The organism is Saccharothrix sp. NPDC042600 (genome assembly GCF_040647305.1).
Classification (GTDB): Bacteria; Actinomycetota; Actinomycetes; order Mycobacteriales; family Pseudonocardiaceae; genus Actinosynnema; species Actinosynnema mutabilis.
The window spans coordinates 1-49,928 of sequence record NZ_JBEZBW010000059.1 but is presented as its reverse complement, the minus strand read 5'-3'; the positions used below and the strand labels follow the sequence as shown (position 1 = coordinate 49,928).

Sequence of the window (49,928 nt, the reverse complement as noted above, 5' to 3'; positions counted from 1 at the left end):
TTGGCAACCGGAAAAGCTGGTTGCCAAGAACCCCAAAGCGCGGTTGGGCTGCGCCCAGGCCGTACGGGGAACGAACCGAGGCCCTTCCTTGGGCTTGGGAGCCCGATCAAAAAGCGCGCTGTCCGCCGTCCGGCCCGGTTGCGCGCGGTGTCAGCGTTTCTTTCGGCGGGTTTTTGGCGGGGTCAGTAGTTCGATCACTGCCTTTTCCGTCACCTCTCGGTCGTCCGACACCACTGAGAGGACTGTTCCTTTGTTGAACAATTCGACGACCTTCGGGTCCACGTACGACTTCCGCGCCACCGCCGGGGTGTTGCCCAGGTTCTCCGACACCTCGCGCATCACCGCCGCCTCGACCCGTTTCCGTCCCCGCACCGTCTCCGGCCGGCCCTGCTCCGCGAAAGCCACCGCCGCCAGCACGGTCGCGTGCCACGTCCGCAGGTCCTTGACCGAATACTCCTCCCCCACCATCTCCTTGAACCGCTCGTTCACGTCCTCCGCCGTCACCCCGCGCCCGTCCGCGGCCACCAGCAGGCGCTCGTCCGGCTCCCGGCCCCGCAGCAGCGACTTCACCGCCTTGGCCAGATCGGCGTCGGCCACCTGGGTGCAGAACTCGATCCCGCCCTTGGCCGGATAACAGAAGTCCACAGTGGACCCGCGCACCTTCACGTGCGAGCACAACAGCGTCGCCACCCCGTAAGTGCCGTTGTCCTCCGCGTAGGACTCCCCGCCCACCCGGAACACACCGCGGTCCAGCATCGCCAGTGCCACGGCCACCACGCGCGGGAAGTCCCGTCCTCGCCTGCGCAGCTCCTCCAGCACCCGCGCCCGGAACGCCGGCAACGACGGCGCCAGGTCCAGCACCCGCGAGTGCTTCTCCTCGTCCCGCTCCCGCCGCCACCGCTCGTGGTACAGGTACTGCCGCCGGCCCGCCGAGTCCGTGCCCACCGCCTGGAGGTGGCCGTTCTCGTGGGGGCACACCCACACGTCCCGCCACGCCGGCGGGATGACCAGGGACTTGATGCGCGCCAGCTCGTCCGGGGTGGGGGTCGCGCCGTCCTCGTCCACGTACCGGAAGCCCCGGCCGTGGCGCAGGCGGCGCCAGCCCGGACCGTGGGGGTCGCTTCGGCGCAGTCTCACCCCTGCGAGGTGCCCGGCGGACGGGGAAGTGAAACTCGGATGGTTGAGAACCGCGCGGAGTGGGTATGGCACGCCCATGACCGACACCTGGACCGTGGGCGTCGAGCAGGAGTTCCTCCTGGTCGATCCCGAGACGCGCCGTCCCGTGCCCGGCGCGGAGGCGGTCGCGCAGTACGCCGGCGCCCGACTGGACGTCCAGCGCGAGCTGACGCCGTTCCAGATCGAGGTCGCCACGCCCGTCTGCCGCTCCACCGAGGAGCTCGCCGAGCAGGTGCTGCTCGGGCGCACCCACCTGGCCAAGGCCGCGCACGCCGCCGGGTGCCGGCTGCTCGCCTCCGCCTTCCCCCCGGTCGGGAAGGTCGGGCCGCCGCCGAACACCGACGACCCGCGTTACCGGCTCATGGAGTACACGCACCGCAAGCTGCTCGGCGGCCAAGGGGTGTGCGGGCTGCACGTCCACGTCGGCGTGCCCGACCCGGACACCGCGGTGCGCGTGTCCAACGCGCTCAGACCCTGGCTGCCGACGCTGCTCGCGCTCAGCGCCAACTCGCCGATCGCCTCCGCCGAGGACAGCGGTTACGCGAGCTGGCGCTCGATCGTGTGGTCGCGGTGGCCGGTCGGCGGGCCGCCGCCGCACCTGGAGTCCGCCGAGCAGTACGACCGCCTCGTGCAGACGCTGGTGCAGACCGAGGTGGTGGTGGACGTGAACATGGTCTACTGGGACGTCCGCCCCTCCTCCCACGTCCCGACGGTCGAGGTGCGGGTGGCCGACATCCCGCAGACCGCGCACGAGACCGTGGTCATCGCCGAACTCATCCGGGCCTTCGCCCGCACCGCCGCCGAGTCGCCCGACGCCGAGCGCGTGGACGACGTGCTCCTGCGCGCCGCCTACTGGCGGGCCGCCCGGGACGGCTACGACGGGCTGGCGGTGGACCCGCGCACCGGCTCGCTCGTGCAGGCCCGGCAGCTGGCCGCGGAGATGGTCGAGATCAGCGCCGACGCGCTGCGTGACGCGGGCAGCCTGTCCACCGTGGAGGACCACCTGGAGTGGCTGCGCACCAACGGCAGCGGCGCGGCTCGGCAGCGCCGGGCGTTCGGCGCGTCGCCCGACGGCCGTGAGCTGGTCGACCAGGTGCTGGCCGCGACGGTCACCGATCTGCGTTCCGGACTACCGTGGAGCACGCACCGCACCGGCGGTGCGCGATGAGAGAGGAGACCGGGGTGCCAGAACCCGGGGCAACGCTGGCGTCCGTGCGGACCGACCGGCCCGCGGACGGGGTGGTGGTGCTGCGCGTGTCCGGCGAGTTGGACACCAGCAGCGCGGACGAGCTGGCCAAGCCGCTGCAGGAGACCCTCGTGGAGGGGCTGCGCGTGGTGGTGGTGGACCTCCTGGAGGTGCGCTTCCTCGGCTCGGCGGGCTTGGAGGCGCTGGTCACCGGCAGCAAGCGGGCGGCCGGGCTGGGCGTGCCGCTGGTGCTGGTGGCCGCCGGTCGAGCCGTGCTGCGGCCGATCGAGGCGACCGGTCTGAGCTCGGTGTTCACCATCGTGGACACCGAGGAGGAGGCGCTGGCCAAGGTCGGCGGCTAGAACCGCCGGCGGACGACGCGGATGGCGCAGCGCACCGCCCCTTCCCGGGGCAGTGCGCCCGCCGGCTCCACCACCCAGCGCGATCGCGGGGCGGGGATGCCGCACGGCCCGAGCCAGGTCCGGACCTCCGGCGGGGCGACCCGCGGGTCCGGCTCGGGCCGGGCCAGGAACAGCCAGCGCAGCCGGGGGCCGGGGATCGCGAGGATGGGTCCCAGCGGACCGGCCGCGCGCAGTTCGTGGCTGACCTCCGCCGCCCAGCTCGCGGGCACCTCCACCGCGACCGTGCGCTCGTCCAGGACCAGGGTGCCGTCCACGTGCCACATGCCCGACGATCTTGGGCCGGTCCCGTGTCGGCGGTGTGTCGCGGCGGCGCGTGCCGCGTTAATCCTGGCCGATGTCCTCGTACCACAGCTCGGGCCGCTCGGCGATGAACGCCGTCATCATCTCGGCGCACTCGCGGTCGTCCAGCAGGGTGATCTCGACGCCGTGCTCGGCCAGCCAGTCGTGGCCGCCGTGGAACGTGCGGGCCTCGCCCACCACGACCCGGCCGATGCCGAACTGGCGCACCAGGCCGCTGCAGTACCAGCAGGGTGACAGCGTGGTGACCATGATCGTGTCGCGGTAGCTCCGGCGGCGGCCCGCGGCGCGGAACGCGGCGGTCTCGGCGTGCGTCGAGGCGTCGCCGTCCTGCACGCGCCGGTTGTGCCCGCGCCCGAGCAGCGCGCCGTCCCGGTCGAACAGCGCGGCCCCGATGGGGATGCCGCCCTCGGCGAGCCCGGTCCGGGCCTCCTCCACCGCCACCGCGAGCATGTCCCGTGCGTCCACGCGGGGAACGCTACTGGTCCGGCGCGCCCCGCCGCACGCCGTCGAGGTGGAGCCGCAGGAACCGCCGCCAGCCCTCCGGGGCGGTGCGGATCACCTGGGACACCGCCGAGGTGAGCACGGCCAGGTCCGCCGCGGTGAAGTCCGCGCGCAGCCGACCGGCTTCCACCGCGCGGGCGATGATCTTGTCGGCGTGCCCGACACCGCGCGTGCACACGCTCTCCATCTCGCCGGACAGCGGCACGCGGCGCGAGATGGCGTCGTTGAGACCCCGGTCCTCGGCCTGGAGCGTGAACACGCCCTCCAGGAAGGTCACGAAACCCCGCCACGGGTCGGGGTCGGCCAGGGCGTCGGCGGCGACGCGGTCCAGGGCGGCCAGGCGCTCCGGGAAGATCGCGTCGAACAGGGCGTCCCGGGTCGGGAAGTGCGCGTAGAGGGTGCCGATGCTGACCCCGGCCTGCTTGGCGATGTGCTCCAGCGGCGCGTCCAGGCCGCGAGCGCCGAACACCTCCGCCGCCGCGTCCAGCAGCTTCGCCCGGTTGCGGGCGGCGTCCGCGCGGAGCGGCTTGGGCGGGGCGGGCATGCCGACATCCTACAAAGTCGAGGGCACCCTCGGGTTTGTGCTAGCGTCGGAGAAGTCGAGGGTAGCCTCGACTTCAACCACTATGGGGGTACGCGGATGTCCGCAGTCGTCGTCCTCGGGGTCGGCCCGGGGCTGGGCATGTCGATCGCGCACCGGTTCGGGCGGGAGGGGCGCGAGGTCGCGCTGGTCTCCCGCACGGCCGACCGCCACGCCGGGTACGTGGCCGCGCTGGCGGCGGAAGGGGTGGCGGCGGAAGCGTTCGCGGTGGACGTCCGCGACCGCGCCGGACTCCTGTCCACAATGGACGCCATCGCCGAGCGGCTGGGGCCGGTCGAGGTCGTCTACTACGGGCCCGGGGACAAGCACATGGCCCCGAAGCCGATCACGGACACCACGTCCGCCGATGTGGTCGAGGCGATGACGTGGGTGCACCCGGCGGTAGACGTCGTCGGGCACGTCCTGCCGGGCATGCTCGAACGGGGACGCGGCGGGCTGCTGTTCGCGGGCGGGCTGAGCGCGGTGCTGCCGATGCCGCCGCTGGGCGCGTTGGCGCTGTCGTCGGCGGCGTTGCGCAACTACGCGCTGACGGTGAACGCCGCGGTGGCCGAGCAGGGCGTGTACGCGGGCAGCCTCACCATCGGCGGGCTCATCGAGCGCGGCGACATCCACGCGATGATCACCGAGCGGCACGGCGAGCTGCCCGGGGTCGGCACGCTGAACCCCGACGAGATCGCCGACACCGCCTGGGACCTCTACGCCAAGCGCGACCGCGCCGAGGTTGTGTTCAACGCGCTGTCGTGAACTGGGCTGTCGTGAGGTGGGCGCTGTCGTGAGCTAGGCGCCGAAGCACAGGAAGCCGACGCCGGCGGCGAACTCCGCGTCGCCGGCGTCCACGTGCGCCGCCCGCGCGCCGGCCAGGGCGACCGCCGGCGGCTGACCCTCGCCCAGCCGCCGGTGCAGGTCCACCATCAACGGCGTGGTCACCTCGGCGGGCACCGGCACCACGGGCGCGATCAGCGTGCGGGTGCCCAGCCCCAGGAGCGCGGCCGTGAACCCCATCAGCTCGTCGCCCGGCCGCACCGCCGACAGTCCCGAGTCGCACGCCGACAGCACCACCCGCGCGGGCGGGGTGCGCAGGCGTTCCAGGTCGTAGACCGTCAACGGACCGTCGGCCAGCTCCAACGCCGAGAACAGCGGGTTGTCCGCGCGGAACGAGCCGTGCGCCGCCACGTGCGCCAGCGGCGCGCCGTCCATCGCCGACGCCACCGCGTCCACCGTCGCGGCCGGCCCCACCAGGACCGAGGCCCCGCGCGCCAGCGGGGAGATCGCGGTGATCTCGGTGGGCGCGGCGGGCAGCCGGGGGCCGGCGGCGAGCACCGGCCGGTCGTGCGGGACCCGCGAGGAGCACGCCGCCCGGAACCACACCGTCGCCGACGGGGCCACGGTCACCGATCGGTCCCGGCACCCCGGCAGCGCCGACCACGGCAGACCGCCCAGCGCCCCGGTCGGCGCGAGCACCAGCGGACGCCCCTCGACCCGGCGCGCCAACGGCGCGAGCAGCCGGCGTTCCAGCAGCGCCGCCGCGTGCTCCGCGCCCGCCCGGACGGCCGCGCGGTCCAGGTGCTCGGGCAGCGTCACCAGCCGGTGCAGGGCGAAGCGCAGCAACCGGATCTCGCGCACCGCCCCGTCCACCGGGCCCAGCCGGTGCAGGCTCGCCCGACCGCCCGCGACCACCACGGCCAGCAGCGTGCCCTCGAAGTCCACGTACTCCACCAGCGCCGCGTCGCCCAACGCCCACGCCAGGTCGCGCACGGCGGGCGGCCGGTCCACCGCTCCCCCGCCGCTGGTCTGCCGGGTCAGCTCGCGCACCCGCTGCTCGCCGCGCAACTGCCGCTGCTTCAACGCCGCCGTCGGCCGCCCGGCCAGCAGCGCCAGCTCCAGGTCCGAGGTCACCGCGCGCAGCTCGGCCAGCGCGTCGGCCAGCCCGGAGTCCTCGGGCGGCCGGGCCGGGGTCATCCGCAGCGCGCCCGCCCGCCAGCTCTCCGCCCACGTCAGCACGCGCGCGGCGTGCCCGGACGCGACCGCGGACCGCAGGCCCTCCATCGCCAGCGCCTTGCCCTGCGCGCCGCTCAACGCCCGCAGCTCCGCCGCGCCCAGCGACACCCGGTACTCGTCGAGCAGCTTCAACCCCTGCCGCAACGCGCTCTGCGCGCCCCGCCGGTTGCCCGACAGGTCGCGCCGCAACGCCTCGGCGTACCAGCCCTGCACGCGGTGCGCCGCCGGACCGCCCCGCCGCGCCGCGCCCGCCGCGGACAGCTCCGCCAACGCCCGCCGCCGGTCGCCCAGGTCGCGGGCGATCAGGGCCGCGTCCACCCGGGCCTCCAGCGCCGCCATCCGCCAGCCCAGGGCGTCCAGCCGGGACGCCGCGCGCGCCATCGCCGTGCCCAGCTCCCGCGACCGCTCGCCGCTGAGGTAGGCGGCGCGCAACTCGACGTGCCGGGCGCTGACCGCCCACACCTCGCGCTGCTCCCGCCGGAACCCCTTGCGCGCGGCCACCGCCATCCGCACGGCCAGCTCCAGGTCGTTCTCCAGCAACGCGATCCGCGCCCGGTAGAACATCGCCTCCGACCGCGCGAGCACCATGCCCTTGCCCAGCTCGGCCAGCGCCCGGTCGGCCGCCGCCCGCGCCTCCTCCAGCAGCGGCACCGAGACCAGCAGCTCCAACCGGTTGATCAGCAGGTTCGGGCGCGGCACCGCCAGCCGCCGGTACTCCCGCTCGGCCTCGGCGAACATCGTCAACGCGCGGGGCACGTCGCCGGCGCGGGAGGCGGAGATGCCCGCGTTCCACCGCACGTCCGCGACGGCCAGCTCCTGGTCCAGCTCCCGGTACAGCTCGGCGGCGCGGTCGAAGTCCTCGTCGGCCGCCTTCAACCCGCCGGTGTAGGCGCGCAGCAGGCCCCGGTTGTTCAGCGCCCGCGCCTCCACCAGCCGCTCACCGGACCGGCGCACCACCTCGATCGCGCCGTTGTAGTCGCGCAACGCCTCGTCGTACCGGCACAGGTAGTGCAGCACCAGACCGCGCTGCATCCGGCCGCTGCCCGCGTCCACGCCGTGCAGGTCGGGCAGCGCCTGGTTGATCGTGCGCAACGCCTGCGCGTGCCGGCCGGTGTTGGACAGCACGAACGCGAGGCTCATCCGCGCCAGGGCGGCCAGCCGCGCCGACCCGGCGGCCTCGGCGACGCGCACCGACCGCCGCAGGTGCCGCAGCGCGCCGTCGAAGTCGTGCAGTTCCCGCAGGGACAACCCGATCGCGCGCTCGGCCGCGGACGCCTCCTCGGCGTCCCCGGCGGCACGCGCGGCGCGCAACGCGGAACGGCCCATCGCTATTGCCGCGTGCGGGTCCCGTTGCCGGGCTTCCAGCGCTGCGGCGGCGGAAACCCCGGCCACGAGATCCACCTTATTACCAAGGTCACTGTGGTAGCTTGATCAGCCTTGATCACGCCGTTGGTTGTGAGGCCGCCGTGTCCGAGCCGTCGAACAGGCCCGAGCTGTACCAGCGGGCGTTCCAGGAGTCGATCAGGCAGCACAAGGACTTCCGGGTCCACGCGGAGCGCGGGCGGGAGTTCCTCTTCGTCGCGCGGGAGCTGCTGACGATCCCCGAGGACGTCAACCGGGTGGTCGAGAAGCTCCAGCGCAACGGTTTCGCGGTCGAGCGCGGTCGCGACTTCGCCGGCATGTCCCGCCTGGTGCTGCCGCGCAACCCCGACGACATCCCGGACGTCGTGCGCCTGCTGCGCGACCCGGAGCAGTGGCCGGGCGAGCGGGTGCCGTTCGTGCAGCCGCACCACGTGCTGGTGGGCCACGGCGGCAACATGCACGGCAACCCCGGCCAACCCCCGCGCGTGGCGCCGCCGTTGGCGGACCCGGCGAAGGGCAGCGAGGTGCGCGGCAAGGGCGTGGTCGTGGGGGTGGTCGACACGGGCATCTCGTCCACGGCCGCCGCCGACCACCCGCTGTGGCTGGCGAACGCGTTCCTGCCGAGGCCGGAGGAAGTGGACGCCGCTTACGCGCAGGACGACGTGTTCGCGCTGGAGGGCGGTCACGGGACGTTCGTGGCGGGCGTGCTGCGGCAGGCGGCGCCCGGGGTGCGCTTCGACCCGGAGAAGGCGCTGGACCCGTCGGGGTTGGGCACGGAGGAGCAGTTCGTCGCGGCGCTGGCGTCGTTCGACGAGCGGGTGCAGATCGTGAACGTGTCGATGGGGTGCTTCACGCAGGACGACGTGGCGTCGGAGCCGGTGCGCCGGGCGATCGCCAAGCTGCCGCAGTCGGTGGTGGTAGTGGCGTCGGCCGGCAACCAGGGCACCAACCGCCCGTCCTGGCCGGCCGCGCTGTGCCGGGTGGTGGCGGTGGCGGCGGTGGCGCAGGAACGGGACGGTTCCCGAGCACCGGCGTGCTACTCGAACTTCGGCCACTGGGTCGACGCGTGCGCGGTGGGCAACCGGACGAGCACCTACCTGAAGGGCAAGTGGGCCCTCCCGGGCGACCCGACGGTAGACGTCTACGACCGCTTCGCGTACTGGCTCGGAACGTCGTTCGCCGCTCCCCACGTGGCGGGCCGGATCGCGGAGACGATGACCACGGACGGCCTGACCGCGACGGCGGCCCGGGACAAGCTGCTGTCCGGGGCGGAGTTCTTCCCGGGGTACGGCGTGCTGGTCGACTAGTTGCGGGTTCGGCGCAGGTGGTTCGGGTTCTGGCTCCTGTCGCTCGATCGTGTGACATACAGGATCCGTGAGGTTTCGCTGGAACTCGCCTCCCGTGAGGTAAGGAGCGGCGGGCACGGGGAGGGGAATGGACACAAACACCCACCCGTCCCCACCCCACCCCTCAACCCCGGCCCGCTTGGCCGCCGCACCCCCTCGGCCACCGCACCCCCTCAGCCACCGCACCCCTCGGCCGCTGGCCCACTCAGCCACCGGACCGCTGGCCCACTCGGCCGCTGGCGCACTCGGCCACCGGACCGCTGGCCCGCCGGACCCCTCGGCTGCCGCCCCCTTCGCCCGCGGCACCCCTCGCCTGCGGCCAACGCGCCCGCCGGCCCTCGCCCGCCGCACCCGGTCGGCCGCCAGCCCCGGTCGGCCGCCGGACCCGGTCGGCCGCCGGACCCCTCGGCCGCCAGCCGTCCGCCGCCAGCCGTCCGCCGCCAGCGCGCACGAGCCGCCCGGGTTCTGAGGCGCGGGGCCCGCAACCCCGACTCCGGCTCCGACGACGCACACCGACACGAGCCGCGAGCCCTGGGGCCTGCCTGGGCGCGAGCCGCGAGGCGATCGAGCCGCAGGGCGAGCCGTGCAAGCCGCCGCCCGCTGGCGCGCGGGGTTTGGAGGGCGGAGGCGCGTGGGTGCAGGCTGCTGGGTGAGCGACGGGCGGTGAGCTGCGGGGTGTTGGTTGGGGGTGGGAAGACGGCCGGTGTTGGGGTGCCACGATCGGGGGGCTGTCCGGGGCGCTTCGGGTGGGAGGTATCTGGGGAGGGGTTGTGGGCTCCGTAGTGTGTGGAAGACACGAGGGAAGTCGAGCGCGGGAGGGGACGTGACCCCTGCATCCCCGATCGCCGCGTTGGTGGACGCGGCGGCCGAGGGCGATCAGCGTGCCTGGAACGAGATCGTCGACCGGTACACGCCGCTGGTGTTGTCGGTGATCTACAAGCACCGGTTGCGGCCGGCGGATGCGGCGGACGTCAACCAGACGCTCTGGCTGCGCCTCGTCGAGCAGATCGGTCGGTTGCGCGATCCCGAAGCGCTGCCCGGCTGGATCTCCACGACCACGCGCAACGAGTGCCTGCGGATGTTGCGCATGCAGCAACGCACGCAGCCCTTCGACCCCCTGGCCGACGAGGAGCAGGCCGGCTCGGTGGACGTCGTCGCGGACCTGGACGACGAGATCGAGACCGCCCAGCGCTTCCAGGCCCTGCGGGACGGGTTCCGGTTGCTCTCCGAGCAGTGCCGGGAGCTGCTGGCCAAGCTCATGACCGACCCGCCGCCGAGCTACGCCAAGGTCAGCGAGCAGCTGGCCATGCCGGTCGGCAGCATCGGGCCCACCCGGATCCGGTGCCTGGACAAGCTGCGCAAGACGCCGGCCGTCGTCCGGTTCCTCCAAGCGGAACCGGGCGCGGTGAGCACCGGCGGTGGGTGACGACGGGAGGTGGTTGCGGTGAGTGACCCGTGGGAGAGCGACGACGTCCTGCTGGCGGAGCTGCGGGCCGCTCTCGCCGAGGCGCGGGACGTCCCGCCGGAGTTCGCCGAAGCGGCTCGGGCGGCCTACACCTGGCGCACGGTCGACGCCGAGCTGATGCTGCTGACCAGCTACGACTCGATCCTCGACGGGCAGCTCGCCGAACGCGCCCGCGCCGCGGTGACCGCCCGGCAGCTGGTGTTCGACGCCGAGGGCGTCTCGGTGCAGGTGGAGGTCACCGAGGCCGGGATCGCCGGGCAGGTGCTGCCGGCGCGCCCCGGGCGGGTCGAGCTGCTCACCGCGGCGGGACCGGTGGAGGAGGCGGAACTGGACGAGCTGGGCTGCTTCCTGCTCGGCCCGCCGCCGCCCGGACCGGTGCGGTTCCGCCTGGAGGCCGGCGGCACGACCGTGGTGACCGACTGGGTCTGCGTCTAGCCCCGCCGCGGGACGTCCGCGGCGGGGCAAGCACAAAGTGATCACCACCGTCCCCGAACGGACCGGCACCGCCACGTCCGGGTGAAACCGGGGTCCGGGACGGTTCGTCCGAGTGCGGTTCGTCGCTAAGGTGGCCCGGTCTTCGATCTCCTCACGGTGAAAGAGGTGCACGGTGGTGGACCGGGTGAGCTGGGCGCCGGAGGGCGTGGACGTCGACCTCCCGAGCTCGGCCCGCATCTACGACTACCTGCTGGGCGGCGGGCACAACTTCGCCGCCGACCGCGACACCGCCGAAGCGCTCGTCCGGGTGCTGCCGGTGCGCGACATGGCGCGGCTCAACCGCTCCTACCTGCGCCGCGCCGTGCTGGCCCTGGTCGAGGCGGGCATCACGCAGTTCCTCGACCTCGGCTCGGGCATCCCCACGGTGGGCAACGTCCACGAGGTCGCCCAGGACGCGAACCCGGACTGCCGCGTCGTCTACGTCGACATCGAACCGGTCGCCATCAAGCACGCCGAGCTGCTGCTCGCGGCCAACCCGCGGGCCACCGCCGTCCTGGCCGACCTGCGCGAACCCGAAGCGGTGGTCGCCAAGGCGGCGGCGCTGCTGGACTTCGACGCCCCCGTGGGCCTGCTGGCGGTGGGCGTCATGCAGTTCATCCCCGACGAGGACGACCCGTGGGGCGTCCTCGCCCGCTACCGCGACGCGCTCGCGCCGGGCAGCTACCTGGCGCTGTCCCACTTCACGCCCGACCGCATGCCGCAGGCGATGGCGGCGGGCGCGGACATCTTCCAGCACACCGCCGAACCGATCACGCCGCGCACCCGCGAGCAGGTGCTGGCCATGATGGACGGCTTCGACATCGTCGAACCGGGCCTGGTCTTCACCCCCGAGTGGCGGCCCGAGTCCCCCGAGGACGTGCCCGACGACCCGGGTCGCGCCAACCTCTACGCGGTCGTCGGCCGCAAGCCTTGACGCGGCGCGCCCGCGGTCCGCAAGATTCACCGACCTGATCTTCGCCACCGCCGCAGCGCCCACCCGCCATGACCAACCGCGCACCACACGGGGACGCCCCGGGAGAGTCTCCCGGGGTGGCGTCGGCGCTCGCCCGTTGGACGCGGGTCCTGGTGGACAGCGCCTACGCCCCGCTGTCGCGCGGGCAGGTCCGGGCGAACCTGGCCCGCCGGCTCGACGTCCTCACCGGACCCGACGCGCTCGCCGGGGCCGACGAGGTCGGCGAGTGGCTGGTCGGCGCGCGGTTCACCGGCCCCGACAGCCTGCGCGGCACCGTCGAGGTGCTCGGCGGCGCGCTGCCCGCGTTGACCGGAGCGCCGCCGGAGCACGTCGCGAAGGTGCTGGGCGCGGTCGCCGCCGGCTACGCGAACGCCGTGCGGCGGCAGATCTTCGCCGAGCAGGAAGGGGTGCGGACGTCGCTGTTGCTGTCGCTGGAACAGGCGCAACAGGCGCTGCACGACAGCGAGGCGAGGTTCCGCCAGGTGTTCGCCTCCTCCGCGGTGGGCATCGCGATCTTCGACCGGGACGGCGCGGTCATCGAGGTGAACCCGGCGCTGGTGCGGATGCTGCGGCACGACCACGACACCGCCGACGAGGCCGTCGGCGCGTCCGGCGCGGACGCCGAGGGGGTGTTCGCGCCCGGTGACCTGGCCGCGCTGCGGGCGGCGTGGTCGGCGGCGGACGAGGCGCGGTTCGAGCAGCAGTTCGCCGGACCGGGCGGCGATCCGATGTGGACGAACGTCGCCCTGTCCACGGTGCACGACGCGGACGGCTGCCCGAAGTACCGGGTCGCCGTGATCGAGGACGTCACCGAGCAGCGCGTGCTGCGCGAGTACCTGCGCCACCAGGCGCTGCACGACGTCCTCACCGGGCTGCCCAACCGCCAGAGCTTCCTGCCCAAGCTGGAGGAGGCGCTGAGCAAGCCCGGCTCGATCACCCTGTGCTACCTCGACGTGGACAGCGTCGCGATCGTCAACGACGGCATCGGCTACGAGGCGGGCGACGAGTTGCTCAAGGTCGTCGCCGGGCGGCTTTCCGCCGTGGTGGCGGGCGAACGGGCGATCGTGGCGCGCATCGGCGGTGACGAGTTCGTCGTGCTGATCGAGGACTCCCCCGACACGCCCAGCATCTCCGCGCTGGCGGCGGCGATCGACGAGGCCCTGAACGAGCCGGTGCACCTGTCCGGGCACGGGGTCGCGGTGTCGGCGGGCATGGGGTTCGTGCGGACCAGCGCGCGGGGCGTGGACGCGATGGCGTTGCTGCGCCAGGCGCACAGCACGTTGCGGCGCGCGGAGAGCGGCGGCAAGGGCCAGTGGGGCATCTACGACGCCGGTGAGGACGCACGCGACCGCAAGCGCCTTTCGCTGCTCGCGACGATGCCAGGTGCATTGGAATTCGGCGAGATCGCGATCGACTACCGGCCGGTGGTCCGGCCCTCGGGCGAGCGCCTCGCCTACGCGGCGCGGCTGCGTTGGGACGAGGCGGAGTTCGGCGTCGTGGGCCACGAGGAGTGCCTGGACTTCGCCGACGAACTGGGCTTGAGCGGCCACCTGGGCACGTGGCTGCTGGACGAGGCGTGCGCGTTCGCGGCGGTCGAGGAGGTGCCGGTGGTGGTGCGGCTGTCCGCCGACCAGTCCCGCGACCCCGACCTGGCCGCCGCCGTGCGCACCGCGCTGAACCACTCTTCCCTTGCGCCGCAACGGTTGTGGTTGAGCCTGCACACCCGCGCGGCGACCGGCGGGCCGGAGGCCGTCGAGGACAACCTGACCACGTTGGCGGACATGGGCGTGCGCCGCCTGCTGCACGGCTTCACGTGCGGGCTGGCCGAGCTGGCTCTGGTGGAGCGGCACGTCCTGCACGGCGTGGAGCTGGCGGAGCCGCCGGACGAGCCGCTGGCGCGCGAGGCGTTGGCGCGCGTGGTGCCGTTGCTGCGGGCGACCGGCGCGCTGGTTCTCAGTGATCAGCCGGACGCGGACGCGGCCGTGCGACCGTGATGACCTCCTTGCTGGTCGGGGTGTGCGGAGAGCGGTCCCAGGACCCGTAGCGCCGCTCGACCTCGAACCCGTTCTCGGCCAGCAAAGAATCAATTCGTTCGGCGGACGCGAACCTCATGGTGGCCTGATCGACCTGTGGCGAGGGCCAGCGGGAACCTTCGTAGGTCTCGGTGAGGTGCACCAGGTCGCCGTCCTCCCACACGATGTCGTGCACGACGCGGAACTCCGTGCCGTCCGGCGCGGTGTAGGTGGACGCGTTGCGCGGCACCCAGTTCCGCCAGGGCTTGGGCCCGGGGTTGAGCGACTCGAACGCGAGCCGGCCGTCGGGCCGCAACGCCCGGTGCGCGGCGCTGAGGACCGCCGAGGCCTGCTCGTCGGTCGTGAAGATCTGGAACACGTGACCGGTCATGAACACCAGGTCGAACTCGCCGTCGAACGACACCGAGGACAGGTCGCCCTGGACCCAGTCCACGTCGTCGCGGGTGCGGGCCTGGGCGAGCATGCCGGTGGCCGGGTCGAGGCCGACCAGCCGCCCGCGGTGGCCCCGGTCGCGGGCGGTCTTGAGCAGCAGGCCGGTGCCGCACCCCACGTCCAGCACGGTGTCGGCGCGCATGACCAGGTCGAGGTAGAAGTCGTCGCTGGGGCCCCACCCGTTGATCGTGTCGTAGAGCGAGGCCAGGTCCGCGTCTTCGTAGGAATCGGGCATGCCCGGAGTGTCGCGCACCCCCACCGGCCCGGTCGCCCCATTAACGCCGGGGAGGCCCCACCGCGGCGGTGGGGCCTCCCCGAAGTCTCGCGCGGAGGGTCAGGCGAAGGTCGGCTGGCGCATGGCGTGCTGCACCAGGGTGATCAGGGTCTGCTTGGTCGACTGCCGGTTGCGGGCGTCGCACGGGACGATCGGGATCGACGGGTCGATGGTGAGCGCCTCGCGGATGTCCTCGATGCGGTGGTGCAGGAGGCCGTCGAAGCAGTTCACCCCCACCACGTACGGCAGTTCGCGGTCCTCGAAGAAGTCGATCGAGGCGAACGCGTCGGACAGCCGCCGGGTGTCCACCAGGACCACCGCGCCGATCGCGCCGCGCACGAGGTCGTCCCACATGAACCAGAACCGGTGCTGGCCGGGCGTGCCGAACAGGTACAGGATCAGGTCCTGGTCCAGGGACACGCGGCCGAAGTCCATGGCCACCGTGGTGGTCATCTTGTTCGGCGTGTTCGTCAGGTCGTCCACGCCGACGCTCGCCTCGGTCATCACCGCTTCGGTGGTGAGCGGGACGATCTCCGACACCGACCCGACGAACGTCGTCTTCCCGACGCCGAACCCGCCGGCGACCACGATCTTGGTCGACGTGACCGACAGGCTTCGTCCGCCGCTCATGTTGCTTCCACTTTCCCTAGGACCGAAGGAGGACTAACCACGCATGGCGACGTGCAGCTGGGACCGGATCTCCGGGGTGAGCTGGACGCCCACCCGCTCCACCAGCCGGGTCATCGCGTAGCCGATGAGGCCGATGTCGCAGTTCGGGGCGGCCAGCACGGCCAGGCACGAGCCGTCGCTGATCGACATCAGGAACAGGTAGCCCCGCTCCATCTCGACCACGGTCTGCTTGACGTCACCGGCCTCGAAGCAGCGCGCCGCGCCGAGGTTGAGGCTGACCAGGCCGGACGCGACGGCGGCCAGCTGCTCGGCCCGGTCCAGCGGCAGGCGCTCGGAGGACGCGAGCAGCAGGCCGTCCGCGGAGACCACGATCGCGTGCGCCACGCCCGCGACCCGGTTCACGAAGTCGTCGACCAGCCAACTGAAGTTGTCCAGTTCTTCGGCTGCGGTGGTCACTTCTGCTCCTTGTTGTCTGCGTTGTCGAACGACAAGCCCTCCCAGGGCAGGCCGTTGTCGTCAGCGGACTCGCGGCCCATCTGCACGCCGCGCTGGTAGGTGGCGAACCGCTGCCGCAGGCGGTCGGCGGACCGGCGCGGCGGTGCGGTGGCGACGGCGGTCGCCGTGCCGGCGGGGGCGGCGCCGTTGCCGTTGGTGCTGGGCGCCGGGGTGGTGGCGCGCGGCGAGGGGGCGCTGAGCGAGCCGGGCATGAGGCGCGCCTTGGGGGTGCGCTTCGGGAGGCCGGCGCTGGTGGTGTCCTCCACCGCCGACTTGAGGACGTTGCTCGCGGCCGACCAGCCGTCGTCGGCGGGACCCCACCCGGTGGCCGGGGTGGACGCGGGCACCGGGGACGGCGCGGGCGCGCGCTTGGGCAGGCCCGCCGCGGTGGGCTGCGGGCTGACCCGCTCCACCTTCTCCGGCTTGTCGTCGCCGACCAGTTCCGCCCGGTCGGCGAACATGGTGCGCTCGGCGGGCGACTCGTCCGAGCCGACCAGCTCGACGCGGTCGGCGAACATGGTCTTCTCGGCCTCGGTCTCCGGCGGCAGCTCACCGCGCACTTGCGCCTCCGACGCCTCGGTGCCCTGGAACCAGCGCGACAGCACGTCCTCGTAGATCGGCAGCCGCTGGGTCGAGGCGTCGTCCTCCTCCACCACCGGCGGCAGGGGCCGCGACGGCGGGCCGGCCGCGCCGGGGTAGGTGTAGTCGGGCGCGCCGGGCTTGGGCGGCAGGGTCTCGCTGACCGTGGCGGTGAACAGGTCCGTCGCCGGCGACTGCTCGACCTGGAAGAAGCCGCCGTCCTCGGCGGGCGTGGCCACCGGCTGCGGGAACGGCGCGGGCGTCACCTCGGCCGGCGGGGTGTAGCGGTCGCCCGCGATCTTCTCCGGCCCGAACTGGTCGGGCGTCCACTTGGGCACGCCGGCCAGCACGCCGACGCCGCTGTCCTCGGCGGACGGATCGGCCTGGCGCGGCGGCAGCGCGGGCCGCGGGGCGGCCGGCTCGGGGCCGCGGTGCAGCAGCGACACCGGCAGGACGACCTGCGCGGTGACACCACCCTCTATGTCGTCGTTGTTGCTCAGCGTCACCCGGATCTCGTGCCGCTTGGCGAGCTGGCCGACCACGTAGAGGCCCATCTCGCGGGCCACCGACACGTCGACCTCGGGCGGGTCGGCGAGCTTGGTGTTGGCCTCGACGATGTCCTGCTCCTGCATGCCGACGCCGCGGTCGTGGATGCGGATGGACACCTCGCCGCGCCGGGTCTCGATGGCCCGCACGGTGACCTTGGTCGAGGGCTTGGAGAACGCGGTCGCGTTGTCCAGCAGCTCGGCGATGAGGTGCGCGAGGTCGTTGACCACGCGGCCCTGCACCTTGAGCTCGGGCGCGGGCGCGATCTGGATGCGGGCGTACTTCTCGACCTCGGACACGGCCGCGCCGAGCACCTCGGAGATCGGGACCGGCCGGGTGACCCGGCGGTTGACCGTGGTGCCGGAGAGCACCAGGAGGTTCTCGCTGTTGCGGCGCATCTGGGTGGCCAGGTGGTCCAGCTCGAACAGCGAGGCGAGCTGGTCGGGGTCCTGCTCGTCCTGCTCCAGCCGGTCGATGACGGTGATCTGGCGTTCGACCAGCGCCTGCGAGCGGCGGGACAGGTTGATGAACATGTCGTTGACGTTCGCGCGCAGCGCCACCTGCTCGACGGCGAGGCGGATGGCTTCGCGCTGCACCGCGTCGAACGCCCGCGCCACCTGGCCGACCTCCTCGGTGGTGTGGATCGGCACCGGCACGAGGGCCTCCTCGGCGGCGCGTTCCGGGTCGCGGTGCGAGCGGATGCGCTTGATCGCCTCGGGCAGCCGGTTGCGGGCCACGTCCATCGCGGAGCGGCGCAGCATGCGCAGCGGGGTCAGCATCGAGCGAGCGACGAAGGCCATGAGGGCGAACGCGACGAGCAGGGCGACGGCGACCAGCGCGGCGTCGCGCCACGCGGACGCGCGGGCCTGTTCGGTCAGCCGCACGGCCTCCGCGTCGGCCTGCTGCTCGATGTTGAGCGCGACCGTCCGGATGAGAGCGGCGGTCTCCTCGCCGACGCGCATGACCTCCGCGTCCGAGATGGACACCTCGCCGGACTCGTCCTGCTGCACCAGGGCGAGCTGCACGAGCCGGTTGCGGGCGTCCACGGCGGCGCCGGACACGACGTCGGAGAAGCGCTGCCGGTTCTCCTGGCTCGCGGTGACGGCGAAGTCGGTCAGCGCGGCGTCCAACCGGGACTGGGCGGCGCGCAGGGCGTTGACCTGGCCGGGCGCGAACTCGGTGCGCTTGGCCGTGGAGAGCAGGATCGCGTTCTGCTGGAACAGCTGTTCCTTGGCGCTGTAGAGCGCCTGGTTCGCGCCGGCCAGCGGCGTGATGGTCTCGTTGCTCAGGCTGCTCGCGGTCGCGCGGTGGACCTGGGCGAGCGCGCTGAGGACCTGGGTGTAGGCGCTGGCCACCGAGATGTCGGGGTAGCGGGTGGTCAGCGTGGTGTTGCGCAGCGAGGGCAGGCCGTCCAGCGACTGGAGGGACTTGTCGAACGCCTCCCGCACGCTGTCCTCGATGCCCGTGGTGGTCCGGGCGACCTCGCGGTACTTGCTCACCTCGGCGTCCACCTTGGCCGACCGCGTGACCAGCTCGGCGCTGTTGTCGGCCCGGCCGCCCGCGACGAACCACACGGCGGCGTCGCGTTCCAGCTGGAGCGCGTCGGCGACCGCGGCGGCCTGGGCGGACAGTTCCAGTTCGCGCTCGACCTTGCCGAACAGCTCGACGTCGTCGAGCTGGGTGTTGAGCCGCAGGCCCGCGAGGGCGAGCGTGCTCAGCGCGGGCACCAGGAGCACCACGGCGAGCTTGCTGCGCAGCCTCCAGTTGCGCAGGCGCCACCGGGAGATGCCCCGGTCGGCGGACGGCGCGGTGCCTGTGCTCGGACCCGAGTCGGGCGGGCCGGCCTCGGCGGCGCCCTTGTCGAGTTGGATCCGCTCCGGTTCTCTCCCGGAGGCGTGGTCGTCGTGACCGCGCACCGTCAGCACACTCCCCAGCCCCCCAGCCAGTTGACTACACATCCCTACAAACCCGGTGGATCTTGGTGGAAAACCGCCGGGAGTCATACCGCCGTTCGGACGAGGAAGGCGGTGTTTTGCAAATCAACCATTGTCCCGCAGACCCATGCGGGACGGACTAAACGAACGCTAACCCCGGTTCACGGTTTTTTCACCGCACAGACCCGACCGGGAAACACCGGGAGGGGGAGCCTCGTCGCGCGGGCGCTCCCCCTCCCGGTTCGATCAACTACCCGAGCCCGACGTGACCAGCATCGGCTTGACGTCGAAGTCGTTCTCCAGCAAGCCGTAGGTCTTCATCAGGGTGGCGACCCGCTGCAGGCGCGTGGCGTCCAGCGTGGTCGGGAACTCGCCGAAGTGGACCAGGCTCGCGGTCTCCTTGTCGACCTTGGCGTACTCCACCAGCAGCGGCTCGACGGTCGGCCGGTCGGCCGCGTCGCGCTGGCCCTTCGCCATCGCGCGCTGGAAGGCGGCGACGGTGTTGGGATTCTCCTTGGCGAACTTGCCCGTGGTGCCGTAGCCCGCGACCGGGATGTTGTCGGTCGGGCCGGACGCGGCGTCCAGGACGGTGATCGCGCCGATCGCGCGCTGGGCCTTGCTGATGAACGGCTCGACCATGAACGCGGCGTCCACGGTCTTGTTCTGCAGCGCGGCCTGCATGTCCGGGAACGGGAACTCCTTGAAGGTCACCGTCTTGGGATCGACGTCGTTGGCCTCCAGGGTCGCCTTCGCGGTCAGCTCGGCGATGTTCTTGAAAGTGTTGATCGCGATGGTCTTGCCCGCGAGGTCCTTCGGCGACTTGATGTTCGAGTCCGGCCCGGTGAGGATCAGGAACATCTCGGGCTTGGCCTGGTAGCCGTCGTTGATCAGCTTCAGGCCGTCGACCGCCTTGGCCGCGTCCTTGCTCTGCGCGGCGAAGAACGAGACCCAGTTGCCGAAGGTGATGTCGAGGTCACCGCTGATCAGACCGGGGATGGCCGCGGCGCCACCCTGGATCGTGACCGGCTCGACCTCCAGGCCTTCCTCCTTGAAGTAACCCTTCTTCATCGCGACGTGGACCGACGCGACGTCGAGGATCGGGAGCAGACCAAGCTTGATCTTGGTCTTTTCGACCTTGCCCGGTGCGGCGTCGGCGGGTTTCTCCTCGGAACCGCCGAGCAGACCACAGCCGGAGACGACCGCGAGCATCGCAAGCGCGGACAGACCGGCGATGATCCTTCGTGCCGAGAGGCCGACTCTTCGAGTCATGGGGGGCATCTCCTGTTGGAGTGGCGACATTGCGGGGGCAGGATGCACGGGCGACCATGGTCGTTGCGGAACCACTCAAAGTGACTTTGATGGTTCGACAAGACCCCGGTCGACCGACACTCGAAGGCTGATCCACTACCTTCGGTGAGCATCTTTGCACAGGCTGTCCAGAGGTTGGAGTGCTCGGTGAGTGAGCTTGATCGGGAATGGGCCGGACAGAGCAACCCGCGTCCGGTGGGAATCGTGGGCGCCGGGCCGGCCGGCCTGACCTTGGCCAACCTGCTGCGCCAAGGTGGAATCCCCTGCGTGGTGCTGGAAAAAGGCACCCGGGAGCACATCGAGACCCGCCCGCGCGCCGGGGTCATCGAGCACCGCGCGGTGCGCATGCTGGCCGAGCACGGGTTGGCCGACCGGTTGCTCCGAGAGGCGGATCGCCACGGGGCGTGCGAATTCCGCGTCAACGGGCAGGCCCACGAGGTGGACTACTCGTCGCTGTACGACGGGCAGACCCACTACGTCTACCCGCAGCAGGAGGTCGTGAAGGACCTCGTCGGGGCGTTCGTCGACAGCGGCGGGGACGTCCGCTTCTCGGTGTCCGAAGTGGCGCTGCACGACATCGGGACGGCGGAGCCGTACCTGACCTGGACCTCGGAGTCCGGGGTGGAGGAACGCCTGGACTGCTCGTTCATCGCCGGCGCCGACGGCTTCCACGGCGTGACCCGGCGCAGCATCCCCGAGGGGGCGGTGCAGGAGTTCTCCCACCAGCACGGCATCGAGTGGCTGTCCATCCTGGCCGAGGCGCCGCCCTCGACGCACAAGGTCATCTACGCCCTGCACCCGGACGGTTTCGCGGGGCACATGCTGCGCAGTTCCACCGTTTCCCGTTACTACCTCCAGGTTCCGGTGGACGACACAGTGGACAACTGGCCGGACGAGCGCGTGTGGGCGGAGTTGCACAAGCGGTTGGCGTTGCGCGACTCGGACTGGAAGTTGACGGAAGGTCGCATCATCGAGAAGCGCATCCTGGACATGCGCAGCTACGTGGTCGAACCAATGAACCACGGCAACCTGTACCTCTTGGGCGACGCGGCGCACATCATCACACCGGTCGGCGCCAAGGGCATGAACCTGGCCCTGCACGACGCGGAGGTCTTGGCGGACGCGCTCATCCGGTACACCCGAACGGGGGACGACACGGGCCTGCGGGCTTACTCCGAGGTGTGCCTGCGGCGCGTCTGGCGTGCACAGGAGTTCTCGCAGTGGATGGTCTTCATGATCCACCGGTCGCCGGAACCCTTCCTGAGCCGGTTGGGGCAGGCCAGGCTGGAGCACCTGATCGCGTCGGGCTCGTCGGCGGGCTATTTCGCCCAAAACTACGTCGGCCCGTGATGGCGGACGTGATTCTCCCGCTGTCACGCGGGATTCGTCGTACTCTCGTGGGAGAATGACCCCCGGGGGCGCGACAGGTGAAATGTCGTACCCCTGTGGGACAATGGAAATCGGGGGCCGGCGGCCGGCCCCCGATTCACCGGCAACCCGGGCCGACTTCCGATCCGCCCCGCCCCCGCCACTCCCGCACCAAACCCCCGGCGACACGATTCCCGCGCCACACCAACACTTTCCACACCACTCACGCCCACACCACCGCCGCCCACATCACCGCCGCCCGCACACCACCCGGCCCGCGCCGCCCGAGACCCGGGATGCAGCCGCAGCGCCACCGAGCCAGCCAGACGCTCGCTCGCAGCCACCGCGCCCCGCCTGGCCCGCCACGCCCACTCGCGCACCCACCTGCACCCACGCCCACCTGCACCCACGCCCAGACGCACCCACGCCCACCTGCGCGCCCCACTGCGCCCTCAGCCGCCCGTGCCCCACCTCCACCACCCGGCGAACGCACCAGCCACCAACCCCACAAAGCACGAACAGGCGACCCCCGAGCGGAGAGAGCCGGCAGCACCGCGCCACCAGCCCGCACCCGGGAATCGCCCGTCCGACGATCCAACCCCTAAGAACTCACCGCCGATCGGAAGCGTCCACCCGCGACGCCTCGGCCCGCGACGCCTCGGCCCGCGACGCCTCCTGCGACGCCTCGGCCCGCGATGCCCGCTCGGCCTCGGCCCACCGAGCGGCCTGCTCCTCGTTCGCCGCCCGACGGGCGCGCACCGCCTCCGACGTCTTCCCGACGTTGAGCAGCCGTGCCACCTCCGCCCGCAGCGCCACGAAGGCCTCGGACTCGCGGGTCGTGATCTGGTCGCGCACGGCCGGCAGGTCCACCCGCAGGTCCGCCACCACCGAAGCCGGTGACGACGACAGCACCAGGATCCGGTCCCCCAGGTACACGCTCTCGTCGATGTCGTGCGTGACGACCAGCACCGTCGTGTCGTGCTCGGCCTTCACCTTCAGCAGCAGGTCCTCCAGCTCGAACCGGGTCTGCGCGTCCACCGACGCGAACGGCTCGTCCATCAGCAGCAGCGCCGGCCGGTACGCCAGGGCCCGCGCGATCGCCACGCGTTGCTGCATGCCACCCGACAACTGCCACGGGTACTTGCGCGTCGCGCCGGACAGGCCGACCCACTCCAGCGCCTCCGCCGCCCGCGCCCGGCGCTCGGCCCGGCCCAGCGACCGCTTCAGCGGGAACTCCACGTTCTTCTGCACCGACAGCCACGGGAACAGCGAGCGGCTGTAGTCCTGGAAGACCACGGCCAGGTCGTCGGGCACGCCGCGGACCTCGTCGCCGTGCAGGCTGATCTCGCCGCGGGTCGGGCGGATCAGGCCGGAGATCGTGCGCAGCAGCGTGGACTTGCCGCAGCCGGACGGGCCGACGACGCACACCAGCTCACCGGCGCCGACGGTGAACGTCAGGTCGTCGATCGCGGTGTGCGCGCCGTCCTTGGCCTGGTAGGTATGGCCCAGTTCGGCCACGGAGAGCATCGCGGTCATGTCATTCCTCCACCGTCGCGGGGGTGCGCCCCTCGGAAGCCTTCGGCTGCCAGGCCAGGGCCCGGTGCTCGAAGGCGAGGAGCACGGTGTTGAGGGCGTAGCCGAGGACTCCCAAGAGGACGATCCCGGCCCACATGTCGGGGAAGTCGAACTCCCGCTGGGCGACGAGGAGTTGCGACCCGATCCCGTTGTCGGTGCCGACCAGTTCGGAGACGACCATGAGCACCAGGGACAGCGACAGGCTGACCCGGAGCCCGGCGAAGATCTTCGGTGCGGCGGCCGGCAGGACGACACCCAGGATCCACTGCGCCTTCGGGATGCGGAACACCGCCGAGGTCTCGTACTTGGTCGCGTCGACGGAGCGGGCGCCGTCGACGCTGTTGAGCAGGATCGGCCACAGCACGCCGAAGACGATCGTGGCGAGCTGCATCTGCGTGCCGACGTTGAACACGAGCAGGAACACCGGCACCAGCGCGGGCGGCGGGATCGAGCGCATGAACGTCAGCAGCGGACCGGCGAACTGCATGGCCGTCGCGGAACGGCCGAGCGCGACACCGAGCGCGATGCCGATCAGGGCGGCGATGCCCCATCCGGCGAGCAGCCTGCCGATGCTCGGGAACACGTGCTCGTACACGGTGTCGGTCAACAACAACGGACCCGAGAACCACAGCGTGTGCGCGGCCTCGGCGATCTCGGTGGGACGCGGGAAGAACGGGTCGTCGGCGAGCCAGGTCGAAAGCTCCCACACCACGACCAAGCCGATGAACACGGCCCACCGCTGGAAGAACCTGGTCATGACCGTCCTCCGGTGACCGTGCTCCAGGAGACCCACCGGCGTTGCGCGCGTTCCAGCCCTTCGTTGAGCAGGAACCCGATCACGCCCGCGACCACGGTGCCGGCGAGCACCAGGTCCATGCGGCCGGAACCGCTGCGCGCCTCCATGATGAACTGCCCGAGCCCACCCGAGCCGCCCGCGAGCAGCTCCACGCTGACCAGCACGACCAGGCTCGTCGTGGCGGCCAACCGGATGCCGGTCAGGACGAACGGCATGGCGCTGGGCAACGCCACGGAGAACAACACCCGCACCCGCCCGGTCCCGAACACGCGCGCGGTCTCCACGAGCAGGGGGTCCAGCTCGTCGAGCGCGTAGATGGTGTTGAACAGGATCGGCCACACCGCCGCGTACACGGCGAGCGTGATCTTCATCTCCGGCCCGATGCCCAGCAGCAGGATCGCCAACGGGATCAGCGCCACCGAGGGGATCGGCCGGAGGAACTCGACGACGGCCCGCGTGGCGTGCCGCACGGCCGGGACGCTGCCCAGCACGAGTCCCAGGGGGACGGCGATCGCGATGGACAGTCCCACCGCGATCAGCAGGGCGAGGACGGTGGCGATGACGTCACGCAGGAAACCCTCGTCCCCCAACAACTTGACCAGCTCCACACCGACCACGGACGGCGGTGGGAGGTATTCCGCGGGAACCAGCCCCGACCGGCCGAACAGCTCCCAGACGACGAGGAACCCGGCCACACCGAGCAGTCCCCGGGTGAGCGCACGCACGCGCAACGCCTACTTCCACTTGATCAACCCCAGCCAACCCGGCTCAATCTAGAGACTCCGCCCCCGCCGCGACAATGCGTGCACGAGAAATCACTGTCACGAATCACCCCTGTTCCACGCGACGCGGCCCAGCCACCCCGACCCCCACCACACCCGAGCCCCCACCCCCACCCGAGCCCCCGCCCCCACCCGACCAAGCACCCCACCCGACCAAGCACCCCCACGGACGCGGCGAAGCCGCCGGCGGGCAGTCCACCGGAGGGGACACAACCCAAGCCGGGCTTCTTGCTTGTGTCATCTCCGTATGGCCCGCCCGAAGGGCTACCACAGATTTCCCGGGTGCAGCCGAATTTTTTTGTGAGGAACGAGCAGAAAAATTTAGCGGCACCCGGGAAATCTGTGGTTGGCTTTGCCGGGCCATGCGGAGATGGCACAAGCAAGAAGCCCCCGCTTTGGCAGTTGTGTCATCTTTGGTGGCTCGCCCGCCGGCGAGGCTCTTTTAATCTTTGAACTGGACGCTGACGCTCTCAAGCCCTCGCTTCGCGGGTCCAAACTGGACGCGCTCCGCGCTCGCAAGCTCGGACGCGCTTCGCGCTTGAGAGCGCTTCGCGCGACGCGCGAAGCGCTCAAAAGCTAAAAGCGGCCGGGAGGCCTCCAGTGGGGGGAAGGGCCTGCGTGTTCCCCACCGCATGACCTGGCGGAGCCAACCACAGATTTCCCCGGGTGCCGCTAAAACTTTTGCTCGTTCCTCGCAAAACTTTCGGCGACACCCGGGGAAATCTGTGGTAGCCCTTCGGGCAGGTCATACGGTGGGGAACACGAAGACCCCCTGTGGCTGGGAGCCCAACCCAAAGCACGCCGCTGCGCGGCGAAAAGCGCCGGCGCGCGGCGGAAAGCGTGCCGCTGCGCTTGGTTGATCAGCAGGGTGGCGCGTAGGGCACGTCCGGGAAGTGGCGCGCCCAGTCGTCCGGTCCCAACCGTCCCCCGGAGGCACAAATCCGCTCGACCACCCGTCCCACATCGGTCTCCCAGAACCGGATCTCCGTCCCGCCCGCCGTCACCAGCGTGTGCCCGTCGCGCGCGAACCGGACCTCCGCCACCGGGCCCGAGTGCGCCCGCACCACCCCCACCGCTCTCGGCGCGTCGCGATCGGACAGGTCGAACAGCCGCACCTTGCCGTCCGACCCGGCCACCGCCGCGACCTCCCCGCTCACCGCGACCGAGCGCGCGTCCCCCGCCAACCGGATCGGCTCACCGCCGAATCGGCGCAGCATGGCGTTCCCGTCCGCCTCTACGGTGACCCGGTCGCCGGAGGTCCCCACCGCCACGGACGCGAACAGGGTCCGCAGCATGAAGTGCCCGCCCGGCGTCAACTGGGGTGCCGACGGGTCGGTGATGTCCCACACGCGTGTGTCCCCGCCGGCCCTCGTGATCACCATCCGCTTGCCGTCCGGGGTGAACGCGACGACCGGGTCCTCGACCGGGTCCTGGCCCGCCGGTTGTCCCAACGGGTCCAGCACCACCAGCGACGCCTCCACGTCGAACAGGGCTGTCCTGCCGTCGGGGCCGTCGATGGCCAGGTGTTCGCCGTTCTTGACCGACGCGGCGCGCGAAACCTTGCCCACCAGGTCGGGTGCGGCCGGGTTCGTGGTGCGCCACAGCCGCAGCCGCTGGTCTTCGCCCAACGTCAGCAGGCAGTCGCCGTCCACGCTCAGCGCGGCGGCCCGCACCCGGCCCGGGTGCCGGGTCAGGGGCCACGCCGTGCGCGGACCGCGTGGCTGGGAGACGTCCACCAGGCGCAGCACGCCGCCCACGTCCACGGTCGCCGCCAGGTCGCGGTCGCGGCTGACGACCAGGGAGCGGATCTGGGCGGGCTGCACGATCGGCAGGTCGGACACGTCGACCAGCCGGGCGGTGCCGTCGGCGGCGGCGGTGAGGACCGCTCGGCCGCCGGCCGGGAAGCCCACCGAGCCGACGACGCCCGCGTGGCCCTCCAGCACCGCGATCTCGACCGGGGTGGCGCGGTCGGTCAGGTCCCACAGCTTGGTGGCGCGGTCGGCTCCGGCGGTCGCGAGCATCCGGCCGCCCGCGCTGAACGCGACCGCGGTGACGAGGTCCGCGTGCTCGACCGACGACAGCAGCACCGGGTGGACCGGGTCGGCCAGGTCCCACAGGGCCACCGTGCGGTCCGCGCCCGCCACGGCGACCAGCCGCCCGTCGTCGGCGACGGCGAGGGCGTTCACCCGGCCCTCGTGGACCGCGAAGTCCACCGCCGCGCCCTCGGACAACCGCCAGGCGCGCACGCGAGGACCGTCGGCGGCCACCAGGACCTCGTCGGTGAGGAACGCGAGGGACCGCGTCGCGGCCCCCGGCAGGTCGGCCACCAGTCGCGGATTGGCGCGGTCGGACACGTCCCACACCCGCGGGCCGCGGTCCACGTGGCCGACCGCCAGGTAGCGGCCGTTGGACGACAACGCCACGGCCAGCGGCACCGGGCCGACGTCCAGCCGCAGCGCCGGGTCCGGGTGGTTGGCGTCCTCGGTGTCCCACACGACGGCGACCGTGCCGCCGGCCGTGGCCAGGACCTTCCCGTTCGCGCTGAACGCCAGCGCCTCCACCCCGCCGGGCTGCCGGTCCAGCACCGCCAGCCGCGTCGGGCGGCGCGGATCGGACATGTCGTAGAGGGTCGCGTCGCGGCGGGTGCTCTCCTCCACCACGGCGACCACGGACCGGTGCGGGCTGACGGCGATGTCGCGCACCGACTCCAGCCGCGTCGCGTAGGGGGTGCCGAACACGCCGAGCAGGGCGTCGCGCGTCTCGGGCAGCGGCGCGAGGCGGTGGGCGGCCAGGGTCAGCTGGGCCGCGAGCGCCGGGTCGGAGTCGCGCAACGCCTCGACCTCGTTGACGACCTTGCGGGCCAGCGCGATGTTGCGCTGCTCGGTCGCCGACCGCTCCGCCCGGAACGCGCGGAACGTCGAGACCCCGGCCAGCACCAGCAGCACGCCCAGCACGGCGACCAACCGGCGCAGCCGGCGCGTCCGCCGGGTCTCGGCGACCGTGGACGCCTCCTCCGCGGCGGTGCTCGCGTCCAGGAACTCGCGTTCGACCCCGGTCAGCTCCGCGCCCCGGTCGGCCCACTCGCGGGCCAGCGCCAGGCGCGTCCCCCGGTACAGCGCGCCGGGGTCGCGCTTCAACGACTCCCACACGTGCGCCGCGTCGGTGAGCATCCGCTGCACGCGCAGCCCGGCGCGGTCCTCGGCGATCCAGTCGCGCAGCCGGGGCCAGCGGCGGATCAGGGCCTCGTGGGCGAGTTCGACGGTGTCCCGGTCCAGCACGACCAGTCGAGCGGCGGCCAGCGCGGACAGCACCTCCGGGTGGTCCACCTCGTCGCGGCGGACGCGGCGCTTGGTGTCGGCGGTGTCGTCGCCGACCGCGATCAGCCGCAGGAACACCCGCTTGGCCACCGCCCGGTCGGTGTCGGACATGGCCAGGTAGACGGCCTCGGCGCTGCGGGCGATGGAGTGCTCGACCCCGCCCGCCTCCTCGTAGCCGGCCAGCGTCAAGGCCACCCCGCGCCGCCGCCGCCACGTCTCCAGCAGGGCGTGCGACACCAGCGGCAGCGCGGCGGGCTGGCCGGCGGCGTCGGCGACCAGGCGGGTGACCAGCGCGGTCTCAGCCTTGCAGCCGACGGCGACGGCCGGTTCGACGATCGCCTCCCGCAACTGGTCCGCGGTCATCGGCCCGACCAGCACGTGCCCGCCGCGCAACGCGTCCACCAGCTCGGGGTGCCGGCCGCAGTGGCCCAGGAAGTCGGCGCGGACGCCGAGCACGACCCGGGTCCGGCTGGATTCGGCGGACGCGGCGGTGGTGAGCGCGGCGACGAACGCCGACCGCTCGGCGTCGTCCGCGCACAGCGTGAAGACCTCTTCGAACTGGTCGACGACCAGCAGCAGGTCGTCGTCCCCGCCGATCACGGTCTGCCGGACGCGCAGGTGCAGGTTCTCCGGGTAGGCGGCGAACTCGCGGGCCAGCGCGGTCGCGGCCTTGCCGGTGACGGCGGCCAGCCGCACGGCCAGCTCCTGCACCGGCCGCGCGCCGGGCGTGAACACCACGGCCGGCCCGGTCGCGCGGGCCACCAGCCCGGCGCGCAGCACCGACGACTTGCCCGACCCGGACGCGCCGAACACGCCGACGAACCGCCGCCGCGCCACCAGCCCGGTCAGCTCGCGGACCAGGTCCTCGCGGCCGAAGAACCGGTCCGCGTCCCCGACCTGGAACGGCGCCAGCCCCGCGTAGGGCGGGTCGTGGTCGTCCGCCGCGGCCTGCCGGTCGTCGGCCAGCCCCCGCCAGCGCGCCTCCCACTCGGCGAGGTCCCCGCCGCACGCCTTCACGTACGCGAGGGTCACCGCGAGGCTGGGCAGCTTGCGCCCGTTGGCCGCCTCGGACAGCGCCGCCGCCGAGTAGTGCGCGTCCCGGCTGAGCTGCCGGTAGGTCGGGTTGCCCGCCTTGAGCCGCAACGCGCGCAGGTCCGCCGCGAACGCGCCGAGTTCGCCCGCCGGTAACGGGCTCTCCGATCTGGCCATCGCTCCCCCTCCGCCAGGGGGCCGATTGTTCAGAGATCGCTGTTCAGCGTCCACGTCCTGACACTGAACAACCCGGGTGCCGTAGTCATGGGGCGGGGCGTTCGACGGATTTCAGGGGGAGACCGTCGAACGCCCCTCCTCACAGCCCGACAGCCTTGTAGAGGGAGCCGACCTCTTGCCGGTTGAGCACGCGCATCGACCCGGGCCGCTGGTTGCCCAGCCGGACCTCGCCGACGGCGGTGCGCACCAGGCTCTGCACCGGGTAGCCGACCGCGTCGAGCAGGCGGCGCACGATGTGCTTGCGGCCCTCGTGCAGGACCACCTCGACCAGCGCGCGGCCCGGCGCGGAGGACACCAGCCGGAACGAGTCGACCTTGACCGGCCCGTCCTCCAGCTCGATGCCCGCGCGCAACCGCTTGCCGACGTCCTTGGCCACCGGCCCCGGCACCTCGGCGAGGTAGGTCTTGGTCACCCCGTAGGAGGGGTGCATCAGGCGGTGGGCGAGGTCGCCGTCGTTGGTCAGCAGCAGCAGGCCCTCGGTGTCGGCGTCGAGCCGGCCGACGTGGAACAGCCGCTCCTTGCGGTGCGCCAGGTAGTCGCCGACGCACGGCCGGTGCTGCTCGTCGTGCATGGTCGAGAGCACGCCGCGCGGCTTGTTCAGCACGAGCGTGATCACGTCGTCCTTGAGGACCACGCGGACGCCGTCCACGTGCACGACGGCGGTGTCCGGGTCGATGCGGCGGCCCTGCTCGCGCACGACCTCGCCGTCCACCTGGACGCGGCCCATCTCGATGAGCTCCTCGGCCACCCGTCGCGAGGCGATGCCCGCCTTGGCGAGCACCTTCTGGAGCCGAATCCCTTCGGGTCCCTGGTCAGACATCGTCGATCGCATCCACTTCGGGCAGCAGGGGAGCGATCGGCGGCAGGTCGTCCAGCGACGACAGCCCCAACCGCTCCAGGAACAGTTCGGTCGTGCGGTAAAGGATGCCACCCGTGTCGGAGTCCGTGCCGGTCTCGGCGATGAGCCCGCGCGCGACGAGCGTGCGGATGACACCGTCGACGTTGACCCCGCGCACCGCCGCGATCCTGGCCCGGGTGACCGGCTGCCGGTAGGCGATGACGGCGAGCGTCTCCAGCGCGGCCCGGGTCAGCTTGGCGCGCTGCCCGTCCAGCAGGAGCTTCTCCACGAATGGCGCGAAGCGGTCCCTGGTGTAGAACCGCCAGCCGTCCCCGATTCTACGCAGGTCGATGCCGCTGCCCTGCTCGGTGTAGCGGGCGCTGAGGGTTTTGAGCGCCTGGGTGACACGCCTCACGGGCTGTTCGAACACGCCGGCGAGCTGCTTCTCGTCGATCGGGGTGTCCACGACGAGGAGGACCGATTCGAGCGCGCCCTCGAACTCGCGGTCGTCGGCGAGGTCGGGCAGCCCGGAGTCCTCGATCGGCTCACCCTCGGGTTCGGGCGCAGGAGCGGGCGCGGCAGGTTCGGGCGCGGCGGGCTCGGGCGCGGGGAACAGCGCGTCGTCGGCCGGGTCAACGGCGGGTTCTTGCTGGTCAGGGTCGGTCACCCGTACTCCTCGTCCTCGTCGCGGGCTTCCGCCTCCGCTTCCTCGACCGTCCCGCCGACCCACGTGATGGTCAGCTCACCCAGCGGGTCCGGCTGTTCGAACGCCAGCGCCTTCTCCCGGTACAGCTCCAGCAGCGCCAGGAACCGCGCCACGACCTCGATCGTCTCCGTGCACTCGGCCACGACCTCGGCGAACGTCGCCGTCCCCCGCTCGGCCAGGAACGCCCGCAGCGCCGAGGCGTGCTCGCGCACCGAGATGCGGTGCTGGTGGACGTGCGACGTCGAGACCGTCCGGGCCGGTCTCGGCCGGAACACCGCGGCGGCGATCTCGGCGAAGCGGCGCGCGTCGACGCCCAGCATCACCTCGGGCAGCAGCCCCTCGTAGCGCTCCTCCAGCGCCACCGACCTGGGGTAGCGCCGGTAGGCGCCCTGCTCCAGCTCGGCGAACAGGGCCGCGACCTGCTTGTACGCCCGGTACTGCAGCAGCCGCGCGAACAGCAGGTCCCGCGCCTCCAGCAGCGCCAGGTCCTCCTCGTCCTCGACGTCGCCGGCGGGCAGCAGGCGGGCCGCCTTCAGGTCGAGCAGGGTGGCGGCGATGACCAGGAACTCGGTCGTCTCGTCCAGGTCCCACTGGTCGCCCAGGGCCCGGATGTGCGCGATGAAGTCGTCGGTGACCTGGTGCAGCGCCACCTCGGTGACGTCCAGCGTGTGCTGCGAGATCAGTTGCAGCAGCAGGTCGAACGGGCCCTCGAAGTTCGTCAGCCGGACCTTGAAACGACCGTCGGGGACCTCCTGCGCGGAAACGTCCCCGGTCACCGCTCGCGCAACCTGCGCACGAGCAGCGAGTCGCCGCCGTGCTCTTCGAGGTCGTCCAGCACTATCGCGATCGCCTCGCGCACCACGCGACCGCGGTCCACGGCCAGGCCGTGCTCGCCGCGCAGCGCCAGCCGCGCGTGCTCCAGCGCGAGCAGCTCCTCGTCGGAGACGTACACGGTGATCTTGGTGGAGTGCTTCTGCCGACCGGTGCCCCGGCGCGGCGCGGGCTCCGGTTCCGGCTGGGACTGCTGTTGCTGCGGCACGTCGAGAGCTGAGGGGCTGGTGAGGCGGAACAGTTCGGACGCGCCCGGCAGTGATGGGCGTCGGGTCACCGGGCGATCACCTCGCGCGCCAGCGCGCGGTAGGCCTTGGCGCCCGCCGAGCGGGGGGCCCATCTGGTGATCGGCTCGCCGGCGACGGTCGTCTCCGGGAACCGGACCGTGCGGTTGATCACCGTGTCGAACACGACGTCGCCGAACGCCTCCACCACGCGCGCCATCACCTCGCGGGAGTGCAGGGTGCGCGGGTCGTACATGGTGGCGAGTATGCCGGTGATCTCCAGCTTCGGGTTCAACCGCTCCCTGACCTTCTCGATGGTGTCGATCAACAGGGCGACCCCGCGCAGGCTGAAGAACTCGCACTCCAGCGGGATGAGGACGCCGTCGGCCGCCGCGAGGGCGTTGACCGTGAGCAAGCCGAGCGAGGGCTGGCAGTCCACCAGCACGTAGTCGTAGTGGTCGATCACCGGCCGCAGGGTGCGCACGAGCGTGTGCTCGCGCCCGACCTCGGACACGAGCTGGATCTCCGCCGCGGACAGGTCGATGTTGGAGGGCAGCAGGTCCATGCCCTCGACCGGCGTCTGCATGATCACGTCCCGGACGGTGACGTCCCGTTCCATGATCACGTTGTAGATCGTCTGGTCGAGCTGGTGGGGGTGCACGCCGAGGCCGACCGACAGCGCGCCCTGCGGGTCGAAGTCCACGAGCAGCACGCGCCGCCCGAACTCGGTCAGCGCGGCCCCGAGGTTGATGGTGGACGTGGTCTTGCCGACCCCGCCCTTCTGGTTGCAGATGGCCAGGATCTTCGCCGGCCCGTGGTGGGCGATCAGCGGCGGTTCGGGCACGTAGCGCAGGGGGCGTCCGGTGGGTCCTATGTCGCCCACCGCCTGCTCGGCGGCGTCCTCGTCGGCCGGCGCCGCGTGCGGGGCGAGGCTCAGTTCCACGGACGCGCGCGGCACACCGGACTTCGGCGTGGGCGGCGGCGGTGGTGGACCCCACGCCTGGCCCGCGTGCTCCGGTGTCGACATCGCCTTCCCGATCCCTAGTCCTCTGCCTGGGCGCAGCCTAAGCACACCGAGGTCCACCAGCAACGCGCCTCGCCGTAGCCGGAGCGAGGAGTTCTCACCCGCGGGGTTACCGGCCGACCGGTTCGGCTCGCCGCTCGGCGGCCCGGAGGACCACGTCGAGCAGGCCCGGGAACAGGGTGTCCAGGTCGTCGCGGCGCAGCGACACCCAGCGCTGGTTGCCGCACGCCCGGGTCCGGGTGATGCCCGCCTCCCGCAGCACCCGCAGGTGCTGGGACAGCGTCGACTTCGCCACGTCCACCGCCAGCGCGCCGCAGCAGCGCTCGCCGTCCGCCTCGATCTGGAGGACGACGGCGAGCCTGGTGGGGTCGCTCAGGGCGTGCAGGACCGGTCCGAGCTGGATGTCGGCAAGGTCCGGCTCGTCGATGTTCGGCACCGGCACGGCTCCTCCAGCTCGTCGCGTCCGGGGTTGGCCCACACTACCCGTGGGCGTCTCATGTTCCACCCGTCGCGCGGGGGTGGGCGGTCGCGTAGACCTCGCGCAGGGTGTTGACCGTGACCAGCGTGTAGACCTGCGTGGTCGTGACGCTGGCGTGGCCGAGCAGCTCCTGCACCACCCGCACGTCCGCGCCGCCTTCCAGCAGGTGGGTGGCGAAGGAGTGGCGCAGGGTGTGCGGGGACACCTCGGCCCGGATGCCGGCGCGTTCGGCGGCGGTCTTGAGGACCTGCCACGCCGTCTGCCGCGACAGCCGGCCGCCGCGGGCGTTGAGGAACAGCGCCGGAGTGCCGCGCTTGACCAGGGTCGGGCGCATGCGCACCAGGTAGGCCTCCAGGGCCGCCAGGGCGGGGCGGCCCACGGGCACCAGGCGCTGCTTGCCGCCCTTGCCGTCGAGCAGGACGGTGCGCTCGGCGGTGTCGACGTCGTCCACGTCCAGGCCGACGACCTCGGAGATGCGGGCGCCGGTGGAGTACAGGAGTTCGAGCAGGGCCTTGTCGCGCAGGCTCGCGGGGGTGTCCAGCAGGCGCAGGACGTCGGCCACGGGCAGCGCCTTGGGCAGGCGGCGCGGCGGGGTCGGCGGGTGCACGTCGCGGGCGGGGTCGTGGGCCGTGACGCCCTCGCGGTGGGCGAAGCGGTGCAGGCCGCGAACGGTGACCAGGGTCCGGGCCACGGACGACTCGGCCAGCCCCTGGTCGCGCAACGCCGCCGCGAACGCCGTGATGTGCGCCTCGGTGACCGCGCCGAGGTCGCCGACCGACTCGCGTTCCAGGTGCTCGGCGTAGCGGCGCAGGTCGCGGCGGTAGGAGTCGAGGGTGTTGCGGGCGGTGCCCCGTTCGACGGCGAGGTGGTCGAGGAACGCCGTGACCACGTCCTTGACGTCCGTCACGTCTGGGCCAGCGGGACGTGGGGCAGCCCGTGCGCCTTGGCCACCTCGGCCTGCACGACGGTGCCGCGCACCGCGTTCACCCCCTTCGCCAACGCCGGGTCGTCCCCGACGGCCTGCCGGAACCCCTTGTCCGCCAGCGCTGTCACGTACGGGAGTGTGACGTTCGTGAGCGCCCAGGTCGAGGTGTGCGGCACGGCTCCCGGCATGTTGGCCACACAGTAGAAAATCGAGTCGTGCACGCGGAAGGTCGGGTCGTCGTGCGTGGTCGGGCGGGAGTCGGCGAAGCAGCCGCCCTGGTCGATGGCGATGTCCACGAGGACCGACCCGGTGCGCATGGTGGACACGAGGTGGTTGCCCACGAGCGTCGGGGCCTTCGCGCCCGGCACGAGCACCGCCCCGATCACCAGGTCCGCCCACCGGCACGCCTTCTCGACCTCGTACGCGTTCGAGGCGACGGTCTGGAGGTGCCCGCGGTAGGTGAAGTCGATCTGCCGCAGCCGGTTGACGTTGGTGTCCAGCACGATCACCTCGGCCTGCATGCCCAGCGCGATGGCGGCGGCGTTCATCCCGGCGACGCCCGCGCCGATCACCACCACCTTGCCCGCCGGCGTGCCGGGGACGCCGCCGAGCAGCACGCCCCGGCCGCCCTGGTTGCGCTCCAGGCAGTGCGCGCCGACCTGGACCGACATCCGGCCGGCGACCTCGCTCATCGGGGCCAGCAGCGGCAGCGACCCGTCGGGGAGCTGGACGGTCTCGTAGGCGATGGCGTCGATGCCGGCGGCGACGATCGCGCGGGTGCACTCGGCGTTGGCGGCGAGGTGCAGGTAGGTGAACAGGGTCTGGCCGGGCCGCATGCGGTGGAACTCGTCGGGCACCGGCTCCTTGACCTTGAGCACCAGCTCCGCCTCGCCCCACAGGTCGTCGGCGTGCGGCACGATCCGCGCGCCGGCGGCCCGGAACTCGGCGTCGGGGATGGCGCTGCCGTCCCCCGCACCGGCCTCGACCAGCACCTGGTGCCCCCGCCGCACCAGCTCGACCACGCCCGCCGGGGTGATCGCCACCCGGTACTCGTGGTTCTTCAGCTCACGGGGTACTCCGACCAGCACCTGGTCAGCGTAGGTCGGCCGGCGCGTTCCGGCTGGATCAACGGGCGCGGGCTGTTAGCGTTCAGGCCGTGTCCGAACCCCACCAGGTCCGCATCGGCAACCAGCAGCGCGAGGCGGCCATCAGCGCGCTCAACGACCACTTCGCCGAGGGCCGCCTGGAGATCGGCGAGTACGAGCAGCGGGTCGGCTTCGCGACCTCGGCCCAGACCGCGGGCGAGCTGGCGGCCCTGTTCCACGACCTGCCGCAACCCCACCCGGACTTCCTGCCCCCGCCGCAGACCTACTACGCGCCGCCGACGGACTACGCCACCCCGCCGCCCGGCTTCACCCAGCCCGGTTTCAGCCAGCCCGGTTTCAGCCAACCCGGGTACGCCGTGCCCGGGTACGCGCCGCCCGGCTACTACGGCCCGAGCCCGTCGGCCCCGTACGGCGTGGACCCGTTGACCGGCCGGCCGCTGTCGGACAAGTCCCGCATCGCGGCGGGCGTGCTGCAACTGGCGCTGCCGTTCGGCATCGGCCGGTTCTACATCGGGGACACGGGCATCGGCATCGCGCAGTTGCTGACCTGCGGCGGCTGCGGCATCTGGTCGCTGATCGACGGCATCATCCTGCTCGTCAACGGCGGCACCGACGCCCAGGGCCGCAAGCTGCGCGACTAGGTCCCCGGGACCAGGTTCCGGACCACCATCCAGGTCACGGCGACCGCCACCACCGGGATCCCGACCTTCGCGGACACCGGCGGCACCGGCTCACGCCGCCGAGCCGCCCGGAACCACCGCGCCCACAGCCAGGCCAGCAACGGCAGCCCGGCCACCAGCATCACGGCGTTGAGCTGCCACGCGGCGACGAGATCGCCGTGCAGCAGCGCGTGCACCATCCGCGTGGACCCGCACCCCGGGCACTGGATGCCCGTCAACGCGAACAGCGGGCACGGCGGCCAGATCGACCCGGGCCGGTTGGGGTCGCTGAAGTACATGCCCCCAGCCGCCACCACGGCCCCCACCGCCACAGCCACCGGCCCCCGCACACCCATGCCCCTCATTGTGCTCGCGCCCGCCGCCACGCGGGGGCGAGCATCGACATCACCGAGCCGCGCGCCTCTGCGCCCGCCCGGTGCCGGCCGGCCCGACCCCCCACCTACCGCCAGCCCGAGCCCCAGCCAGCCCGAGCCCCAGCCAGCCCGAGCCCCAGCCACCGCCGGGTCGAGCCGCGCCCCGACCCGCCGCAAGGCCGACCGGGGCGCGGGTCAGCTCAGTCCTGTCGAGCCGCGAACCGGGTGGGGCGGTCCTCGAACGGCGCGTCCGCCGGTCGCGGGTGGGCTCGGCCCGCCAGCACCGCCTGGGCCGCCAGCAGCCCGGCCACCGCCGCCCCGTTCACGATCTCCCCGGCCAGCGCCATCTCCACCGCCCGGTCCAGCGGGAAGCGGTGGACCTCCAGGTCCGCCTCCTCCTCGCCCATGTGCTCCCGGTCCACCGAGGACAGCCCCCGCGCGAGGTACACCCGCACCACCTCGTCGGTGAACCCGGGCGAAGCCGCGACGTCGACCAGCGTCACCCACGACGACGCCGTCAGCCCGACCTCCTCCACCAGCTCCCGCCGAGCCGCCTCCAGGGGCTCCTCGGCACCGGAGTCCAGCAACCCGGCGGGCAGCTCCCAGATCCGCTTGCCCAGCGGGTGCCGGTACTGGTGGATCAGCGTGACCAGGCCGTCGTCGGACACCGCCGCCACCGCCACCGCGCCCAGGTGCTCCACGACCTCGCGCTTGGCCGTCCCGCCGCCGGGCATGACGACCTCGTCCACGCGCAGCCCGACCACGCGACCGATGTGCACGTCCCGCGACGAGACGACCGAGAACTCGTGCCGGTCGGTCACTTCGCCGCCCCCGCGCCCGACGGCAGCGGCAGCCGGTCGGCCAGCCGGTAGTCCAGCGCCGCCTTCACGAACGCCGCGAACAGCGGGTGCGGCTTGGTCGGCCGGGACTTCAGCTCCGGGTGCGCCTGCGTCGCCACGAAGAACGGGTGCACGTCCGCCGGCAGCTCCACGAACTCCACCAGCCGACCGTCCGGCGACGTCCCGGAGAACACCAGGCCGGCCTTGCCCAGCTTGTCCCGGAACGCGTTGTTGACCTCGTACCGGTGCCGGTGCCGCTCGGACACCTCGACCGACCCGTACGCCAGCGCCACCTGCGAGCCCGGGACGAGCTTCGCCGGGTACGCGCCCAGCCGCATCGTGCCGCCCATGTCGCGCTGCCCGGCGACCACGTCCTCCTGGTCGGCCATCGTGCTGATCACCATCGACCCGGTCTCCTCGAACTCCGAGGAGTTGGCGTCCTCGATGCCCGCGAGGTTGCGCGCGGCCTCGATGACCATGCACTGCAGGCCCAGGCACAGGCCCAGCAGCGGGATGCCGCGGGTCCGGGCGTGGGTGATCGCGCCGATCTTGCCCTCGATGCCGCGCACGCCGAAGCCGCCCGGGATGAGGATCGCGTCCAGGCCGCCGAGCGCGTGCGCCGCGCCCGAGGGCGTCTGGCACTCGTCGGAGGGCACCCACACGACCTCGACCTTGGCCCGGTGCGCGAACCCGCCCGCGCGCAGCGCCTCGGTCACCGACAGGTACGCGTCGGGCAGGTCCACGTACTTGCCGACCAGGCCGATGCGGACCTTCTCCGCCGGGTTGTGGACGCGGTCGAGCAGGTCGCCCCACACCGTCCAGTCGACGTCGCGGAACGGCAGGTCGAGCCGGCGCACCACGTAGGCGTCGAGGCCCTCGCCGTGCAGCACCTTGGGGATGTCGTAGATCGACGGCGCGTCCACGGCCGCCACGACGGCGTCGGTGTCGACGTCGCACATGAGGCCGATCTTGCGCTTCAACGCGTCCGGGATCTCCCGGTCGGCCCGGCACACGATCGCGTCGGGCTGGATGCCGATGTTGCGCAGCGCGGCCACCGAGTGCTGCGTCGGCTTGGTCTTCAGCTCGCCGGACGGGGCCAGGTAGGGCACCAGCGAGACGTGCAGGAAGAAGACGTTGTCGCGGCCGACGTCGTGGCGCACCTGCCGGCAGGCCTCCAGGAACGGCAGCGACTCGATGTCGCCGACCGTGCCACCCACCTCGGTGATCACCACGTCGGGGGCCACCCCGTCGGGGGCCACCCCGTCGGGTCCCGGCTCGGCCATCGCGCGGATGCGCCGCTTGATCTCGTCGGTGATGTGCGGGATGACCTGGACGGTGTCGCCGAGGTACTCGCCGCGCCGCTCCTTGGCGATCACCTCGGAGTACACCTGCCCGGTGGTGACGTTGGCGTCCCCGGACAGGTCCCGCGCGAGGAACCGCTCGTAGTGGCCGATGTCGAGGTCGGTCTCCGCGCCGTCCTCGGTGACGAACACCTCACCGTGCTGGAAGGGGTTCATCGTGCCGGGATCGACGTTGAGGTAGGGGTCCAGCTTCTGCATGGTCACCCGCAGGCCACGGGCGGTCAGCAACTGGCCGAGGCTGGAGGCGGTGAGTCCCTTGCCCAGGGAGGAGGCCACGCCCCCGGTGACGAAAACGTGCTTGGTCGTACGTGCCTGAAGCACCAAGGAGGCTCCCCGTGGTCTGAAGTTCCGCAGGGCGACCGGCCCTGTCCACGGGCCCTAACGCTAACACGGCGACAGTCACCCAGCGCGCCGGCGGTACCCCGGCGCATCACTCGGATGGCCTAGCCCGTTCACGACCCGTTCACCGACCTGTCCGCCGCGCCGGCCAACACCCGTCGCGCCGGCCGGGCCCGACGTGCCGGCCGACCGCGCCGCGGCTCAGCCGACCGCGCCGGGAGCCGGGGCCTCCGCGTTGCCCGCCACCCCGTACCGCCCGGACTTGCCCTCCAGCTGTTCGCGCAGCGCCAGCACGGCCACCACCCGCCCGGCCGCCGTCCCCACGTTGTCCACGGTCGAGACGACCGACGTCGCCGCCGTGTCCGCCCGCACCACGCCCACCGGCCCGCTCCCGTTCGCCGACCCCTCGCCGCCCGCGAGCACCGTCCCCGCCCCGGACCGGTCGAGCTGGGTCGCGAACCGCGCGATCGTCGCCGCCCGGTCACCGGCCGAGTCCCCGTCGAACGACCCGCCGGTCAGCACCACCGCGAGCTGCGCCGGCCGCAGCCCCGCGCCCTGCTTGACGAAACCGGCCGTCGCCAGCCCCGCCAGCGCCGCCGCCGTCTCGTCCGGCGTGGCCTGCGGCTGGTTGGTCTCCTTGTTCAGCAGCAGCAACGCGCCCAGCAAGCCGCCCGCCCGCGTCCCCGGGTCCGACCCGGTCGGCAGCTGCGTCCCGGCCGGCTGCAACCGCGCCACCAGGTCCCGCAACTGGTCGGCCTTGCGCGGGTCCACGAACGACTCCGTCAGCTGCAGCTCCCCGGTCACCGACGCCCCCGCGGCGCGCAACAGCTCGGCCAGCGCGTCGCGGTCGTTGGGCCGCGCGTCGGACGTCGTCACCAGCACCACGGTCCGCTCCGCGAGCAGGCCCTTCACCGCCATCGGCCCGACGGTCGTGGCGAACCTGTCGGCGTCGGCGAGCTTCGCGTTCAACCCGTTGCGCGCGGTCTGGAGGTCGGCGACCTCCTTGCCCAGCGCCGAGTTGTCGTCGGTCAACCCGGACAGCAACCGGCTGCTGATCGCCGTCGAACCCAGCACGACGCCCACGGCCAGCGCCAGGAACACCGCGGTGATGGAGACGATGTGGTAGCGCATGGAGATCATCAGAACAACCCCTTGACCCAGTCGACGACGGACCGGAACGCGTCCACCGCCACGTCGACGTACACCTGACCGACCCCGGACACCGCGAGCGCCGCCACCATCGCGACGACCGCGGCCAGCACGAGCAGCACCATCACGCCCAGCGACACCCGGCTGCGGTGCAGGGTCGCGACCGCCGCCCCGTCGACGAGCTTGCTGCCCAGCTTGAGCCGGGTCAGGAAGGTCGACGGGTTGGACCCGGAGTGACCCCGGTCGAGGAACTCGCGCAGCCCCGCCTGCAGTCCCACGGTCACCACCAGGCTCGCGCCGTGCGCCTCGGCCAGCAGCAGCGCCAGGTCCTCGGCGTTGCCCGACGCCGGGAAGGTCACCGCGCCGATGCCCAGGTCCTGGATGCGCTCCAGACCGGGCGCGTGGCCGTCGGTCTGGGCCGGCACGACGACCTCGGACCCGGCGCGCAGCGTCTCGGTGCCGATGCCGTCGGGGTCGCCGACGATGATGTCCGGCTTGTACCCGGCGTCGTGCAGGGTGTCCGCGCCCGCGTCCACGCCGACCAGCACCGGCCGGTACTCGCGGATGTACTTGCGCAGCCGCCGCAGCTCCTCGGCGTGCCGGGGACCGCCGGCGACCACCAGCACCTGCCGGTCGCGGATCGGCACGTACACCTCGGGCACGCCGATGCCGTCCAGGATCAGGGCGCGTTCGCGGCGCAGGAACTCGATGGTGTTGGCGGAGAACGCCTCCAGCTGCGCCGCCATCCCGGCCTTGGCCTCGATCATCGCGTCGGCGACGGACTCGGCGCTCTGCTCGACGCCGCGCGCGACCTCCCGTTCGCCGACCCAGACCGCGCCGTCGTGCAGGCGCAGCTTCGTGCCGTCCCTCAGCTCGCGCAGCACGCCCGTGCCGACGCCGTCGACCAGCGGGATGCCCGCCTCCAGCAGCAGCTCGGGCCCGAGGTTGGGGAAGCGGCCGGAGATCGACGGCGACGCGTTGACCACGCCCGCGACCTCCGCGGTGACCAGCGCCTCGGCGGTGCGCCGGTCGAGGTCGACGTGGTCGAGGACCGCGATGTCACCGGGACTGAGCCGGCGCAGCAGGTCCCCCGCCCGCCGGTCGACCCGGGCGACACCCGTGACACCCGGCAGGTCGTGGTTCGCGCGGCTGAGCAACCCGGAGAGCTTCATGAACCGATGGTGACTCACGTCGGCGCGCCGGCCGGACCAACACGCCGAGGCGGTCCAGGCTGGTCAGGAAGGTCACCGCTCCACAGTGGACGGATTACCCCCGCTCGGGGGATTCCCCCCGCCCGTCCAGGTCGATCTCGTCGGTGGGGATGGGGATGCCGAACGGCGGCGTGTCCTCGTCGTCACCGTCCACCCGGTACACCGCCGGCCCCTCGGGCCGGGGCGGGCGCTCGGGCCACTCCTGCACCAGCGCCGCGCCCGCCGTCAGCGCGAGGCACGCGAGGACCAGCACCCACAGCCCCGGGCCGAACGCCATGCCGCCGTTGATCATCGCGATGGTGTCGAACATCCCGTCGAGCGTCGCGTACGCCGACCACGTGGTCCCGATCAGCACCCCGCCGGCCGCCACCACCGCGAACCGCCCCACCGCACCGGCCGTCGGCGACCGGAACAGCAGCACGAGCCCCACCACGGCGAGCACGGCGGCGGCCACGATCGAGTACCCCCACCCCCACCCGGGGAACGTCTCGGGCGCCTGCGCGCCCGAGAACTCGAACGTCGTCCGCCACGCCGTGAGCACCTGGCTGTCGACCCGGTCGGGCCCGACCCGGAACTCGGCCCGGAACAGCTCCAACAACGACCCGCACACCGCGAGCACCGCGCCGACCCCGAGCGCGACGGCCCCGACGACCCGCCGGTTCACCGCTCACCCGCCGAACCGCTCGGCGGCAACGCCAACCCGAACGGCGGGGTGTGGTCGTCCTCGTCCACCCGGTACACCACGGGCCCCTCGGGCACGGGCACCACCCGCGCGGGCCGGTCCTGCACCAGCACCCCGCCGAGCACCGCCACCAGGCACGCCACCCCGTACACCAGGACCGCCGACCCCAGCTCGGTCTCGATGGTCAGCCCCTCGCCGACCGGCTGCCCCTCGCCCAGCACGCCGAACGCGAGCTGCGCCACCGCCCACGCCGCGCCCACCAGCATCAACGCGCCGCCGAACGCGACCAGCCGCCCCCACCACACCCGCACGAACACCGCGCCGACCAGCAGCAACGCCGCCGCCACCACGACCGGCACCCCGTAGAGCGCCTCCCGCCCGAACACGCCACCGCTGGACGTCGACACCGCCCACGACGTGTGCGCGAGGTCCATCCCGCCGTCCGGGCTGAACCGCCACACCTGCTCGTACAACGGCAGGAAGCTCGCCACCACCGCCAACGGCACGGCCGCGACCAGCGCGACCACCCCCACGACCCGCCGGTCCACTACGCCTTCTCCCCCGTCGTCGGCAGCACCGCCACCTGGATCCCCATCGGCGGCGTGTCCGTGTCGTCGACCACCACGTGCACCACCGCACCCTCCGGCTCCGGCACGCCCCGGCGCAACAGGAACACCGTCCCCACCACGGCCACCAGCACCGCCGCCACGAGCACCCACAACCCCGCGCCCGTCCGGTATTCCATGGTGGTGCGCACGTCCGACACCGGCGGCGTCAGCCACGCCGCGACCGCCATGCCCGTCGTCCACACCGCCCCCGCGAGCAGCCCGGTCGCGGCGACCGCCGCGTAGCGGGCGGCCTGCCGCTGCGGCTCGGGCAGGAACGCCAGGGCCGGCGCGACCAGCAGCAGCACGGCGGCGATCACGATCGGCACGCCGTGCTGCGTCGAGCCGCCCAACCAGCTCAGGCCCGCGGGTTCGCTCGTGGTCGCCCAGCTGGTCGCGGTGAACCCGAACCGCGCGTCCCCGTCCAGCGAGGTGCCCACGGAGTACAGCGGCAGGAAGGTCGCGACCGCGGCGGTCACCCCGGCCAGGGACAGCAGCCCGACGCCGAGGCCGCGGCGGGTCACTTCCGCTTCTTCCGCCGCACCACGGGAACGCTCTCCTTGTCGGCCTTCGCCGCCGCCAGCAACTCCTCGGCGTGCGCGCGACCGGTGTCCGTCGAGTCCATACCGGCCAGCATGCGCGCCAACTCGACCACGCGCTGGGATTCGTCCAACACCCGCACGCCGCTGCGCGTCAACACGCCGTCCGCGGTCTTGTCCACCACCAGGTGCCGGTCCGCGAACGCCGCCACCTGCGGCAGGTGCGTCACCACGATCACCTGGTGGCTGCGCGCCAACCGCGCCAACCGCCGCCCGACCTCGACCGCCGCGCGCCCGCCGACACCGGCGTCCACCTCGTCGAACACCAGCGTCGGCACCGGATCCGAGTGCGACAGCACGACCTCCAGCGCGAGCATCACGCGGGACAGCTCACCGCCCGACGCGCCCTTGTGCACCGGCAGCGCGGGCGCGCCGGGGTGCGAGATCAGCCGCAGCTCCACGTCGTCCACGCCGGACGCGCCGGCGTGCAGCGACTGCCCACCGACCCGCAACGCCTGCGGGTCCCCGGACTCGGCGACCCGGGGCCGCACCGCGACCTCGACGTTCGCGTGCGGCATCGCGAGGCCCGTCAGCTCCTCCGACACCGCCTTGCCCAGCTCCTCGGCGGCCGCGACGCGCTCGGCGGTCACCTGCTGCGCGTACCCGGCCAGCTCCACGGCCAGCTCGTCGCGCCGCGCCGCCAACGCCGCCAACGCCTCGTCGGAGGTGTCCAACCCGGCCAACCGGGCCGCCGCGTCGGTCGCCCACGCGATCACGCCGTCCACGTCGGCCGCGTACTTCCGGGTCAACGACTTCAGCTCGGCCTGGCGCGCCAGCACCTGCTCCAACCGCGCCGGGTCGGCGTCGAGGTGCTCCAGGTACCCGACGATCTCCGCGCCCACGTCGGCGAGCAGCGTCTCCGCCTCCACCAGCCGGGGCTCCAGGTCGCGCAGCTTCGGGTCCTCCGACGAGGCCAACCGCCGCCGCGCCTCCCCGATCAACCCCAGCGCGCCCGGGATGTCCGGGTCACCCTCGGGCGACCCGCTCACCGCGTACTGCGCGCCGGTCGCGGCCTCCCGCAACTGGTCCGCGTCGGCCAGCCGGCGGGCCTCGTCGTGCAGCTCGACGTCCTCGCCGGACTTCGGCGCGACCGCGTTGATCTCGGCCAGGCCGTGCCGCAGCAGGTCGGCCTCGCGCGCCAGCTCCCGCGCCCGCTCGGTCCGCTCGGTCAGCTCCGCCGCGACCCGCAGCCACTCCTCGCGGATGGCCTGGTACTTCTTCAGCGGCGCGCCGACGTCGTCCCCGGCGAACCGGTCCAGCACCGCCCGCTGCTCGGTGGGCCGCAGCAGCCGAAGCTGGTCGTTCTGCCCGTGCACCGCCAGCAGCTGCTCGGCCAGCTCGGACAGCACCCCGACCGGCACCGACCGCCCGCCCAGGTGGGCCCGGGAACGGCCGTCGGCCCCGACGGTCCGCACGGCGATCACCGACCCGTCGTCGTCGGGCTCGCCGCCCACCTCCTCGGCCACCTTCGCGGCCGGGCTCCCGGCGGGCGCCATGAAACGCCCTTCGACGACCGCCTTGTCCGCGCCGTTGCGCACGCGCGACGCCTCGGCCCGGCCCCCGCCCAGCAGGTGGAGCCCGGTGACGACCATGGTCTTGCCCGCGCCGGTCTCACCGGTCACCACGGTGAAGCCCTCGGCGAGCTCAAGGGTGGCCTCGTCGATCACACCGAGGCCCTGGATGCGCATCTCGGCCAGCACAGCGCGAACACTACTGGGCGAAGCGGCCGGCATGGGCGTTCGGGTGGGAGTGTCGGGCGAACAGGTGTTCTAACCCGTCCGGACCACTCACCCCGCCGAAGGGCCCCGCCAACCCTGCACCGGCAGCGAGAACTTCTCCACCAACCGGTCGGTGAACGGCCCCTCCCGCAACCGGACCAGCCGCAACGGCGTCTTCCCGCCCACGACCTCGACCCGCGCCCCGGCCGGCAGCTCCACGGTCCGCCGGCCGTCCGCGCACAGCACCGCCGGGTGCCCGCCCGCGTCGACCTCCAGCGCCACCACCGACGCCGGCGACACCACCAGGGGCCGCGCGAACAACGCGTGCGCGTTCGACGGCACCACCAGCAGGGCCTGCACGTCCGGCCACACCACCGGCCCGCCCGCCGAGAACGCGTACGCGGTGGACCCGGTCGGGGTGGCCACCAGCACGCCGTCGCACCCGAACGCCGACACCGGCCGCCCGTCCACCTCGACCACCACGTCCAGGATGCGTTCCCGCGAGCTCTTCTCGACGCTGGCCTCGTTGAGCGCCCACGTCGACTCGATCACCACGCCGTCCACGGACGCGGTGATGTCCACCGTCATCCGCTCCTCCACCTCGTAGGACCGGTGGATGACCCGCGACACGGCCTCGGACAGCGCGTCGTAGTCGGCCTCCGCCAGGAACCCGACCCGCCCCAGGTTCACCCCGAGGACCGGCACCCCGCAGGCCCGCGCGAGTTCCGCCGCGCGCAGCAGCGTGCCGTCGCCGCCGAGCACGAACACCAGCTCGGTGCCCTCGGCGGCGGTGTCGTCGGCCGCGACGACCCGGGTGTAGCAGGACGGGTCCAGTTCCGGCGCCTCGTCCTTGAGCACGCGCAGCCGCACCCCCGCCTCGGCGAACCGGCGGGCCACCTCCTGCGCCACGGACACGTTGCTGAGCCGTCCGGTGTGGACGACGAGCAGGATCTCCCTCGTCACTGCGGTCCTTCCGCTACTGCGGTTCGCACGAGCGCGGCGGCGGAGTCCGCGTCCAGGGGCTCGCCCCGGCGCAGCCAGGCGAAGTACTCGACGTTGCCCGACGGCCCGGGCAGGGGGCTCGCGGTCACGCCGCGCAGGCGCAGGCCCAGCCCGGCCGCGGCGGCGACGACGTCCAGCACGGCCTCGGCGCGCAGCTCGGGGTCGCGCACGACCCCGCCCGAGCCCAGCCGTTCCTTGCCCACCTCGAACTGCGGTTTCACCATCGGCAGCAGATCGCCCTCCTCGTCGAGGCACGCGGCCAGCGCGGGCAGCACCAGCCTCAACGAGATGAACGAGAGATCGGCCACCACGAGTTCAACGGGACCGCCGATGTCTTCGGGCCGAAGGGACCGCACGTTGGTCTTGTCCTTGACCACGACCCGGTCGTCGGTCTGCAACTTCCAGTCCAGCAGGCCCCGGCCGACGTCGGCCGCGACGACCTGGCGTGCGCCGGACCGCAGCAGCACGTCGGTGAAACCACCCGTGGACGCCCCCGCGTCCAGGCAGCGACGGCCCTCGACCACGACCTCGGGGAACTTCTCCAGCGCGCCGACCAGCTTGTGCGCGCCGCGCGACGCCCAGTTCGGGTCGTCGCCGGTGCGCACGACCAGCGCGGTGTCCAGTTCCACGGCCGTGGCGGGTTTGGTCGCGACCGTGCCGCGGACCGTCACGCGCCCTTCGGCGACCAGTTGGCTCGCGTGCTCCCGGGACCGGGCCAGCCCGCGGCGGACCAGTTCGGCGTCCAGCCGAGCCCTGCGCGGCACCGGATCACACCTTGTCGATGCTGGAGAGCGCGGCGGTCAGCGCCGCGTGCGCGTCGTCGAACCGCGCGACGTGCTCGGCGACGTCCAGCTGCTCCAGTCCGTCGAGACCGGCCAGCGCGTCGTCGATCCCGGCCACCGGATCACGCGGCGGGCCGGGGAGGGGAACCTCGAAGCTCACGCTTTCACGGTAGCCGATCGAGCACCGTGAGGTCCGCCGCCACATACGTGGGCCGAAGCTCCCGCGGCAGGGCCTCGACGTCCTGTTCGGTGGACACGCCGGTGAGCACGAGCAGCGAGTCCATGCCCGCGTGCACCGCGCCCAGGATGTCGGTGTCCAGGCGGTCGCCGACGACCAGGGGCCGTTGCGCGCCCAACGACTTCGCGGCCTGTTCCAGCAGCGGCGTCGCGGGCTTGCCGGCCACCAGCGGCTCCTGCCCGGTGGCCGTGCGGACGGCCGCGACCAGCGACCCGTTGCCGGGCAGCAGACCGCGTTCGGTGGGCAGGGTGGCGTCCACGTTGCAGGCCACCCACGGGGCGCCGGCCCGGATCGCGACCGCGGCCTCCGCGAGGTCCCGCCAGCTCAGGTCGGGCGAGAGCCCCTGCACGACCGCTTGCGCTCCGGCGGCCTCCCGGGTCGGCGCGAACCCGCGGACCCGGACCTCCTCGACCAGCGCGTCGGTGCCCAGGACGAGCACGGTCGCGCCCCGGGGCACCAGGTCCAGCAGCATCTCCGCGCCCGCCTGGGCGCTGGTGCTGACCTCCTCCAGCGCGGCGTTGAAGCCCAGCTCGGCGAGGTGGTCGGCGACGTCGCGCGGCGAGCGGGACGCGTTGTTGGTGACGAACCGGATGCCGACGCCGTGCCCGCGGGCGGAGGCGACCGCCTCCACCGCGCCGGGCACGGCCTCACGACCCCGGTAGACGGTGCCGTCCAGGTCCAGCAGAAGAGCGTCGTAGCGGTTCAGCAGGGCGTCGGACGGCACTCGTGGCTCCCTCGGTCAGTCCTGCGGGCCCAGTTCGAACGCCCGCTCGGCGGCGTCGGTCTCATTGTCGTCGTCGGCCTGGGCCGCGTTGAGGAACCAGCGGATGGCTTCTTCGGTACGACCGGCCGCCGCCAGGTTGTCGGCGTAGGCGTAGAACAGCCGCGCGCTCCACGGGTACCGCCGCTTGGCGTCGAGGTCCTCGCCCTGCAACGCCACGACCGCCGCGTCGAGCTGACCCATGTCCCGGCGGGCGCCGGCCGCGACGATCCGCAGCTCGACGGCCTCCTCGGGGTCGAGCTTCAGGCTCTGCGCCTCACGCGCCAGCTCGATGGCCCGCTCCGGCCGGCCGAGCGCACGCTCGCAGTCGGCCATGACGGCGACGTGCCCGGCCCCGTGCGTCATCCGCCGCGCGGCCCGCAGCTCCGACAACGCCTCGGCCCACTCGCCCGCGTGGTAGGCGGCCAGCCCGGCCGCTTCCCGGACGACACCGACCCGAGCGGCCTTGCTGCGCGCGTACCGGGCGTGCTCCAACGCCAGTTCGGGCTCGCTGTCGACCAGCATGCCCGCGGCGGCGAGGTGCCGACCGACGATCTCGGCCAGACCCTTGGGCAGACCGCGCAGCTCCTGCTTCACCTCGGGGTCGAGGATGGAGATGTCCGCGTCCTCGGGCAGCTCCGGAGCACGAGCCCGAAACCCTTCGTCCCGCCGCTCGTCCCCACCGGCCTCACCAGCCACCGGCACTTGACCGGCGTCTTCCGCACTGCCGCTCTCGTCGTCGCTGTCGCTCTCGTCGTCACTCTCGACAGCGTCGTCAACCTCGGCGACCTCAACCGGCTCGTCACCGGCCGACTCGACCTCAGCCGCGACGACCGCCTCTGGAGTCACCGCCGCGACAGCCTGCGCCTCAACCGCCTGGGCCTCGACAGCCCGGACGTCATCGCCCTGCACCTCGGCCTGGACGTCGGCTTCCGGAGCCTCAACCGCCGGCTCGTCGACCTGGGCGATCCGCTCCTGGAACCGAGCAGCCCGATCCCGACTGCGCTCATCCCGCCGATCGTCCCGCCGATCGTCCCTACGGTCATCCCGCCGGTCGTCCCGCCGCTGGTACCCACCACGGTCGTCACGAGGCCGGAACTCACGCCGCTCCCCGCCACGGTCATCCCGACGCTGGTAGCCGCCACGGTCCTCACGCGGCCGGAACTCACGCCGCTCACCACCGCGATCGTCCCGACGCTGGTACCCGCCCCGGTCATCCCGCCGCTCGGACCCGCCCCGCTCATCGCGACGCTGGTACCCACCGCGGTCATCACGCCGCTGGTAGCCGCCACGGTCATCACGGGGCCGGAACTCACGCCGCTCACCACTGCGCTCACCACCGCGATCGTCACGCGGGCGGAACCCACCCCGGTCCCCACCACGGTCATCACGCCGCTGGTAACCACCGCGATCGTCACGCGGGCGGAACTCCCGGCGCTCGCCACCCCGGTCGTCACGACGCTGGTAGCCACCCCGGTCGTCACGAGGCCGGAACTCACGCCGCTCACCACCGCGGTCAGCACTGCGCTCACCACCGCGCTCATCGCGCCGCTGGTAACCGCCCCGGTCCCCACCACGGTCGTCCCGTCGCTGGTAACCACCACGGTCATCACGCGGCCGGAACTCACGACGGTCCCCACCACGGTCATCGCGCGGGCGGAACTCACGCCGCTCACCGCCACGATCGTCACGGGGCCGGAACTCACGGCGGTCCCCACCACGGTCATCACGGGGGCGGAACTCACGTCGCTCACCGCCACGGTCATCGCGCGGGCGGAACTCACGCCGCTCACCACCGCGATCATCACGGGGCCGGAACTCACGACGGTCACCACCACGGAACCCGCCGGAGCGCTCATCGCGGTTGTACCCGCCGCGCTCACCCCGATCGGTCCGGTCGCCGCGGTCGCGGTTGCCACCCCGGTCGTCGCGGTCGCGGCCGTAGCCACCACGGGACTTGTCATAACCCGACCGGTCGTCGCGCCGCTGGTAGCCACCCGTCCGCTCGCCACCGCGAGCGTCCCGACCGCCACTACCCTGCCTGCGATCTCCCCCGGCGCGGCCACCATCGGATCGGCGCTGTCGGTCTCCCTGGCCGCGCTGACGGTCGCCCTCCGGCCGATCGGCACGGTCACCGAACCTCGACACCTGAACTCCTTCTACTGCTGTGGACACGCCGAAAGGGCTTGTGATTCGAGCACATCTCCGTGTGCCCCCAACCACAAGCCCTTTCAGGGAAAAAATGTTCGGCGGCGTCCTACTCTCCCACACCCTCACGAGTGCAGTACCATCGGCGCTGGAAGGCTTAACTACCGGGTTCGGAATGGGACCGGGTG

Annotated in this window: 47 protein-coding genes and 1 rRNA gene; 10 read left to right on the top strand and 38 right to left on the bottom strand. The window is 72.7% G+C overall.

Features of this window, described 5'->3' with window-relative positions:
* Window positions 1–150 precede the first annotated feature (150 nt).
* Entirely contained in the window at window positions 151–1,137 is a 987-nt protein-coding gene (locus AB0A74_RS28475; RefSeq protein WP_358254130.1) for a DNA topoisomerase IB, read from the bottom strand.
* A gap of 76 nt (window positions 1,138–1,213) precedes the next feature.
* On the opposite strand from AB0A74_RS28475, the gene AB0A74_RS28470 reads away from it, so the two are divergent.
* Window positions 1,214–2,344, top strand: a complete 1,131-nt coding sequence (locus AB0A74_RS28470) for a glutamate--cysteine ligase (RefSeq protein ID WP_358254128.1) — start codon at window positions 1,214–1,216, stop codon at window positions 2,342–2,344.
* 14 nt (window positions 2,345–2,358) lie between these two features.
* The gene (locus tag AB0A74_RS28465) at window positions 2,359–2,724 is read left to right on the top strand and encodes an STAS domain-containing protein (RefSeq protein WP_358254126.1); all 366 of its coding nucleotides are present in this window, start codon (window positions 2,359–2,361) and stop codon (window positions 2,722–2,724) included.
* On the opposite strand, the gene AB0A74_RS28460 is transcribed toward AB0A74_RS28465, so the two are convergent.
* The 3 genes from AB0A74_RS28460 to AB0A74_RS28450 are packed head-to-tail and all read right to left on the bottom strand — an operon-like array spanning window position 2,721 to window position 4,129.
* Window positions 2,721–3,047: a hypothetical protein gene (locus AB0A74_RS28460; protein ID WP_343939781.1), complete on the bottom strand. Its 327-nt coding sequence runs from the start codon at window positions 3,045–3,047 to the stop codon at window positions 2,721–2,723. The genes AB0A74_RS28465 and AB0A74_RS28460 overlap by 4 nt on opposite strands.
* Window positions 3,048–3,105: 58 nt before the next feature.
* On the bottom strand, window positions 3,106–3,534 hold the full coding sequence (locus AB0A74_RS28455) for a nucleoside deaminase (protein WP_343939902.1): 429 nt from the start codon (window positions 3,532–3,534) through the stop codon (window positions 3,106–3,108).
* A gap of 25 nt (window positions 3,535–3,559) precedes the next feature.
* Window positions 3,560–4,129 (bottom strand): helix-turn-helix domain-containing protein, encoded by a 570-nt coding sequence (locus tag AB0A74_RS28450; RefSeq protein ID WP_358254124.1) that lies wholly within the window; start codon window positions 4,127–4,129, stop codon window positions 3,560–3,562.
* 96 nt (window positions 4,130–4,225) lie between these two features.
* Here AB0A74_RS28450 and AB0A74_RS28445 point away from each other — a divergent pair, with 96 nt between their 5' ends.
* Window positions 4,226–4,930: an SDR family NAD(P)-dependent oxidoreductase gene (locus AB0A74_RS28445; RefSeq protein ID WP_358254122.1), complete on the top strand. Its 705-nt coding sequence runs from the start codon at window positions 4,226–4,228 to the stop codon at window positions 4,928–4,930.
* Between the two features lie 33 nt (window positions 4,931–4,963).
* On the opposite strand, the gene AB0A74_RS28440 is transcribed toward AB0A74_RS28445, so the two are convergent.
* The gene (locus AB0A74_RS28440; protein WP_358254120.1) at window positions 4,964–7,576 is read right to left on the bottom strand and encodes a CHAT domain-containing tetratricopeptide repeat protein; all 2,613 of its coding nucleotides are present in this window, start codon (window positions 7,574–7,576) and stop codon (window positions 4,964–4,966) included.
* 74 nt (window positions 7,577–7,650) lie between these two features.
* Here AB0A74_RS28440 and AB0A74_RS28435 point away from each other — a divergent pair, with 74 nt between their 5' ends.
* The 5 genes from AB0A74_RS28435 to AB0A74_RS28415 all read left to right on the top strand — a co-directional run bounded on the left by AB0A74_RS28435 (window position 7,651) and on the right by AB0A74_RS28415 (window position 13,798).
* Window positions 7,651–8,853, top strand: coding sequence for a S8 family serine peptidase (locus AB0A74_RS28435; protein ID WP_358254118.1), 1,203 nt, complete (start codon window positions 7,651–7,653; stop codon window positions 8,851–8,853).
* 862 nt (window positions 8,854–9,715) lie between these two features.
* Window positions 9,716–10,318, top strand: coding sequence for a sigma-70 family RNA polymerase sigma factor (locus AB0A74_RS28430; protein ID WP_358254116.1), 603 nt, complete (start codon window positions 9,716–9,718; stop codon window positions 10,316–10,318).
* An 18-nt stretch (window positions 10,319–10,336) separates the two neighbouring features.
* Window positions 10,337–10,792 (top strand): hypothetical protein, encoded by a 456-nt coding sequence (locus tag AB0A74_RS28425; protein ID WP_358254114.1) that lies wholly within the window; start codon window positions 10,337–10,339, stop codon window positions 10,790–10,792.
* 175 nt (window positions 10,793–10,967) lie between these two features.
* A complete protein-coding gene (locus tag AB0A74_RS28420) occupies window positions 10,968–11,765 on the top strand; it encodes an SAM-dependent methyltransferase (RefSeq protein ID WP_358254112.1) in 798 nt (265 codons plus the stop codon).
* Window positions 11,766–11,881: 116 nt separating this feature from the next.
* Window positions 11,882–13,798, top strand: a complete 1,917-nt coding sequence (locus AB0A74_RS28415) for a diguanylate cyclase (RefSeq protein ID WP_358254110.1) — start codon at window positions 11,882–11,884, stop codon at window positions 13,796–13,798.
* Here AB0A74_RS28415 and AB0A74_RS28410 read toward each other — a convergent pair.
* From AB0A74_RS28410 to AB0A74_RS28390, 5 genes are all read right to left on the bottom strand, one after another.
* A complete protein-coding gene (locus AB0A74_RS28410) occupies window positions 13,758–14,504 on the bottom strand; it encodes a class I SAM-dependent methyltransferase (RefSeq protein WP_358254108.1) in 747 nt (248 codons plus the stop codon). The two genes, AB0A74_RS28415 and AB0A74_RS28410, sit on opposite strands and share 41 nt — an antisense overlap.
* 99 nt (window positions 14,505–14,603) lie before the next feature.
* Window positions 14,604–15,173, bottom strand: coding sequence for an ATP/GTP-binding protein (locus AB0A74_RS28405; RefSeq protein WP_121227400.1), 570 nt, complete (start codon window positions 15,171–15,173; stop codon window positions 14,604–14,606).
* A 33-nt stretch (window positions 15,174–15,206) separates the two neighbouring features.
* Window positions 15,207–15,629 carry a roadblock/LC7 domain-containing protein gene (locus AB0A74_RS28400; RefSeq protein WP_121227397.1) on the bottom strand — a complete coding sequence of 141 codons (423 nt, stop codon included), beginning with the start codon at window positions 15,627–15,629 and terminating at the stop codon, window positions 15,207–15,209.
* Complete coding sequence (locus AB0A74_RS28395; RefSeq protein WP_358254105.1) at window positions 15,626–18,709, bottom strand: nitrate- and nitrite sensing domain-containing protein; 3,084 nt, start codon at window positions 18,707–18,709, stop codon at window positions 15,626–15,628. Before AB0A74_RS28395 ends, AB0A74_RS28400 begins: the two co-directional genes overlap by 4 nt.
* 264 nt (window positions 18,710–18,973) lie before the next feature.
* Entirely contained in the window at window positions 18,974–19,996 is a 1,023-nt protein-coding gene (locus tag AB0A74_RS28390; protein WP_358254103.1) for an ABC transporter substrate-binding protein, read from the bottom strand.
* 186 nt (window positions 19,997–20,182) lie between these two features.
* Here AB0A74_RS28390 and AB0A74_RS28385 point away from each other — a divergent pair, with 186 nt between their 5' ends.
* Window positions 20,183–21,385: a 4-hydroxybenzoate 3-monooxygenase gene (locus tag AB0A74_RS28385; RefSeq protein WP_358254101.1), complete on the top strand. Its 1,203-nt coding sequence runs from the start codon at window positions 20,183–20,185 to the stop codon at window positions 21,383–21,385.
* A 627-nt stretch (window positions 21,386–22,012) separates the two neighbouring features.
* Here the strand turns inward: AB0A74_RS28385 and AB0A74_RS28380 are convergent.
* From AB0A74_RS28380 to ald, 12 genes are all read right to left on the bottom strand, one after another.
* Window positions 22,013–22,939, bottom strand: coding sequence for an ABC transporter ATP-binding protein (locus tag AB0A74_RS28380; RefSeq protein ID WP_358254099.1), 927 nt, complete (start codon window positions 22,937–22,939; stop codon window positions 22,013–22,015).
* Between the two features lies 1 nt (window position 22,940).
* Window positions 22,941–23,735, bottom strand: a complete 795-nt coding sequence (locus tag AB0A74_RS28375) for an ABC transporter permease (RefSeq protein ID WP_358254097.1) — start codon at window positions 23,733–23,735, stop codon at window positions 22,941–22,943.
* On the bottom strand, window positions 23,732–24,499 hold the full coding sequence (locus AB0A74_RS28370; protein ID WP_358254095.1) for an ABC transporter permease subunit: 768 nt from the start codon (window positions 24,497–24,499) through the stop codon (window positions 23,732–23,734). Before AB0A74_RS28370 ends, AB0A74_RS28375 begins: the two co-directional genes overlap by 4 nt.
* A 917-nt stretch (window positions 24,500–25,416) precedes the next feature.
* Window positions 25,417–29,082: a hypothetical protein gene (locus AB0A74_RS28365; RefSeq protein ID WP_358254093.1), complete on the bottom strand. Its 3,666-nt coding sequence runs from the start codon at window positions 29,080–29,082 to the stop codon at window positions 25,417–25,419.
* Window positions 29,083–29,221: 139 nt separating this feature from the next.
* Entirely contained in the window at window positions 29,222–29,962 is a 741-nt protein-coding gene (locus AB0A74_RS28360) for a pseudouridine synthase (RefSeq protein WP_343940421.1), read from the bottom strand.
* Window positions 29,955–30,647 carry an SMC-Scp complex subunit ScpB gene (scpB, locus tag AB0A74_RS28355; protein ID WP_358254091.1) on the bottom strand — a complete coding sequence of 231 codons (693 nt, stop codon included), beginning with the start codon at window positions 30,645–30,647 and terminating at the stop codon, window positions 29,955–29,957. The genes AB0A74_RS28360 and scpB overlap by 8 nt, the downstream gene beginning before the upstream one ends.
* The gene (locus tag AB0A74_RS28350; protein ID WP_358254089.1) at window positions 30,644–31,462 is read right to left on the bottom strand and encodes a segregation/condensation protein A; all 819 of its coding nucleotides are present in this window, start codon (window positions 31,460–31,462) and stop codon (window positions 30,644–30,646) included. The genes scpB and AB0A74_RS28350 overlap by 4 nt, the downstream gene beginning before the upstream one ends.
* Window positions 31,459–31,794, bottom strand: a complete 336-nt coding sequence (locus AB0A74_RS28345) for a hypothetical protein (RefSeq protein ID WP_343940428.1) — start codon at window positions 31,792–31,794, stop codon at window positions 31,459–31,461. The genes AB0A74_RS28350 and AB0A74_RS28345 overlap by 4 nt, the downstream gene beginning before the upstream one ends.
* Window positions 31,791–32,768 carry an AAA family ATPase gene (locus AB0A74_RS28340; RefSeq protein ID WP_343940430.1) on the bottom strand — a complete coding sequence of 326 codons (978 nt, stop codon included), beginning with the start codon at window positions 32,766–32,768 and terminating at the stop codon, window positions 31,791–31,793. Before AB0A74_RS28340 ends, AB0A74_RS28345 begins: the two co-directional genes overlap by 4 nt.
* A 106-nt stretch (window positions 32,769–32,874) precedes the next feature.
* Window positions 32,875–33,201, bottom strand: coding sequence for a metalloregulator ArsR/SmtB family transcription factor (locus tag AB0A74_RS28335; protein WP_358254087.1), 327 nt, complete (start codon window positions 33,199–33,201; stop codon window positions 32,875–32,877).
* Window positions 33,202–33,259: 58 nt separating this feature from the next.
* Window positions 33,260–34,150, bottom strand: a complete 891-nt coding sequence (xerD, locus tag AB0A74_RS28330) for a site-specific tyrosine recombinase XerD (protein ID WP_358254085.1) — start codon at window positions 34,148–34,150, stop codon at window positions 33,260–33,262.
* On the bottom strand, window positions 34,147–35,256 hold the full coding sequence (gene ald, locus AB0A74_RS28325; protein WP_358254083.1) for an alanine dehydrogenase: 1,110 nt from the start codon (window positions 35,254–35,256) through the stop codon (window positions 34,147–34,149). The genes xerD and ald overlap by 4 nt, the downstream gene beginning before the upstream one ends.
* A gap of 68 nt (window positions 35,257–35,324) precedes the next feature.
* Here ald and AB0A74_RS28320 point away from each other — a divergent pair, with 68 nt between their 5' ends.
* Window positions 35,325–35,915 carry a DUF1707 domain-containing protein gene (locus tag AB0A74_RS28320; protein ID WP_358254076.1) on the top strand — a complete coding sequence of 197 codons (591 nt, stop codon included), beginning with the start codon at window positions 35,325–35,327 and terminating at the stop codon, window positions 35,913–35,915.
* Here the strand turns inward: AB0A74_RS28320 and AB0A74_RS28315 are convergent.
* From AB0A74_RS28315 to rrf, 16 genes are all read right to left on the bottom strand, one after another.
* Window positions 35,912–36,289: a DUF2752 domain-containing protein gene (locus AB0A74_RS28315; protein ID WP_358254074.1), complete on the bottom strand. Its 378-nt coding sequence runs from the start codon at window positions 36,287–36,289 to the stop codon at window positions 35,912–35,914. The two genes, AB0A74_RS28320 and AB0A74_RS28315, sit on opposite strands and share 4 nt — an antisense overlap.
* A gap of 218 nt (window positions 36,290–36,507) precedes the next feature.
* Window positions 36,508–37,128: an NUDIX hydrolase gene (locus tag AB0A74_RS28310; protein ID WP_358254072.1), complete on the bottom strand. Its 621-nt coding sequence runs from the start codon at window positions 37,126–37,128 to the stop codon at window positions 36,508–36,510.
* Window positions 37,125–38,831, bottom strand: coding sequence for a CTP synthase (locus AB0A74_RS28305; protein WP_358254070.1), 1,707 nt, complete (start codon window positions 38,829–38,831; stop codon window positions 37,125–37,127). The genes AB0A74_RS28310 and AB0A74_RS28305 overlap by 4 nt, the downstream gene beginning before the upstream one ends.
* A gap of 216 nt (window positions 38,832–39,047) precedes the next feature.
* Complete coding sequence (locus AB0A74_RS28300; RefSeq protein ID WP_358254068.1) at window positions 39,048–39,986, bottom strand: copper transporter; 939 nt, start codon at window positions 39,984–39,986, stop codon at window positions 39,048–39,050.
* The gene (steA, locus tag AB0A74_RS28295) at window positions 39,986–41,167 is read right to left on the bottom strand and encodes a putative cytokinetic ring protein SteA (RefSeq protein ID WP_358254066.1); all 1,182 of its coding nucleotides are present in this window, start codon (window positions 41,165–41,167) and stop codon (window positions 39,986–39,988) included. The genes AB0A74_RS28300 and steA overlap by 1 nt, the downstream gene beginning before the upstream one ends.
* Before the next feature lie 94 nt (window positions 41,168–41,261).
* The gene (locus AB0A74_RS28290; RefSeq protein WP_358254065.1) at window positions 41,262–41,870 is read right to left on the bottom strand and encodes a hypothetical protein; all 609 of its coding nucleotides are present in this window, start codon (window positions 41,868–41,870) and stop codon (window positions 41,262–41,264) included.
* A complete protein-coding gene (locus AB0A74_RS28285) occupies window positions 41,867–42,436 on the bottom strand; it encodes a hypothetical protein (protein WP_358254064.1) in 570 nt (189 codons plus the stop codon). Before AB0A74_RS28285 ends, AB0A74_RS28290 begins: the two co-directional genes overlap by 4 nt.
* Entirely contained in the window at window positions 42,436–43,017 is a 582-nt protein-coding gene (locus AB0A74_RS28280; protein WP_358254063.1) for a hypothetical protein, read from the bottom strand. Before AB0A74_RS28280 ends, AB0A74_RS28285 begins: the two co-directional genes overlap by 1 nt.
* Window positions 43,014–44,792 carry a DNA repair protein RecN gene (recN, locus tag AB0A74_RS28275; protein ID WP_358254061.1) on the bottom strand — a complete coding sequence of 593 codons (1,779 nt, stop codon included), beginning with the start codon at window positions 44,790–44,792 and terminating at the stop codon, window positions 43,014–43,016. Before recN ends, AB0A74_RS28280 begins: the two co-directional genes overlap by 4 nt.
* Before the next feature lie 87 nt (window positions 44,793–44,879).
* On the bottom strand, window positions 44,880–45,773 hold the full coding sequence (locus AB0A74_RS28270) for an NAD kinase (protein WP_358254059.1): 894 nt from the start codon (window positions 45,771–45,773) through the stop codon (window positions 44,880–44,882).
* A complete protein-coding gene (locus tag AB0A74_RS28265) occupies window positions 45,770–46,576 on the bottom strand; it encodes a TlyA family RNA methyltransferase (RefSeq protein ID WP_358254057.1) in 807 nt (268 codons plus the stop codon). The genes AB0A74_RS28270 and AB0A74_RS28265 overlap by 4 nt, the downstream gene beginning before the upstream one ends.
* Window positions 46,577–46,580: 4 nt before the next feature.
* A complete protein-coding gene (locus AB0A74_RS28260; RefSeq protein ID WP_309117223.1) occupies window positions 46,581–46,754 on the bottom strand; it encodes a hypothetical protein in 174 nt (57 codons plus the stop codon).
* Window positions 46,755–46,758: 4 nt separating this feature from the next.
* Window positions 46,759–47,556 carry an HAD-IIA family hydrolase gene (locus AB0A74_RS28255; protein ID WP_358254055.1) on the bottom strand — a complete coding sequence of 266 codons (798 nt, stop codon included), beginning with the start codon at window positions 47,554–47,556 and terminating at the stop codon, window positions 46,759–46,761.
* A 15-nt stretch (window positions 47,557–47,571) separates the two neighbouring features.
* On the bottom strand, window positions 47,572–48,441 hold the full coding sequence (locus tag AB0A74_RS28250) for a hypothetical protein (RefSeq protein ID WP_358254053.1): 870 nt from the start codon (window positions 48,439–48,441) through the stop codon (window positions 47,572–47,574).
* The gene (locus AB0A74_RS28245) at window positions 48,438–49,415 is read right to left on the bottom strand and encodes a hypothetical protein (RefSeq protein WP_358254051.1); all 978 of its coding nucleotides are present in this window, start codon (window positions 49,413–49,415) and stop codon (window positions 48,438–48,440) included. The genes AB0A74_RS28250 and AB0A74_RS28245 overlap by 4 nt, the downstream gene beginning before the upstream one ends.
* A gap of 421 nt (window positions 49,416–49,836) precedes the next feature.
* A 5S ribosomal RNA gene (gene rrf / locus AB0A74_RS28240) occupies window positions 49,837–49,928 on the bottom strand; the annotation flags it as partial.

Excerpts from the sequence above, each read along its gene's own strand:
- AB0A74_RS28445 (WP_358254122.1), top strand. The coding sequence starts at position 4,226 with ATGTCCGCAGTCGTCGTCCTCGGGGTCGGCCCGGGGCTGGGCATGTCG.
- AB0A74_RS28405 (WP_121227400.1), bottom strand. The coding sequence starts at position 15,173 with ATGAGCGGCGGACGAAGCCTGTCGGTCACGTCGACCAAGATCGTGGTC.
- AB0A74_RS28450 (WP_358254124.1), bottom strand. The coding sequence starts at position 4,129 with ATGCCCGCCCCGCCCAAGCCGCTCCGCGCGGACGCCGCCCGCAACCGG.
- AB0A74_RS28455 (WP_343939902.1), bottom strand. The coding sequence starts at position 3,534 with ATGCTCGCGGTGGCGGTGGAGGAGGCCCGGACCGGGCTCGCCGAGGGC.
- AB0A74_RS28360 (WP_343940421.1), bottom strand. The coding sequence starts at position 29,962 with ATGTCTGACCAGGGACCCGAAGGGATTCGGCTCCAGAAGGTGCTCGCC.
- AB0A74_RS28390 (WP_358254103.1), bottom strand. The coding sequence starts at position 19,996 with ATGACTCGAAGAGTCGGCCTCTCGGCACGAAGGATCATCGCCGGTCTG.
- AB0A74_RS28380 (WP_358254099.1), bottom strand. The coding sequence starts at position 22,939 with ATGACCGCGATGCTCTCCGTGGCCGAACTGGGCCATACCTACCAGGCC.
- AB0A74_RS28470 (WP_358254128.1), top strand. The coding sequence starts at position 1,214 with ATGACCGACACCTGGACCGTGGGCGTCGAGCAGGAGTTCCTCCTGGTC.
- AB0A74_RS28375 (WP_358254097.1), bottom strand. The coding sequence starts at position 23,735 with ATGACCAGGTTCTTCCAGCGGTGGGCCGTGTTCATCGGCTTGGTCGTG.
- AB0A74_RS28300 (WP_358254068.1), bottom strand. The coding sequence starts at position 39,986 with ATGATCTCCATGCGCTACCACATCGTCTCCATCACCGCGGTGTTCCTG.
- AB0A74_RS28410 (WP_358254108.1), bottom strand. The coding sequence starts at position 14,504 with ATGCCCGATTCCTACGAAGACGCGGACCTGGCCTCGCTCTACGACACG.
- AB0A74_RS28365 (WP_358254093.1), bottom strand. The coding sequence starts at position 29,082 with ATGGCCAGATCGGAGAGCCCGTTACCGGCGGGCGAACTCGGCGCGTTC.
- AB0A74_RS28460 (WP_343939781.1), bottom strand. The coding sequence starts at position 3,047 with ATGTGGCACGTGGACGGCACCCTGGTCCTGGACGAGCGCACGGTCGCG.
- steA (WP_358254066.1), bottom strand. The coding sequence starts at position 41,167 with ATGAAGCTCTCCGGGTTGCTCAGCCGCGCGAACCACGACCTGCCGGGT.
- AB0A74_RS28340 (WP_343940430.1), bottom strand. The coding sequence starts at position 32,768 with ATGTCGACACCGGAGCACGCGGGCCAGGCGTGGGGTCCACCACCGCCG.
- AB0A74_RS28315 (WP_358254074.1), bottom strand. The coding sequence starts at position 36,289 with ATGGGTGTGCGGGGGCCGGTGGCTGTGGCGGTGGGGGCCGTGGTGGCG.